Origin of the sequence: Acholeplasma laidlawii (genome assembly GCF_015709225.1) — a bacterium.
GTDB classification, from domain to species: domain Bacteria; phylum Bacillota_I; class Bacilli_A; order Acholeplasmatales; family Acholeplasmataceae; genus Acholeplasma; species Acholeplasma laidlawii_A.
This window is the reverse complement of record NZ_JADNRS010000042.1, coordinates 1-57671: the sequence shown is the minus strand read 5'-3', so window position 1 is coordinate 57671 and position 57671 is coordinate 1. Positions and strand designations below refer to the sequence as shown.

At 31.7% G+C, this 57671-nt stretch carries 55 protein-coding genes and 1 other annotated feature (1 of these 56 running past the window's edge); of the genes, 42 read left to right on the top strand and 13 right to left on the bottom strand.

The genetic code is table 11. The features are described from left to right. The 8 genes from IY230_RS04350 to dnaA all read right to left on the bottom strand — a co-directional run. Positions 1 to 297: the start of an ABC transporter ATP-binding protein gene (locus tag IY230_RS04350; protein ID WP_196370158.1), read on the bottom strand. The gene continues 570 nt to the left of window position 1, outside the view; 297 of the gene's 867 nt are visible here — the first part of the coding sequence; its start codon is at positions 295 to 297; the stop codon falls past the left edge of the window. Then, positions 290 to 628, bottom strand: a complete 339-nt coding sequence (locus IY230_RS04345) for a GntR family transcriptional regulator (RefSeq protein ID WP_196370156.1) — start codon at positions 626 to 628, stop codon at positions 290 to 292. Before IY230_RS04345 ends, IY230_RS04350 begins: the two co-directional genes overlap by 8 nt. Before the next feature lie 425 nt (positions 629 to 1053). Then, positions 1054 to 3657, bottom strand: coding sequence for a DNA gyrase subunit A (gyrA, locus tag IY230_RS04340; RefSeq protein ID WP_196370154.1), 2604 nt, complete (start codon positions 3655 to 3657; stop codon positions 1054 to 1056). 18 nt (positions 3658 to 3675) lie between these two features. Beyond that, positions 3676 to 5583, bottom strand: a complete 1908-nt coding sequence (gene gyrB, locus IY230_RS04335) for a DNA topoisomerase (ATP-hydrolyzing) subunit B (protein ID WP_196370152.1) — start codon at positions 5581 to 5583, stop codon at positions 3676 to 3678. Next, positions 5573 to 6622: a DNA replication/repair protein RecF gene (gene recF, locus IY230_RS04330; protein ID WP_196370150.1), complete on the bottom strand. Its 1050-nt coding sequence runs from the start codon at positions 6620 to 6622 to the stop codon at positions 5573 to 5575. Before recF ends, gyrB begins: the two co-directional genes overlap by 11 nt. After that, positions 6619 to 6825: an RNA-binding S4 domain-containing protein gene (locus IY230_RS04325; protein ID WP_230852594.1), complete on the bottom strand. Its 207-nt coding sequence runs from the start codon at positions 6823 to 6825 to the stop codon at positions 6619 to 6621. Before IY230_RS04325 ends, recF begins: the two co-directional genes overlap by 4 nt. A gap of 240 nt (positions 6826 to 7065) precedes the next feature. Continuing rightward, the gene (gene dnaN, locus IY230_RS04320) at positions 7066 to 8196 is read right to left on the bottom strand and encodes a DNA polymerase III subunit beta (protein WP_196370146.1); all 1131 of its coding nucleotides are present in this window, start codon (positions 8194 to 8196) and stop codon (positions 7066 to 7068) included. A gap of 130 nt (positions 8197 to 8326) precedes the next feature. Beyond that, the gene (dnaA, locus tag IY230_RS04315; RefSeq protein WP_196370144.1) at positions 8327 to 9685 is read right to left on the bottom strand and encodes a chromosomal replication initiator protein DnaA; all 1359 of its coding nucleotides are present in this window, start codon (positions 9683 to 9685) and stop codon (positions 8327 to 8329) included. Between the two features lie 384 nt (positions 9686 to 10069). Between dnaA and rpmH the strand changes: the two genes are divergently transcribed. The 11 genes from rpmH to IY230_RS04260 all read left to right on the top strand — a co-directional run bounded on the left by rpmH (position 10070) and on the right by IY230_RS04260 (position 21091). Further along, on the top strand, positions 10070 to 10204 hold the full coding sequence (rpmH, locus tag IY230_RS04310; protein ID WP_012243355.1) for a 50S ribosomal protein L34: 135 nt from the start codon (positions 10070 to 10072) through the stop codon (positions 10202 to 10204). Positions 10205 to 10306: 102 nt separating this feature from the next. Beyond that, complete coding sequence (gene rnpA, locus IY230_RS04305; protein ID WP_196370142.1) at positions 10307 to 10657, top strand: ribonuclease P protein component; 351 nt, start codon at positions 10307 to 10309, stop codon at positions 10655 to 10657. Next, positions 10657 to 12132: a YidC/Oxa1 family membrane protein insertase gene (locus tag IY230_RS04300; protein ID WP_196370140.1), complete on the top strand. Its 1476-nt coding sequence runs from the start codon at positions 10657 to 10659 to the stop codon at positions 12130 to 12132. Before rnpA ends, IY230_RS04300 begins: the two co-directional genes overlap by 1 nt. A 14-nt stretch (positions 12133 to 12146) precedes the next feature. Then, positions 12147 to 12764 (top strand): RNA-binding cell elongation regulator Jag/EloR, encoded by a 618-nt coding sequence (gene jag, locus IY230_RS04295; protein WP_196370138.1) that lies wholly within the window; start codon positions 12147 to 12149, stop codon positions 12762 to 12764. 96 nt (positions 12765 to 12860) lie between these two features. After that, positions 12861 to 13787, top strand: a complete 927-nt coding sequence (locus tag IY230_RS04290) for a hypothetical protein (protein WP_196370136.1) — start codon at positions 12861 to 12863, stop codon at positions 13785 to 13787. Between the two features lies 1 nt (position 13788). Beyond that, positions 13789 to 14916, top strand: a complete 1128-nt coding sequence (locus tag IY230_RS04285) for a DNA recombination protein RmuC (protein WP_196370134.1) — start codon at positions 13789 to 13791, stop codon at positions 14914 to 14916. A 38-nt stretch (positions 14917 to 14954) separates the two neighbouring features. Further along, positions 14955 to 15184 (top strand) — a binding site (T-box leader). Positions 15185 to 15230: 46 nt separating this feature from the next. After that, the gene (gene asnS / locus IY230_RS04280; RefSeq protein ID WP_196370121.1) at positions 15231 to 16622 is read left to right on the top strand and encodes an asparagine--tRNA ligase; all 1392 of its coding nucleotides are present in this window, start codon (positions 15231 to 15233) and stop codon (positions 16620 to 16622) included. A gap of 8 nt (positions 16623 to 16630) precedes the next feature. Further along, positions 16631 to 18007 carry a deoxyribodipyrimidine photo-lyase gene (locus IY230_RS04275; RefSeq protein ID WP_308705634.1) on the top strand — a complete coding sequence of 459 codons (1377 nt, stop codon included), beginning with the start codon at positions 16631 to 16633 and terminating at the stop codon, positions 18005 to 18007. Between the two features lie 125 nt (positions 18008 to 18132). After that, the gene (locus IY230_RS04270; RefSeq protein WP_196370117.1) at positions 18133 to 18540 is read left to right on the top strand and encodes a DUF2177 family protein; all 408 of its coding nucleotides are present in this window, start codon (positions 18133 to 18135) and stop codon (positions 18538 to 18540) included. After that, complete coding sequence (locus IY230_RS04265) at positions 18537 to 20309, top strand: DegV family protein (protein ID WP_196370115.1); 1773 nt, start codon at positions 18537 to 18539, stop codon at positions 20307 to 20309. Before IY230_RS04270 ends, IY230_RS04265 begins: the two co-directional genes overlap by 4 nt. Continuing rightward, positions 20309 to 21091, top strand: a complete 783-nt coding sequence (locus IY230_RS04260; protein WP_196370113.1) for a DUF1295 domain-containing protein — start codon at positions 20309 to 20311, stop codon at positions 21089 to 21091. The genes IY230_RS04265 and IY230_RS04260 overlap by 1 nt, the downstream gene beginning before the upstream one ends. Positions 21092 to 21093: 2 nt before the next feature. Here the strand turns inward: IY230_RS04260 and IY230_RS04255 are convergent, their stop codons facing one another. Continuing rightward, entirely contained in the window at positions 21094 to 22341 is a 1248-nt protein-coding gene (locus IY230_RS04255; protein WP_196370111.1) for a GHKL domain-containing protein, read from the bottom strand. A 99-nt stretch (positions 22342 to 22440) separates the two neighbouring features. Continuing rightward, a complete protein-coding gene (locus IY230_RS04250) occupies positions 22441 to 23172 on the bottom strand; it encodes a LytR/AlgR family response regulator transcription factor (RefSeq protein ID WP_196370109.1) in 732 nt (243 codons plus the stop codon). An 83-nt stretch (positions 23173 to 23255) separates the two neighbouring features. Here IY230_RS04250 and IY230_RS04245 point away from each other — a divergent pair, with 83 nt between their 5' ends. From IY230_RS04245 to IY230_RS04095, 31 genes are all read left to right on the top strand, one after another. Next, on the top strand, positions 23256 to 23738 hold the full coding sequence (locus IY230_RS04245; RefSeq protein WP_196370107.1) for a glutathione peroxidase: 483 nt from the start codon (positions 23256 to 23258) through the stop codon (positions 23736 to 23738). Positions 23739 to 23751: 13 nt separating this feature from the next. Beyond that, a complete protein-coding gene (locus IY230_RS04240; RefSeq protein WP_196370105.1) occupies positions 23752 to 24822 on the top strand; it encodes an ABC transporter permease in 1071 nt (356 codons plus the stop codon). Between the two features lies 1 nt (position 24823). After that, positions 24824 to 25504, top strand: a complete 681-nt coding sequence (locus tag IY230_RS04235; protein ID WP_196370103.1) for an ABC transporter ATP-binding protein — start codon at positions 24824 to 24826, stop codon at positions 25502 to 25504. A 9-nt stretch (positions 25505 to 25513) separates the two neighbouring features. Beyond that, positions 25514 to 26173, top strand: coding sequence for a diacylglycerol/polyprenol kinase family protein (locus IY230_RS04230; RefSeq protein WP_196370101.1), 660 nt, complete (start codon positions 25514 to 25516; stop codon positions 26171 to 26173). Between the two features lie 16 nt (positions 26174 to 26189). After that, positions 26190 to 27677 (top strand): phytoene desaturase family protein, encoded by a 1488-nt coding sequence (locus tag IY230_RS04225; protein ID WP_196370099.1) that lies wholly within the window; start codon positions 26190 to 26192, stop codon positions 27675 to 27677. Next, the gene (locus tag IY230_RS04220; RefSeq protein ID WP_196370096.1) at positions 27677 to 28537 is read left to right on the top strand and encodes a phytoene/squalene synthase family protein; all 861 of its coding nucleotides are present in this window, start codon (positions 27677 to 27679) and stop codon (positions 28535 to 28537) included. The genes IY230_RS04225 and IY230_RS04220 overlap by 1 nt, the downstream gene beginning before the upstream one ends. A 27-nt stretch (positions 28538 to 28564) precedes the next feature. Continuing rightward, positions 28565 to 29347 carry a DUF92 domain-containing protein gene (locus IY230_RS04215; RefSeq protein WP_196370094.1) on the top strand — a complete coding sequence of 261 codons (783 nt, stop codon included), beginning with the start codon at positions 28565 to 28567 and terminating at the stop codon, positions 29345 to 29347. 495 nt (positions 29348 to 29842) lie between these two features. Then, positions 29843 to 31444: an ABC transporter ATP-binding protein gene (locus IY230_RS04210; RefSeq protein ID WP_196370092.1), complete on the top strand. Its 1602-nt coding sequence runs from the start codon at positions 29843 to 29845 to the stop codon at positions 31442 to 31444. Beyond that, positions 31444 to 32367 carry a carbohydrate ABC transporter permease gene (locus tag IY230_RS04205; protein WP_196370090.1) on the top strand — a complete coding sequence of 308 codons (924 nt, stop codon included), beginning with the start codon at positions 31444 to 31446 and terminating at the stop codon, positions 32365 to 32367. The genes IY230_RS04210 and IY230_RS04205 overlap by 1 nt, the downstream gene beginning before the upstream one ends. Positions 32368 to 32378: 11 nt before the next feature. Then, entirely contained in the window at positions 32379 to 33314 is a 936-nt protein-coding gene (locus tag IY230_RS04200; protein WP_196370088.1) for a carbohydrate ABC transporter permease, read from the top strand. A 32-nt stretch (positions 33315 to 33346) separates the two neighbouring features. Next, positions 33347 to 34822 carry an extracellular solute-binding protein gene (locus tag IY230_RS04195; protein ID WP_196370086.1) on the top strand — a complete coding sequence of 492 codons (1476 nt, stop codon included), beginning with the start codon at positions 33347 to 33349 and terminating at the stop codon, positions 34820 to 34822. Positions 34823 to 34865: 43 nt separating this feature from the next. Beyond that, positions 34866 to 37619, top strand: coding sequence for an immunoglobulin-like domain-containing protein (locus IY230_RS04190; RefSeq protein ID WP_196370084.1), 2754 nt, complete (start codon positions 34866 to 34868; stop codon positions 37617 to 37619). A gap of 209 nt (positions 37620 to 37828) precedes the next feature. Then, complete coding sequence (locus IY230_RS04185; RefSeq protein WP_196370082.1) at positions 37829 to 38761, top strand: hypothetical protein; 933 nt, start codon at positions 37829 to 37831, stop codon at positions 38759 to 38761. Positions 38762 to 38775: 14 nt separating this feature from the next. Next, positions 38776 to 39990, top strand: coding sequence for a lamin tail domain-containing protein (locus IY230_RS04180; protein WP_196370079.1), 1215 nt, complete (start codon positions 38776 to 38778; stop codon positions 39988 to 39990). Between the two features lie 143 nt (positions 39991 to 40133). Beyond that, the gene (locus IY230_RS04175; RefSeq protein WP_196370077.1) at positions 40134 to 41078 is read left to right on the top strand and encodes a DHH family phosphoesterase; all 945 of its coding nucleotides are present in this window, start codon (positions 40134 to 40136) and stop codon (positions 41076 to 41078) included. Then, a complete protein-coding gene (locus IY230_RS04170; protein WP_196370075.1) occupies positions 41071 to 42012 on the top strand; it encodes a DHH family phosphoesterase in 942 nt (313 codons plus the stop codon). Before IY230_RS04175 ends, IY230_RS04170 begins: the two co-directional genes overlap by 8 nt. Positions 42013 to 42038: 26 nt before the next feature. Further along, positions 42039 to 42596 (top strand): MgtC/SapB family protein, encoded by a 558-nt coding sequence (locus tag IY230_RS04165; RefSeq protein ID WP_196370073.1) that lies wholly within the window; start codon positions 42039 to 42041, stop codon positions 42594 to 42596. Between the two features lie 16 nt (positions 42597 to 42612). Beyond that, positions 42613 to 43959, top strand: a complete 1347-nt coding sequence (gene mnmE / locus IY230_RS04160; protein WP_196370071.1) for a tRNA uridine-5-carboxymethylaminomethyl(34) synthesis GTPase MnmE — start codon at positions 42613 to 42615, stop codon at positions 43957 to 43959. Positions 43960 to 44030: 71 nt separating this feature from the next. Next, positions 44031 to 45725, top strand: coding sequence for a DNA polymerase III subunit gamma/tau (dnaX, locus tag IY230_RS04155; protein ID WP_196370069.1), 1695 nt, complete (start codon positions 44031 to 44033; stop codon positions 45723 to 45725). Positions 45726 to 45727: 2 nt separating this feature from the next. Continuing rightward, entirely contained in the window at positions 45728 to 46018 is a 291-nt protein-coding gene (locus IY230_RS04150; RefSeq protein ID WP_196370067.1) for a YbaB/EbfC family nucleoid-associated protein, read from the top strand. Continuing rightward, a complete protein-coding gene (gene recR / locus IY230_RS04145; protein ID WP_196370065.1) occupies positions 46018 to 46605 on the top strand; it encodes a recombination mediator RecR in 588 nt (195 codons plus the stop codon). The genes IY230_RS04150 and recR overlap by 1 nt, the downstream gene beginning before the upstream one ends. Before the next feature lie 80 nt (positions 46606 to 46685). Continuing rightward, complete coding sequence (gene rpoE / locus IY230_RS04140; RefSeq protein WP_196370063.1) at positions 46686 to 47258, top strand: DNA-directed RNA polymerase subunit delta; 573 nt, start codon at positions 46686 to 46688, stop codon at positions 47256 to 47258. Between the two features lie 334 nt (positions 47259 to 47592). Then, positions 47593 to 47949, top strand: a complete 357-nt coding sequence (gene heR / locus IY230_RS04135) for a heliorhodopsin HeR (protein ID WP_196370171.1) — start codon at positions 47593 to 47595, stop codon at positions 47947 to 47949. Positions 47950 to 48107: 158 nt separating this feature from the next. Then, entirely contained in the window at positions 48108 to 49718 is a 1611-nt protein-coding gene (locus IY230_RS04130) for a CTP synthase (RefSeq protein ID WP_196370061.1), read from the top strand. Positions 49719 to 49794: 76 nt separating this feature from the next. Then, positions 49795 to 50658: a class II fructose-1,6-bisphosphate aldolase gene (gene fba / locus IY230_RS04125; protein ID WP_012243317.1), complete on the top strand. Its 864-nt coding sequence runs from the start codon at positions 49795 to 49797 to the stop codon at positions 50656 to 50658. Positions 50659 to 50701: 43 nt separating this feature from the next. Then, positions 50702 to 51259 (top strand): hypothetical protein, encoded by a 558-nt coding sequence (locus tag IY230_RS04120; protein ID WP_196370059.1) that lies wholly within the window; start codon positions 50702 to 50704, stop codon positions 51257 to 51259. A gap of 99 nt (positions 51260 to 51358) precedes the next feature. Beyond that, positions 51359 to 52267, top strand: coding sequence for an epoxyqueuosine reductase (locus IY230_RS04115; RefSeq protein WP_196370057.1), 909 nt, complete (start codon positions 51359 to 51361; stop codon positions 52265 to 52267). Positions 52268 to 52275: 8 nt separating this feature from the next. Further along, complete coding sequence (locus IY230_RS04110) at positions 52276 to 53343, top strand: Gfo/Idh/MocA family protein (RefSeq protein WP_196370055.1); 1068 nt, start codon at positions 52276 to 52278, stop codon at positions 53341 to 53343. Then, on the top strand, positions 53343 to 53798 hold the full coding sequence (locus IY230_RS04105) for a hypothetical protein (RefSeq protein ID WP_196370053.1): 456 nt from the start codon (positions 53343 to 53345) through the stop codon (positions 53796 to 53798). The genes IY230_RS04110 and IY230_RS04105 overlap by 1 nt, the downstream gene beginning before the upstream one ends. Before the next feature lie 12 nt (positions 53799 to 53810). After that, complete coding sequence (locus IY230_RS04100; RefSeq protein WP_196370052.1) at positions 53811 to 54326, top strand: DUF4256 domain-containing protein; 516 nt, start codon at positions 53811 to 53813, stop codon at positions 54324 to 54326. Positions 54327 to 54409: 83 nt separating this feature from the next. Continuing rightward, on the top strand, positions 54410 to 54724 hold the full coding sequence (locus tag IY230_RS04095; RefSeq protein WP_196370051.1) for a hypothetical protein: 315 nt from the start codon (positions 54410 to 54412) through the stop codon (positions 54722 to 54724). A 54-nt stretch (positions 54725 to 54778) separates the two neighbouring features. Here the strand turns inward: IY230_RS04095 and lysS are convergent, their stop codons facing one another. The 3 genes from lysS to IY230_RS04080 all read right to left on the bottom strand — a co-directional run. Next, complete coding sequence (gene lysS, locus IY230_RS04090) at positions 54779 to 56266, bottom strand: lysine--tRNA ligase (RefSeq protein ID WP_196370050.1); 1488 nt, start codon at positions 56264 to 56266, stop codon at positions 54779 to 54781. Positions 56267 to 56321: 55 nt separating this feature from the next. Further along, positions 56322 to 56570 (bottom strand): RNA-binding S4 domain-containing protein, encoded by a 249-nt coding sequence (locus IY230_RS04085; RefSeq protein WP_196370049.1) that lies wholly within the window; start codon positions 56568 to 56570, stop codon positions 56322 to 56324. A 5-nt stretch (positions 56571 to 56575) separates the two neighbouring features. Then, a partial coding sequence (locus IY230_RS04080; RefSeq protein WP_196370048.1) for an ATP-dependent metallopeptidase FtsH/Yme1/Tma family protein occupies positions 56576 to 57671 on the bottom strand: 1096 nt, incomplete at its 5' end.

Below are 57671 nucleotides of genomic sequence, written 5' to 3'. Positions count from 1 at the left end.
AACATTATACAATTCAAAAAGATGTTCAAACGTTGTAAACTGCCCATGAGCAGGATTATCTGGTAAGTAGAATATATTATTTCTTTCTTCTAAACTATCAGTTAACAATTGTCCATTAATTTCTATACATCCTTCATCTGGTTGGATAACACCGGAAATTAATCTTAATAATGTAGATTTTCCACTTCCATTGATACCTATTAAACCAAATATTGTACCCTGTCTTATTTCGATATTCATAGAATTTAATACAACATTTTGATCATATGATTTTCTTAGGTTATTTATTTTAATCATGTGAATCCTCCAATAACTCATTAATACGTTTTATAATCTCTTTTTTTGTCTTAAAGTTTTTTAATTCTGATAAAAGCACTTTTAATTGAGCCTCTAACTTCTCACTCGGATTATGAATAAACCCTTTAACAAATGCACCCTTTTTAGGGATTATCTCAATAAGACCATCTTTCATTAACTCTTGGTAGGCTTTTTCTACAGTATTAGGATTAACACCTAATTCCCCAGCGACTGTTCTTAAGGAAGGTAACATATCTCCTGTTTTAAATACACCTGTTTTAATAAGTGTTTCATAATGATTTTTAATTTGCATATAAAGATCAAGTTTCACTTATAATGATCTCCTTTGTATGTTGTCTTAATTAAATGTTATATGTTATCAATAATGGTTAGTAAGTATGTTGAAAGACTTTCGTAATCCTGGCTTTCTATTTCGATATGAAATGGTTCGATAATAATATTTGTATTTAAATGTCTATCCATTAAAAACTTTACTTCAAAAATGCTTTCATCTATATCACTAAATATGTCAGTTAACTTATCTATATACCCAGTATTTTTTTCATTTTATCCCTCAATGTTTTTTCAATCTGTATTATCTGTATTACTTCACTCATATCTTACAACAATCATTAATACATGTCAATCATAGTTATAATTTATTAGTTGTAAGTATAAGTGTTATTTCTTAATATATAAAAAAACCACAGATAAAATAAAGTAATTTTATTGGTCTGTGGTTTTTGTCTTATATGATTATAAATCTAATTTAGTTTGTTTAGCGTTTTTTGTATCTTCTTCATCTACTGATTCTTCTAGTGCTTCAAGTTCAACAACTTCTAAGACCTTTTTTTGATTACTTAGAGCCATTTGTTCTTGAGTTACTACAGCTTCATTAGATACAACTTCTTCTTCAGGTTCTTGATGATCTACAATTGCTATTGTTGATACTTTTTGATCACCTTTAAGTGTAATAATTCTTACACCTTGAGTTGCACGTTTTGTTTGTGAGATTTGATCAATTGGCATACGGATTGTAATACCTCTATCACTTACTACAATGATGTCTTCATCATTTGTAACCTTACGTAAAGTTTTTAACTTACCGTTTTTATCTGTTACATTTAATGTCTTAACACCTTTACCACCTCTGTTTTGAAGTCTATATTCAGTAATCGATGTACGCTTTCCATAGCCGTTTTCGGTAATGACTAAGATATCGTCTTCAATACCGTCTACTACTGCAAAACCAACAATTTCTTCATCATCTGGTATGTCCATACCGCGGACACCGGTTGCTGTACGTCCAATTTCTCTAATATCTGTTTCAAGGAAGTGGATAGCTTTACCGTTTGATGCACCTAGTAAGATATGTTTATGACCATTGGTTGATTTCGTCACCAAGAGTTCATCATCTTCTCTTAAACTGATTGCTATAATACCGTTTTGTCTAATATTCTTGTAGTTATTAATATGTGTACGTTTTACGATACCTTTCTTAGTAACAAAGAATAAATAGTGATCTTCAGCATCAAAGTCTTTAATGGTTGTAAAGCTTGCTAATTTTTCTCCTGGTTGGAAGTTTAGGTAGTTTACAATTGGTACCCCTTTAGATTGACGTGATCCAGATGGTAAGGTATACCCTTTAAGTTTAAATACTCGACCTAGGTTGGTAAAGAATAAGTGGAAGTCATGTGTTGATGTCATCGCAATATGCTCAACAAAGTCATCGTCATGTAGTTTAACACCACTCATGCCGACGCCACCTCTGTTTTGTAGTTTATACTCATCTAAATTCATACGTTTGATGTAACCATTATTTGTTACGGTTACAACGATATCTTCAACAGGGATTAAATCTTCATTATCAATATCAAGGTCTTCATATAAATTCACTTCTGACATACGAGGATCATCATATTTATCTTTAATTTCTTGAAGTTCAGACTTTATAATTTCAATTTTTAGATCTTCATCACCTAAGATATTTTTGTATTCAGTGATTTTGTGTGCTAAATTATCTGCTTCTTCATGAATTTTATCGATTTCAAGCCCTGTTAATCTTTGAAGTTGCATGGTTAAAATAGAGCGTGCTTGGATTTCTGTGAAATCATAGGTAGCTATTAAGTTATTTCTAGCATCTTCTGGATTTTTTGCTTCTTTAATGATTTTAATGACATTATCTACATCATTTAAAGCTTTAACAAGTGCTTCTAAAATATGCATTCTAGCTTCAGCTTTTTCTAAATCATATTGTGTACGACGTGTAATAATTTCAATTTGGTGAGCAATATAATGTGTTAATGCATCTTTTAAGCTTAGTAGTCTTGGTTGTCCATCGACTAAAGCAATCATATTAATACCAAAGGATGTTTGAAGTTGAGTATGTTTATATAAGTTATTTAACGTAACAGATGGATTAGTATCTTTTCTAAGTTCAATAACGATACGCATACCTTTTCTATTAGATTCATCTCTTAAGTCTGAAATACCTTCAATGATCTTATTTTTAACAACTTCAGCAATTCTTTCAATTAATGTCGTTTTATTTACTTGATAAGGTATTTCAGTAATAATTAATTCTGTTCTATTTTTAGTTTCAACAATCTCGTGTTGAGCACGAACAGCAATAATACCTTTACCTGTTTCATATGCTTGACGAAGACCTGTAATACCAAGAATTTGACCACCTGTTGGGAAGTCTGGTCCCTTAATGTATTGCATTAATTCTAGTATTGTAATATCAGGATTATCTATATATGCAAAGATTGCATCAATGACTTCACCTAAATTATGTGGTGGAATATTTGTAGCCATACCAACAGCAATACCGGTTGAACCGTTTACTAATAAGTTTGGATATCTAGATGGTAATACTTGTGGTTCACGTTCTGAACCATCATAGTTATCTACAAAATTTACTGTGTTTTTGTCAATATCCCTAACCATTTCACCAGCTATTTTAGATAGTCTAGCTTCGGTATAACGCATCGCAGCAGCACCATCACCGTCAACAGAACCAAAGTTACCGTGACCGTCAACTAATGGTTTTCTGTAACTAAATGGTTGTGCCATACGCACCATTGCATCATAAATTGAAGAGTCACCATGAGGGTGATATTTCCCCATAACATCCCCAACGATTCTCGCTGATTTTTTATGTGCAGTATTTGCATACATGTTATTTTCATGCATACCGTAAAGAATACGTCTTTGAACTGGTTTTAATCCATCTTTAGCATTTGGAAGTGCACGAGATACAATAACACTCATCGCATAGTTTAAGAAGGATGTTTTCATCTCTGAAGTAATGTTTACTTCTTTAATCTTATCATGTAGTTTATCTGTATTTTCACTCATTATTATTTACATCCTTTCCTATGCATCAATGTCTGTTGCATATTGTGCATTCTTTTGTATGAAGTCTTTTCTTGGTTCAACTTCTTCACCCATTAACATAGAAAACACTTGATCAGCTTCAATAGCATCATCTAATTTAATTTGAAGTAAGGTACGCTTTGCAGGGTCCATTGTTGTGTCCCATAATTGCTCAGCATCCATTTCTCCTAAACCTTTATAACGTTGAATAGTAGGTTTTGTTTCAATTGTTTTTAGTAGTTCATTTAATTCTTGTTCATTGTAAGCATATTGAAAATTTCTGCCCCAAGAAATTTTATATAGTGGTGGTTGAGCTGCATATACATAACCAGCATCAATTAATGGTCTCATATGTCTAAATAAGAATGTTAATAGTAGGGTTCTAATATGTGCACCGTCGACGTCAGCATCGGTCATAATAACAATTTTATGATAACGAGCTTTTGTAATATCAAACTCATCAGAAATACCTGTACCCATTGCTTGGATTAAATTCACAATTTCTTTATTGGAAAGCATTTTATCTAAACGTGCTTTTTCTACGTTTAAGACCTTTCCACGTAATGGCATAATTGCTTGGAATTCTGAGTCTCTTCCTTGTTTTGCAGAACCACCCGCAGAGTCCCCTTCCACAATATAGATTTCTGATTTTTCAGGATCTTTACTGCGGCAATCCGCTAATTTACTTGCAAATCCTAAAGCATCAAGTGGTGATTTTCTTCTTGTTAAATCTTTAGCTTTTCTTGCAGCAACACGTGCGCGTGTTGCAAGTAAAACTTTTTCAACAATCGCTTTAGCTTGTGTTGGGTTTTCCATTAAGAAACGTTCTATTGCTTCACTTGTAATTTGGGATGTAATTGCACGAACTTCAGGGTTACCTAATTTGGTTTTAGTTTGGCCTTCAAATTGTGGTTCTGGATGTTTAACTGAGATAATTGCAGTTAAACCTTCTCTAGTATCCTCACCTGAAATACTATCATCTTTTTTCATTTTTAAATCATCTGCATACTTAGATATAACACGTGTTAATGCCATCTTAAAGCCATCTTCGTGCATTCCACCTTCAGTAGTTGAGATGTTATTTGTAAAGGAGTGAAGGTTTGGAGAATAGCTATCTACAAACTGCATAGCTAGTTCAACTGTAATACCATCTTGTTCTTTATCGATATAAATAATGTCATTATGAATCTTTGATTTAGACTGATTTAAGAACTTAACATATTCCGTAATACCACCTTCATAGTGGAAAGATTCTGTTCTGGATTCTTCAAAGCGATCATCGATTAAATTAAGTTTAAGTCCCTTATTTAAGAATGCTAATTGTTGGATTCTAGTTCTTAAAGTTTCATAATTGTATATAACTGTTTCAGTAAAAATAAGTGGATCCGCTTGGAATGAAATAATCGTACCTGTTTTGTCTGTATTACCTTTTATTTTAAGATCGTATGCTGGAATACCACGTTCATATTTTTGTTCATAAATCGTTCCATCTTTATGAATTTCTACAACAAACCATTCAGATAAACCATTGACTACAGATGCCCCTACACCATGTAGACCACCAGAAACTTTATAGGACCCTTTATCAAATTTACCACCCGCATGGAGCGTTGTTAAAATTGTTTCGACAGCCGGTCTTTTTGTCTTAGGGTGGATATCAACTGGAATACCGCGTCCATTATCAGTAACACGTATGACTTCACCTTTTAAAATCTCTATGGTGATTTCATCAGCATATCCGCCTAAAGCCTCGTCAATTGAGTTATCAACGATTTCCCAAACTAAGTGGTGAAGTCCACGTTCTCCTGTGGATCCGATATACATACCTGGTCTTTTTTTAACTGCTTCTAATCCTTCCAATATTTGAATATTATCTGCAGTATAATGACTGTTATTATTATTTGGCATTGATTGTTTCTCCTTCTTGTAATACTATTTTTTGAAAATCTATTTGTCCATTTATTGGTAGTGCTGTTGTAATAAATACTTGATGATTTTTTGATAGTTGACTCATAAACAAGTTTTGACGTTCTAAATCTAATTCAGATAATACATCATCTAATAGTAAGACTGCATCCGTCTGAGTCACTTCTTTAATCCATTCTAAGAGGGCTAATTTAAGTTCTATGACAATTAATCTACTTGTTCCCTGTGATGCACTGTCTTTTGCATTTAAACCCTTATAAAGTAGTTTAAAGTCGTCTTTGTGTATACCAGCAGTTGTTGTCTCATACATAATATCTTGTTTTTGTTTTGTTTTAAGATGTTTAAGGAAGTTTTCTTTAGTGACATTAGGTTCATATTGAATCTCAACATCAAAGTCCTTATACTTAGTTTTATTAACTTTAAATTTTTGATTCAGTACTTCAATAAATTTTTGTCTTTCATCAAAAATTTGAATACCTACATCATAGAGTTGTTCCCCTAAAATATTTAAGAATGTATAATCTGTTAGATTTCTATTTTTCTTAAGTAAGGCATTTCTTTGTTTTAAGATCTTTTTATAACTATTTAAATTTCTTAAATAAGTTTTAGATACTTGCATAAGTTCCATATCTAAAAAGTAACGTCGCTCGGAAGGACTTCCCTTGATAAGCATTAAGTCTTCAGGAGCAAACATTACAACTCTTAATTGACCTATATAGTCAGAAATTTTTCTAACTTCTGATTTATTGATGGTTGTTCTTTTACCATTTGGTGTAAGTACAATCTCATGTAATTTCAAATCCTCTATAAGTTTGACTGAAGCATAGGGTTTCTCATATTGAATCATATCCTTTTCAACGCTTGTTCGATGTGACTTCGTTGTTGCGGCAAAGTAAATCGATTCTAGAATGGAAGTTTTTCCAACTCCGTTTAAGCCTTGAATAATCACGAGTGGTTTATCGATTAAAACTTTATAATTTTCTAAATTTCTAAAGTTTCTCAATTCAATTGAAGTAATCATTTAATTAAAATCTTGTTGCCGTTAATCGTAACAACATCACCTTTTTTAATCTTCTTTTTCTTCTCGTAAACTTCTGCATCATTTAGTAATACTACATGCTCATATAAAAAATACTTCGTTTCCCCTCCGGAACCGATGTAGTCTAAAGCTTTTAATAATTGTGCGATGGTTATAAACTCGCCTTCTAGCTCAAAATGATTCATACGCTTCATTCACCTACCTATTATATTATAACATAATATAAGTAAAAAAGCGCACTTTTTAACGCTTTTTATCTATATTAATGTTTACTATGGCCTATATATGAAAAATGGTGATTTCGGCTGTTTTTGAAGCATTTAGATTTTAATGTACTTTTTAATCCGATTTTTAAAATTTCTATAAAAAATGCCTTAAGACCGGTTTTATGGGTTCTTAAGACATTTATTTTTTATCTATATTTATTAGTCAATACGTACTGGTAAGATTAAATGTAGTAGATCAGGATCTTGGTTTCCTTTTACTACAAACGGTTTAATTTCACCTGCAAAGTTTAGTGTAACTTCAGTCGAATTAAATGCTTTAAGTGCTTCATTTAAGTATTTAGAACTAAATGCGATTGAAATTAGTTCACCGACTACATCATCTGATGGAATAATTTCTTCTTTTGCATCACCGACTTCAGTGTTTGTTGAAGATATTTCAACAACTTGATCTGGTCTTAATGTTAATTTAATAATATTATAGTTTGATTCTCTATCTCTTGGAGATAATAAAGAGACACGGTCCACTGCGTTTAATAATTCTTCTTTATTAAATGTAATGACAGTAGGAAAATTAACAGGTATGATTTTCGCTGTATCTGGGTATGTGCCTTCTAATAATCTAGTTTGGAACCAAATCTTATTCATTTTAAATAGTATTTTATTTGGATTAATAAATACTTCAATTTCTTCATTCACATGATCTAATATTTTTGATAGATCATCTAATGATTTATTTGGAATAACAATATTAAATGTTTTAGAATGTGTTCTTAGTTTTAAATTCTTTTGAGATAAACGGTAAGAGTCTGTTGCGACTGCAAATAAGTGGTTATCTTGATATTTAAAGTTCACACCAGTTAGAATTGGACGCTTCTCATTATCAGCTGTAGCAAAATTAGTTTCTTTAATAATTTCTTTAACCATATCAGATGAGAGAATCACTGGTTCTGCTAAGTCTAAAAAATCAACATCTGGATAGTCATCAATATCCATAAGTTTTAATTTAAATTCTGAGCGATCTGCTTTAATAACTAAAAGTCTTTCTTCTTGTAGTGCAACTTCAATACGCTTAGCAGCTACTTTTCTAATAATATCAATAAAATAACGTCCAGGTAACGCAATTTTTCCTGTCTTATGAACAACTAATGATGGATCATCTATTAATACTTGAATAGCTATATCTGAATTAGAAGCAGTTAATTGAATATAATCTGAAAACACTTCAAATTTAATTGCATATAAAATAGGTAGAGGTGTTTTATTTGGTAATCCTTTTTGAACATGGATTAGATGGTTTAGTAAGATATCTCTTTCAATTGTAAAATTCATATTTTACCCCTTTTATTAATTATTATTTCTTCTTTGTTATTGTTAGTGTCTGTGGGAAAGTGGGAAACTAGCAATAATCGCTTCATCTACCATTTATTTTACCACATTTAATCATTTTTATAAACATTTATCACTTTAATGATGGTGAATCTATTTTTTTGACAATTGAGTCAACAGCAAACTTTAAGTTCGAATCCATCCTCATATCGCGTTCTACTTTCTCACAAGCAGCCAATACAGTAGAGTGGTCTCTATCATTAAACAAAGAACCAATCGTTTTATAAGGTATATTGAATTTGAGTTTGATAAGATACATTGCGATATGTCTAGGTAATGTGAATTTAGCATGTCTTTTTTTACCAATTAAGTCTGGTAATGACACTTGGAAGTAATCTGCAACGATACTTTGGATCTTATCGTAGTTATTTTCGTTTAATTGATTTGTTTTCTTCTTTGTTTTTAAGACAGCACCAAGTGCTTCTTCAACAACATCCATTGTTATTTCTAGATTAAAGGTTTGTGCATAACTAATTAAACGAATGAGTGCACCTTCCATTTCTCTAATATTTGCTGCAAATTGAGATGCAATAAAGGTTAAGATATCCTCTCCTACCTCTAAGTTTGCATCTAATGTAGCTGTTTTTCTCTTTAAAATGCTTATTCTATGTTCTAATTCAGGTATTTGTATGTCTACAGATAGACCAGCTTCAAAACGTGTTGTTAATCGCGGCATAATATTTGTTAATTGTGAAGCTGGTTTATCAGATGTAATGACAATTTGCTTATTATTTAAATATAGATAGTCAAAGAGTTTAAAGAATTCCATTTGAGTTTTACTAGCGTTGGCCATAATTTGAATATCATCCACTAATATAACATCTATATCTTTATATTTAGCATTGAATTCTTCAGTCTTATTTTTATTTCTTGATAAAAGTGATACAAAGTCTTCAATAAAATTATCAGCTTTAACATATAATATACGTTTTTCAACATCATTATCTAATATATAGTTACCTATTGCTTGCATAAGATGGGTTTTACCTAAACCTACATCACCAAATATGTAGAAGGGGTTTGCTACTGCTCCAGGTTGATCAGCAACCTTCATCGCCATACGAAAAGCAAACATGTTAGATTTTCCAACAACAAAAGAGTCAAAGGTATATGTAGAGTTTAAGTTACCTTGACGATAATCAATGGTTAATTTACGATCCGCTACTGGTTCTTCAATAACTTCCTCTTGTGATATGAATTTCAATCTAACTGGAGTACTTGAATACTTAGTAGCAAGTTCGTTAATTTTTGCGATGTATAGTTTATTGATACGATTCTTTAAGAACTCATTTGCTACAACCATTGTAAGTAATCCGTTTTGATCTTTAAAAGTAGAAGTCACTGGTAGAAATAGCTCGTTGTAAGTCTCCTCGTTGTATAGTTTTTCTAAATCCTGTAATATTGTCTGCCATAGTGTGCTGTTTGGACTCATGACTGCCTCCCTGAATTAATAATTTATGTAAAACTATGATAGCATAAGAAACGACAAATTTAATAAAAAGTTTTCCACATTATTTGTGGATAACTTTTTGATTTCAGTGCTCTTTAAATATTGAATTGTGGATAACTTTCAGTGTGTCATTTGCTTTGTAAGGCTGTTAAATATACTTACGCTACTTATCAACATTGTGAATAAAATGTGGAAACTTTATCCACAATGTGTGGACAATAAATGTGGGGAACATTCATATTAAAAATTGTGGGAAAAATCAAATAAAAAATAAATAAAAGAAAGACCATTTTATGTTTGACTTTTAAGTACACTTTATTTATAATAAGAAAAGCAAGGTTTCATAAGAAAGGTGGTTTTTTGATTATGAAAAGAACATATCAACCAAGTAAAATCAAACATCAAAGAAGGCACGGATTTAGAGCTCGTATGGCTACTGCTAATGGACGTAAAGTATTAGCAAGAAGAAGAGCTAAGGGTCGCCAATCTTTAACTGTTTAATAAAATTATATTAAAGTTAATAAATACCAGGACTACCAGATCATTAACAAATTTTGTTTATTTGTTTTAGGTAGTCCTTTATTTTTTAATTTGAGGTAAGTAGTGAAGAGAGTATATTCTATAAAAAGTAAAAACGAATTGGATTTAGTTTTTAAGGAAAAAAAATCCGTTGGTAACGGATATTTTGTTATATACTTTATACCCCATGAAACACCTCACTTTAAGTATGCGATATCGATCGGCAAGAAATTCGGAAACGCAGTAGAAAGAAACCAAGCTAAACGTCGACTTCGATATATTGTTTCAAATTATTCAAAATATATAAATCCTAAGTATAGATTTGTTATAGTGGTACGACCACAATCAAATCTCTTACCGTTTGATTTAATAAAAGAAAATATAACTAAATTGCTTATTAAAGCAAAAATCATAGAAAAAGAGGTTCAAAATTAATGCGTAAAATATTAGCAGTACTTACGGTGTTAGTGTTTGGATTAGTATTGGTTGCATGTTCACCCGATACATCTGAAATTGATACGTTCCTATCACCTAATAAAATAGTATATACGATGGATGAAACCAATGCGAATGGTCCAATCATTGAAACAGGGGATTTTGAATTTTATTCCATTCAAAAAAATAAGACATCAACTAGAGTAGATGTTGCATCTACTGAAGTAACAAGTGTTTCCTTAGGTAATAATATCTATGAAATCACAGTTCGTGGTCACAAATATAATGTATATGCATACCAAACAGGTTATGAGGGTACAGTAAGTGACCCGAATGAAATTGTCGTATCTGCCTTAAGTCCAACTTATGGAGTTGAAAACGCTGCAGACAAAATTAAAAATGTTAATGCACTATTCTTCACAGTTATTACTAATCAAATTGATCTAGATAATGTACAAGTAATCTCTGCACAGTTTAAAACAAAATCAAACACAGAAGTTATTAAAGAAACTGGAGCTAATGCTCAAAAGTATTTGGTAACACCTGAAAACTATGAAGATAATGTGTTTAAGATCAATTCAAATAACGTTTTATCATTTAAATTCCACGATCTAAACGATACAGTTCAAGTCATTAAGAATTTATCTTACAAACCAGCAGATAACCAACTACCAATTAACACTAAAATGGAAAACTCATGGTTAGGCTATGTATGGGACTGGGTTTTCATTATCCCAATTTCGTTTATAATGCAATTCTTTGCATCCTTATTTGGTTTAAATAGCTTTGGTTTAGGTATCTTATTTGCAACCATTATTGTTCGTACAATTGCATGGCCAATTTATGCCAAAGCAAATGATATGTCAATTAAAATGGCTGTTGCACAACCTGAGTTAACTAAATTACAAAATAAATATGCACTGAAAAAAGACCCTGCTTCACAACAAAAAATGCAAATGGAAATGATGCAACTATATAAGAAACATGGTATTTCAGTATTAGGATGTTTTACACCAATTCTTCAAATGCCAATATTCTTAGCAATGTTCCAAACTGTTTACCGTATTACAGTACCTGGTGGTATGTATGCTGCAAATGTAAATAATCATAAAATCTTATTTGGATTAATTGATCTATCAGCGGGTGGATTTAATGACGTAACAAGTTATATCTTAGCTGCAATCGTTGGTGTGACTATGTGGTTATTACAACGCCTATCTCAAAAGAAACCAAGTTATGCTAAAAACACAGGAACTCAAGTAAAGACTGAACAAGCAGAACAACAAGCAAAAACAATGAAGACTGTATCAAACGTAATGATTGGTATGATGGTATTAACTACAATCACATCAGTAAATGCGCTAGGATTTTACTGGGTGATTGGTAACTTATTCTCTATTGGACAATCATTCATTAATAGAAAATTATCTGAAAAGAAATACGAAAAATCTAGAGCTTCACAAAGCATTATCTAAGAAAGGGGTTAGACATGCTAAAAGTAATTGAAATCGAAGCTAAAACGCTTCAAGAAGCAACAAAAAAAGCTTCAGATATACTAAAAATATCGGAAAATAAAATAAAATTAGAAGTTTTAAAAGAGAAAAAAGGCTTTCTTGGTGTTGGTGGAAGCACACTTTATAAAGCAAGCCCTAATATTGATTTAGCTATTGAAGGTAAACAATACTTAGAAAGTATGGTAACTGCATTAGGTATTGATGTTAAAATGGAAGTTCAATCACCAGATGAATCTACAATCACTTACCGCCTTCAAACTTCAGAAAATGCTTTATTAATAGGTAAAGAAGGTAAAACTTTATTAGCTTTTCAAACATTACTAAGAAATCATTTATCAACGTTTGTTGAAGAACCAATACTAGTTACGCTAGATATTGGAAACTATCATGCATCAAGAAAACGTCAATTAGAAATTATGGCAACTAAAACCGCTAAAGATGTAGCAAGAAGCGGGATTGCAGTAAAACTTGACCCAATGAATGCATTTGATCGCCGCATCGTACACTCAAAACTTACAGAGTGGCGTGATGTTGAGACATATTCTGAAGGTGAAGGCGAAGAACGCGCAATCATCATCAGACCAAAAAAATAAATACTTAAATTATAAAATATCTCCCATTATTTGAGATATTTTTTTTCACCTAAATCAAAGCATATTAAAATAATGATTTAATGTTATAATTTACTTATGAAAAATAAAAAGAAAATAACTAAAGTACTTAAAAAAATAATTAAATACATTGCTTTAGCATTTATCTTACTGATAGCTTACTTTATAGGAGAATCAACCTATGAAAATATTAAGAAAAATCAGATCATTAATGAGTTTAAAAGTAGAGCATATGAAACGGTAGAGGTAAGTCAGCATGACACAACCTACTTTTATCATAAAATAAAAAGAACCTATGATTATGAGTTGTCTGACACACGTTCTGTATTTTATGATGCAAAAAAAGTTAATCCTGGACAAAAAGGCGATATTCTCTTAACTTTTGAGTCACCATTCCCATATATACCTGTTGTAGATCAAATTTATGGCTACTGGCTAGGTGGACATGCTGCATTAGTAGGGGACAATAATCAAATTTATCAGTCCACCGGAATTGGTGATAATGGTACCTTAGATTTTACTACCATATTTAATGTAATCATGCACCGTGGATATGATGAGACTGATAAGTATGGCTTAAGTGTTCAATCTGTTTCAAATTACTGGATGACTCCATTCAGAAATGAAACACACTCAGAATTTCCTTATTACGGTAGATTTTATAGAGATGAAATTATGTCACTTAGGTTAAAGAGTAGAAACATAGAAACGTTTGATTTAGAACTAGATGTTGCAGTTAATTATGCAAAAGATAAAACAAACAGAGGTCTATACAATTACTTATTTATATTTGATACCAAATATAAATATTATTGTACAGATTTAGTCACACGTGCCTTTGGTCAAATAAATAAAGATCTAGGTACAAATTATACACTAGACCGTGATGGCATATTTCCTAGCATGTATGATATCTTACTATCAAGTGATACGTATATGACGATTTATAAAGAAACCAAGCCTGATGGTATACATGTTTATTACTTAGAAGATATGGAGGTATAAAGTGACTAATACAGAAATTATTTTACTCATCAGTATGATTGTTATTATATTATTTTTAATGATTCTAATAATCATACTTATTAAGGGTAAAAAGTATCCTAGTAATGAAATAAAAGCTAGACAACAACAAGAAATTTTATCTAAAATAGAGTATTTGAAAACTGATTTCAAATCAGCACTAGATAAACAAAATATGCAAAGCCAACTGGAATTAGAAAGAACTATTAATTACTTTAAAGAAGCCATTTCGACCAAAATCAATGTGGATTTACAATCCATGAATGATAAAGTAGAAACAAGACTTAAAGAAGGTTTTCAATCAAGCGATAAACTATTTAGTTCTATGCTTGAAAAACTCACTATTATAGATACTACACAAAAGAATATTGAAAACCTATCCGTGCATGTAAATGATTTAAAAACATATTTATCAGATAAGAAATTAAGAGGTATGTATGGTGAGTTACAGCTATACCAAATACTTGAAAATGTCTTTGGTGAAAACAATAAAAAGCTCTTTACCAAACAGCATAAACTCTCTAATCAAACAGTTGTAGATGCCATAGTCTATGGTAGTGGTGATGCACTAAATATACCAATTGACTCAAAGTTTTCACTAGAAAATTATATTAGAATGTATGATTCAAACTCAACGGATAGTGAAAGAAAAAATGCATCTAAACTCTTTGAACAAAATATTAAAAAACATATTGATGATATTGCTAGTAGATATATCATCAAAAATGAAACAACAGACTACGCTTTAATGTTTATTCCAAGTGAGGCAGTATTCTCAGAGATTCAAGCAAACTATATTCATTTAGTAGAGTATGCATCTAAAAAGAAAGTGTGGATCACATCACCTACTACTTTGGTCTATATGCTTACAATGATACTAGTCATCAATCAAGATCTAGAAAAAGAAAAGAATGCTGAAAAAATGCTTGATGAAATCAACAAACTATATAACGATTTTAGACTAGTATTTGAGCGTTTTAGTACTTTGGAAAAAGATATTAAAAGGTTATCAGAAAGTATTAAGACTTTGATGATACCGATGAACCGTTTAAATAAGAATGTCTACAAAATTGAACATTCCGACTTTAATAATATAAATAGTGATGACTAATTTTATAAATTAGTGATACAATAGTAATATAAACTTCATATACATCATAAAAAAGAAGAGTAAAACAGACGATATGTTTAAGAGAGTTAATGGTTGGTGAAAATTAACACATATGCTGATTTGAAATAACACTTTTTAGAGACAGAAGAACACATGTAAATGTTAGTAGAACTGTACGGATTGCTTATCCGTTATATAAGCAAAATGAGCGCTAGATTAAGTTTCTTGATCTAGAACTAAGGTGGTACCGCGATTAATCGTCCTTAGACTAAATTTTAGTCTAAGGACTTTATTATTATAAAAGGAGAAAACTTATGGATTTAACAATTAGAACAATATATAAAAATCCTGCACAATATGCAGATCAAGAAGTTATATTAAATGGGTGGATTAGAAACCACCGCGATCAAAAAGAATTTGGGTTTATTAACTTAAATGACGGTAGTTTTTTTGAAAACATTCAAGTGGTATATGAAAGAGCGACAACTAAAGATTTTGATGCAGTGACACGTTTATCTGTGGGCGCTTCTATTGAAGTTGTAGGTACACTTGTTTTAACACCAGATAGAAGCCAGCCATTTGAAATTAAAGCACTAGAAGTGAAACTATTAGGGGATGCAGGTGAAAACTATCCAATCCAACCAAAACGCCATACAAGAGAATTTTTAAGAGAAGTTGCACATCTTCGCCCAAGAACAAATTTATTCTCTGCAGTTTTTAGAGTTAGGAGTATTGCGGCTTACGCCATTCATAAATTCTTCCAAGAACAAGATTTTGTCTATGTACATACACCGATTTTAACTGCAAACGATGGTGAAGGTGCAGGAGCCATGTTTAAAGTAACTACACTAGACATAAATAAACCGCCTAGAAATGAAGACTCAACAATTGATTATAGTAAAGATTTTTTTGGCAGAGAAGCTAACCTAACCGTTACAGGACAATTAGAAGGTGAAGCTTATGCTCACGCATTTAGAAATATCTATACCTTTGGTCCAACATTTAGAGCGGAAAACTCTAATACTACAACCCATGCATCAGAGTTTTGGATGATTGAACCAGAGATTGCTTTTGCAGACTTAAATGACAATATGGAACTTATTGAACGTATGGTGAAATATGTTACATCTTATGTCCTAGAACATGCAAAAGAAGAAATGCAATTCTTTGATAAATTTGTAGAAAAGGGCTTATTAAAGAAACTAGATGATCTTCTAAACTCATCATTTAAACGTATTACACATGAAGAAGCTATTAATATCTTAATAAAGTCAAACCATAAATTTGAAAATCAACCAAAACATGGTGAAGACTTAGCCAAAGAACATGAAAGATATCTAACAGAAAAAGCATTTCATGGTCCGGTGTTTGTAACAGACTGGCCAAAAGATATTAAAGCATTTTATATGAGATTAAATGATGATCAAAAAACGGTTGCTGCAGTAGACCTATTAGTACCTGGTTCAGGTGAATTAGTGGGCGGATCTCAAAGAGAAGAAAGATTAGATGTTTTACTTAAACGTATGGAAGAGATGCATGTACCCATTAAAGATCTTGATTGGTATTTAGACCTTAGACGTTATGGCGGTGTTCAAACATCTGGTTTTGGATTAGGCTTTGAAAGATACTTAATCTATGTAACTGGTGTAGAAAATATTAGAGATGTTATACCATTCCCTAGAACACCTAAAAATATATTATTTTAATTAAAACTATGATACACAATGATAGAGTTAAACAGATTTTAGAACATAACACAAAAAATAAGGGTAAGTTCATTTTATACTGGATGCAGCAATCGATGCGCATCCAGTATAACCATGCCTTAAATTATGCCATAGAACTTGCTAATAAGAAGAGACTACCATTAATTGTATGGTTTAATATACTACCAAACTACCCAGAAGCAAACCTTAGACACTATACATTTATGCTAGAAGGACTAAAAGAAATTCAGGAAGATTGTTGTAAAGAAAACATTCACTTTGAGCTTAGTATTGGGAAACTAACAGATAATATCAAACCTTATTTAGAAGATGTGGATACCATCATTATGGATAGAGGATATTTAAAACCCCAAAGACATATGAGAAATGAAGTCTATAAAATCATAAAGGATACATATGTCATAGACATTATTCAAGTAGAGTCTGATCTTATTATCCCAGTTGAAGCATTATATCCAAAAGCTGCTTATGGTGCCTATGTAATTAGATCCAAAGTGATGGAAAAATTACATCAATATATGGATTATAAAGAATTATCTAGATTAGATAATTTATCAAAAATCCAAATTCACGAACCACTAAATCTTTCAAATATAGCGGATATAGTGAATAAACTACCAATTGATATAAGTGTTAAACCCTATCATAAATTTAAAGGTGGTAGAAAAGAAGCCTATAAACATTTAGAATACTTCTTTAACCAACTGCTTAAAGATTATGATAAAAGATCTGATCCTGCACTACATATACAACCTTATATGTCGATGTATCTACAATTCGGACAAGTATCTGATCAAGAAATATTACGTATGCTTTACGATCATCCATACTATAAACTCTACCCTGAAATGTCAGAAGGCTTTATCGAACAATTAGTGGTTAGAAGATCTCTTGCATATAACTTTGTTACTTATATTAAAGATTATGATAGATTTGAATATATGACAGAAGCTTGGGCATATGAAACGATGCATGAGCATGATAAAGACATAAGAAATCATATCTATAGTTTAGATGAGATAGAATTTAGTAAAACTCATGATATTTATTTTAATGCAGCTATGAAAGAAGCACGTATTACAGGCTTTATGGCTAACTACTTAAGAATGTATTGGGCAAAAAAAATTATGGAATGGTCAGGATCTATGAAAGATGCCTACCAAATCATTGTCCACTTAAATAATAAATATTTTATCGATGGAAGAAATCCAAACTCTTATGGTAATATTGCATGGAATTTTGGTAAACATGATAGAGCTTGGCAAGAACGTGCTATATTTGGTAAATTAAGATACATGAATGAACAGGGTTTAATTCGAAAATTCGATATGAAATCTTACCTAGAATATGTTAATAAACTATAAAGATCACTTCATGAAGTGGTCTTTTTTTACATTTGGTTACAAAAAAACGACATTTTGTAACATCAAGAAAATTTATTTAATCAAAAGGCGTATACTTTAGTCAAGTAATGAAAAGGAGTGTCTAAATGAAAAAGAATGTTATTTTATTTATTATTGCAACTATCGTCTTTTTATTAATTGATTTACTCTGGTTAGGTGTACTTTCAAAAGACCTATACAAAGAAGAGTTAGGTCATTTAATTAGTAATGAGTTTAAACTAGTTCCTGCAGTTATATTCTATATAGCATTTGTTATAGGGCTACTCGTACTCGTATTAAAACCTGGAATTAAAGAAAAATCAATTAAAAAAACTATAATTTACGCACTCATTTATGGGTTTGCTACATACGGAGCATACGATTTAACTAACTATGCCACTATGAAAGACTTCCCACTACTTATTGTTGTCATTGACTTAATTTGGGGGACATCCCTAACTTTAGTAACAAGTATAATAACCTATGTTGTATATAGGAGGTTCTTCGAAAAATGAATGAATTTCAAATGATTGAAAATAAAAGTATGTATGATGCTTTAATTCAGGGTGCTAAAAGAGTAATAGAAAAAAAGGATACATTAAATCAATTAAATGTATTTCCCGTCCAAGATCAAGATACAGGAAATAATTTAAGTGCTTTAATGAAATCAATCATTGAACAGACTAAATTGGGTAACACCATTGATGAAACACTGGAATCCTTAGCAGATGCTGCACTAATCGGGTCACGTGGAAACTCAGGTTTAATCTTTTCTCAATTTCTATATGGTCTTACAAAGGCTCATCAAACTATAGATTATCCTGAATTTATTAGAAGAATTGAATCCGGTGTGATACATGCATACAAGGCCATAAATGAACCAGTTGAGGGCACTATGGTAACGTTGATGCGTAAGCTAAGTGAAACACTAAAAAACACTAAACAACCAATTGATAATATAGAAGCATATGTAGACTATATCATCCAAGAACTTAACATGGCACTTGAACAAACAAAGTTAGAACTTGAAGTTCTAAAAACATTTGGTGTAGTAGATGCAGGGGCACTTGGGTTTACTCTCTTTGTAGAAGGCTTTCTACAAAGCATTACTAATAGAGTTACACAGGATGTTATAGAACCATCAATAAGTTTTGAAGAACCTGAAACCATTGAACATGATCATATGGATATTACTTATCGTTATTGTACAGAGGTACTACTTCAAACAACAACGGATAAGCACACATTAAAAGAACTACTTGATCAATTAGGGGATTCATTAGTAATTGGAGAAACTAAGCGACTTAAACGTGTACACTTACACACCAATCACCCTGAGATCATCGTAGAAAAATTAAGTCATCTTGGACAAATCTTAGAATCAAAAGTAGATGATATGAGAAAACAATACCAAGCTACGCAGGCAAAGGATAATGAGATTTGTATACTAACTGATTCAATTGCTGATCTACCTAAAATATTTGTTGATAGTCACCCTATACATGTCTATCCAATTGGTATCAACTTTAATGATATAGTCTATTACGATAAATTAACAATTAATAACCACCAACTCTTCCACTACATCAGTAAGCATGAAAAGTTTCCTACATCATTTACACCGAGTTTTAAAGCAATCGATGCGCAGATTAATTTTTTATTAAAACACTATAAAAAATTAATCATCTTAACCGTATCTTCAAAAATGAGTGGTATACATAACTTATTTACCAAAGCTCTTGAAGGTTATAAAGATAAAGATGTATTACTCATCGATACCAAACAAAATAGCGTCTCAGAAGGTTTGATTGTTTATGAAGTTGCTAAAATGATTGAACAAAAAATGCCTTTTGAAGACATCAAATTAAAAGTAAATAAATTAGTTAAAAATACTAAAATATTGGTTCACGTAGATACCTTAGATAACATGGTACGAAGTGGTAGAATCAAAAAGAGCCTGGGGACTTTAGGTAAGTTATTAAAACTAAAACCTATTGTATCTATTAATGATGCGGGTGAAGGTGTTGTATTATCAAAAACGATTGGTCAAAAACGTAATATTAATAAACTTGTTAACATGGTAGATCGCATACACAAGACATCAGGTATTGAAAATTACGCAATTGTTCATGTATCTAATTTAAAACTAGCAGAAAAGATAAAGACACAAATTATTAAAAAGATCGGTAAAGCACCGGTATATGTAGGGGAAATATCATCTATTATTGCTATGAACTCAGGGTTAAACTCTATAGCAATTGGATTTATTAGAAAGGATTTATAATGAATTATTTATATATTTATCTTATCTTACTAGCATACTTTCTAATTTGGTATGTCATTGCCCAAATTAAAAAGAATAACGGCTTAGTAGATGTAGCTTGGGGAATGGGAATCGTAGTAAGTGCAGTATCTTCACTCATACTTGGTGATCAATATACGATCACAGGCTTAATTGTTACAGGACTAACAATTATTTGGGGCTTAAGGTTATCTTTATATCTATTTAAAAGAAACTTTAACAAAGAAGAAGATTTTAGATATCAAAACTTTAGAAAAAGATGGAAAACACATGTAAAGTTAAAAGCCTTATTATATGTTTTCTTGACACAGTCCATATTTAGTTATATCATAGCATTACCAATCATCTTGACAAATTTAATATCCAATAAGACATTTGATATAGTAAGTATTATACTTATATCCCTTGGTTCTATGATATTCTTTATTGGCTTTATCTTTGAAGTTCTTGCAGATCACTCACTACAAAAATTTAAAAAAGATCCTTCAAATAAAGGGAAAATTATGCAAAATAATGTCTGGAAGTTTTCCAGACACCCTAATTATTTTGGGGAAGCTACCCTATGGTGGGGAATTGGTATTGCTACATTAGGAACAATGAATATTATAAGTTTTATAGGACTTATAAGTCCGTTAATTATTACATATTTATTACTTTATGTAACAGGTGTTCCATTACTTGAAAAGAAATATAAAACGAATTTGGCATATCAAGCATACGCAAGTAAAACATCAATCTTCTTCCCACTACCACCTAAAAAATGAGCTTAGTTCATAACTGGTAAGAATATCTCTAAGTGATAATAATCTACACCATTATCACTTGTAGTGTAGCGATTTGAAAAACCGTTATATTGAATCAAAATCTTATCAATGATAGAAGCACCAAAGCCATGTTGGAGTTTATCAGCTTTTGTCGATTTTAGGTTAAGACTAGAAAATTTAGCGTTCATAGTATTAACAAAAGATACTTTAATGTATGCATCCATGCGTTCACTATCTATCTTGATTAAACGCTTGGATGCATCTTCCACGTGTAGTAAGGCTTCATAAGCATTTTCTAAAACATTATAAAATAGCTTAATCATATTTATTTCCGAAATGTCTAAATTAAAGTTAATATAGAAAATCGATTCAAAATTTGCTCCAATAGCTACAAATCGCTTTCTATAGTCATTTAAGAGTGCATCATATACGAGATTATTTGAATATTTATTATAGTTAATTTGAAGACTATCAAGTTCCATATTAGAGTCACTTACAATATGTTTAATGGAATCCAGGTCGCCTCTATCAGCTAGAGTGGCAATAGAGTTTAAGACTTTATTATAGTCATGCTTAAAGCGTAGTAGTTCTTGAGTTTGGGTTTCAAAGACTTTATAGTGATCTAGTTGATAGCTTAGTTGTTTCCTTAAAGTATCCGTATGTGTCTTAAACACACTAAAGTAAGTAGAGTTAGCGGTAAACAATCTAAGTAGTAGATAGATACCCTCTACACTAAATGCAAGTAATAATAAGATAATGTTATACCATCTAAATGGAAGCACTTCGGTGGTTGCACTCATCCAAATTAGATTGATTATTAAAATTACTTGAATAGATATAATGAGTAATAAGTTACTACGTTGAGAAAAGAAGTCTTTAAGTTTATCAGATAAAAGTTTAGCATCAAAAAGAAGTAGCAAAATTAAGGAAACAGTATATGCAAGTGCTTGGCTTAAATGATAATAATTAGAACTATATATCCAGGTAAGTGTTAACTGATTTTGCTCAATAAGAGCAAATAAACTTGAAAAGAATATAAAGTCTACATAGATTTTAAGGATTGCATTTAAGGATAAAAAAGTTATATTAAAGATGTTTGTTTTATAGACCAGTGATAAGGCGAGTGGGTAAGTTATGAAAGATAATAAACCTAAATAGCCGACACTTAATCCAAATGGTAAGACGGTGACGAATTGAATAAGTATCGTAAGTAAGAATATAATAAAACCGATATAATAGTGCGCTCTCAAAACAAAATATTTTGAATATATTCTGATATAAAAATATGAAAAAACGCTGGATATTAAAATAGCAAAACTAATATTAAGTATATCCATGATAGTCTACCTTCATTTCAAACGATTTTGGTTGTTATAGTTAAACAGTTTATCTTTGACTACTTCATAATTGTTCCTAGAAACAGGAAGCACAACACCATTTTTTAAATAAACATCTGTCTTAGAAAGTTTTAAAATATATTGCATATTCACTAAAAATGAACGGTGAATCAGAATGAAAGGTTTATCTTCAAGTTCTGTTACTAAGTCACTAATCTTATAATAATACTCTATGCGTTCTTTGTTTGATTTATGACAAATAACGAATCGCTTATAACTTTCAAAATAAGCAATCTCACTAAAAGGTATTAAATAATTTTCTTGTTTGGTTGTAATGGAAAATAAAGGTTCACTGTTATGTGATTTAACTTGATTATAAACATTTATAAATACATCATCAAATTTATCATCATGTAAATCTTTAATTAAGTAATGAGATGCATTTGCATCAAATGCATTAAATACATAATCTGTAGAAGAAGTTAAGAAAATAATTTTAACGGCACTGTTTAATTTACGAATCCTCAAAGCTGTTTCAATACCGTTGATACCGCCCATAACAATATCTAAATAGATAATTTGAAATTGGTTAGGGCGATCCTCTAAGTGAAACAGTAAAGCTTCACCGCTATGAAAGCGGTGAATATCTAAATCGATTGGAAGTTTTCTTGCAATAGATTCAAGTTTTGATTGATAATGATCTAAAAATATTTGCTCATTATCACATATAGCTATAGAAATCATGGCATCCCCCATAGATGTGGTTCGTATAATAATTATACTATAATTAAAAGAATAAAAAATTATAAAAAGGAAGGAATCAAAAAATGAGTATCTATCAAATACGTGTTGAAGATATGCACAATAATATTGTTACCTTAGATTCATATAAAGGTAAGGTTCTGTTAATCGTTAACACAGCTACAACATGTTTTTTCACACCACAGTATGACGGACTACAAAAATTGTATGCAACATACAAAGATAAAGGGTTTGAAATCTTAGATTTTCCAAGTAATCAATTTAAAGATGCTAAAGATAGTGTTGAAACAATTGATGAGTTTTGTGTGAACAACTATAAAACAGATTTCAAAAGATTTACTAAAATAGAGGTGAATGGACCAGATGAGTCTATTTTATATACCTATTTAAAAAGACATCAAAAAGGGTTATTTAATAAAAATATCAAGTGGAATTTCACTAAGTTTTTAGTAGACCAAAATGGCCGCGTTATTAAACGTTATGCACCACTTGTAAAACCCGAAAAAATAGCAAAAGACATTGAAAAACTATTAAATAAAGATAAATAAGGAGGTAATGTATATGTTTTTAGCAATAAAAGAATTAAAGTACACCAAGGGTAAATTTGCATTAATTATCTCTGTGATAGTATTAATTAGTTATTTAGTATACTTTTTAACCTCACTCGCATATGGTTTGGCTTCATCTTATACCAATGCAGTGAATAAATGGGGTTCAGATGAGGTTGTTATTACGGTGGACTCTAATGACTCTATTATGATGTCATTTATGACCAATAACGATTTTGATTCATTAGAAGTAGATGGCATTAAAGCTAGAATAGGTTTGTTTCCGGCAGTTATTAATAATCCAAATGCAGAAGTGAATGTGGATTCAAGAATAAATGTATATTTTTTCGGTATTGATAATGATTCTTTCTTAAAACCTACAGAGGTTCGTAATTTAACGCTTCAAGATAATGAAGTTGTTGTAGATGATTCACTTAAAAAAGAAGGTTATGAGATTGGAAGTACAATTGCTGTATCAGGAACAGATACGGTATTTACAATCATTGGTTTTTCTACAAAAAGTACGTATCAAACAGCACCTGTAATCTATATGGCAATGGAGACATGGCAAAAATATAGATACAGTACAGAAACACCACCGGATTTATATAGTGGCATTATTGTACGAGGTTCAACTGGCAATTTAGATATAAAGTTAGCTACATATACTACAGCTAACTATATTGCAACACTACCAGGTTATACTGCACAAGTCTTAACTTTTGGTACAATGATTATTTTCTTAATTATCATTGTAGCGTTTGTATTAGGAATTTTCATATATGTACTAACCATTCAAAAAACACCAATGTTTGGTGTCATGAAAGCACAAGGCATTTCTAATTTTTATATTGCAAATTCGGTGGTTACTCAGACATTCTTACTTGTATTCATTGGTATATTTATTGGTTTAATCTTAACGATTGTATCCGGCATCTTCTTAGGTGATATTATACCGTTTGCGATCAACACCTTATTTTATGGTGTGATAACAGTTGCATTTTTCTTATTTGGTTTCTTAGGTGCGCTTTTCTCAGTACGCGCTGTACTTAAGATAGATCCATTAAAAGCTATAGGGGGATAATATGAAAGCACTTATTGAAATGATCAATGTATCCAAAGATTTTTTACAAGGTGATAATGTAATTTCGGCACTAAAACCAACAAATTTTATAGCATATGAAGGTGAACTGATTGGTATTATTGGACCTTCAGGATCTGGTAAATCTACATTTTTAACCATTCTCGGTGGTCTACAAAAGCCAACTACTGGTAAAGTATTAATTAATGGAAAACCGTTTAGTGAACTCACGAATGACCAAAAATCAAAAATAAGACTAGACCAAATTGGGTTTATCTTACAAGCTTCAAACTTAATTCCATTTTTAACTGTTAAAGAACAAATGGTTTTATATAACAAAATCACTAAAACTAAAGTAAATAATGAATGGATGAACGAGTTATTTGAAAAGTTGGGTGTAGATAAGTTAAGAAATAAATACCCAAGTGCATTATCTGGAGGGGAACGCCAACGTGCAGCAATTGCTAAAGCGTTGTATCACCAACCAAATGTTATCTTTGCTGATGAACCAACTGCGAGTTTAGATACTACCAAGGCATTTGAAGTAATTAAGTTACTGGCAAGAGAGACTAAAGCACAAAAGAAAGCTACCATCATGGTGACCCATGATGAGCGCTTATTAGAGTATTGTGATAAGGTATATGTCATTGTTGATGGTGTATTAACCTTAAGACAAAAATCATAAGAGGTGTCTATGCATATTCTTTATTACTTATTATCATCATATGGGTTTATAGGTTTAATGATAGGTTTATCAACCATCTTAAGTAAAAAAGGTATTATTGGTGAAGAAGGTAGTAGAAAATTTATTCATATAGGTGTATCGAATTGGTATTTTATTGCACTGATCTTTATGCAAGATCCAAGCGATATACTTATTACCTTAATTCCACCGGTATCATTTATTGTATTAAACTATATTTCTTATAAGACAAATCTAATTAAGTCAATGGAGCGTAATGGTAAGGGAAATTTGGGTACAGTATATTACCCAATCTCCCTTACAATACTCATATTCTTCTCATTTTATGTCTTAAATAATGCTTATATTGGTTTATTGGGTGTTATGATTATGGGTTATGGTGATGGATTAGCCGCTGTATTTGGTAAAAAATATGGCACAAAAGATATTGGACACGGTAAAACGGTTGTAGGTGTAGTTACAATGTTTATCGTATCTTTAATTGCTGGAAGTCTAATTATTATCTATTCAAACAGTTTAATGCGTCTTTGGATTGCATTAGCAGTTGCAGTATTTGCAACTTTAACAGAATATTTAACACCTAAAGGACTGGATAACCTATCCGTACCATTAGGTGCCTCATTTATGTATTATTTACTATTACTTATTTAAGAAAGAGGATTTTAAATTGAAAAAAATAGCGATTATTGGTGCAGGAACAGCAGGTTTAGCCTCAGCTATTCGTCTTAAGGCACTTGGATATGATGTGACCATCTATGAAAAGAATGAAAAAGTAGGTGGCAGAATGTATCAAATTAAGGAAGATGGGTTTACATTTGATGTAGGACCAACGATTGTTATGATGCCAGATATATATAAAGAAGTATTTAAAGTTAGTGGTGTAGACTATAAAGATTATATTGACATGGTACGCGTTGATCCAATGTTTGAAATCAAATATCGTGACAAGACCAACTTAATCGCTACTAACGATTTAGTTGAAATGACGATTGAAAACGAAAAGATTAGCGAAGAAGATGCTCAAGGTTATCTAGCATATTTAGCAGATGTCTATAAACGTTATTTAGTTGCTAAAAATCACTTTATTGATCGTAGTTTTAGAAAACCAACAGATTTTTATAATCCTAAAATGCTATATCAAGGTATGAAATTAAAAACATTTAATTCTGCTTATAAATCAATTGCTAAGTTTGTTAAAAATGAAAAATTAAGACAATCTTTAGCATTCCAGACACTATATATTGGTATATCACCATATAATGGACCATCAATATACACAATTATTCCAATGATTGAATTACTATATGGTGTTCACTATATTAAAGGTGGTATGTATAGTATGGCCAAAGCTATGGAGAAAAGATTTTTAGAGATGGGTGGTAAAATCTTACTTAACCAAAATGTAGAAGAATTACTTATTGAGAAAAAAGAAATCAAAGCATTAAAAGTTGATGGTAAAGTGACCCAGAACTATGATGCTGTTTTAACCAATGCGGATTTTCCATGGGTTATGAACAACTTAATCAAAGAAAAGAAAAATAAAGGAAAATATACTGAAAAGAAAGTCAATAAAATGCTATATTCTTCCTCATCATTTATACTATACATCGGTACTAAAAAACGTTATGACTTAAAAACTCATACATTCTTCTTTACCAATGACTTCAATGGTAACATTAATGACATATTTGTAGGTAATACACCTAAAGATCCATCATACTATGTATACACACCAAGTCGTATAGATAGTTCCATGGCACCAGAAGGTAAAGAATCAATGTATGTTCTAGTTCCGGTACCTAATAAATCAGATAGCCCTGAAAAATGGGATGATAAAGCAGTAGAAACATATAAGAATAAAATATTAAATATGATGTCTGAGCATGAAGTATTTAAAGACATCAAAGATAATATAGATTATCTTAACGTATATAGTCCAAATGATTTTGAATCTAAATTCAATCTACAATTTGGTGCAACCTTCGGTCTTCGTCCAACGTTACTTCAATCAAACTACTATAGACCACAAAATAAATTTAGATATTTAAAGAATTTATATTCAGCTGGTAGTAGTAATCACCCAGGTGCAGGTGTTCCGATTGTTTTAAATAGTGCAAAATTAGCAGTAAATGAACTGCATAAGGATCTTAAATAATGATGAAATTATCTAAACAACTCAAAAGTGATTTTAATAAGTGTGAATTAATTATAAAAGAAAACTCTAAAACCTTTTATAAGGCTTTTAGTATGCTAAAAGCCAAGCAAGATCGCCAAGCGATCTATGCAATATATGCTTATTGTAGAGTTGTAGATGATGCCATTGATGAATATAAAGATATTGATTTACTAAATAGTTATGAATCAAAATTAATGGATATGATTAAAGGGGACGTACCAACGGATTTTATCTTTAGAAGTTTAAATGAAGTAATTAAGCATTATTACCCTAAAGCGTATGATTTTAAACCATATTTTGACTTAATTGAAGGGCAACGACAGGACTTCTTGTTTACACAACCCAAAACACTTGATGATTTATTAAAGTATTGTTATCATGTAGCGGGTGTTGTAGGCGAGATGTTAAGTTATGTACTAGCACCAAAAAGTGTAATTGGCGAATTAAAGCTTGTAGCAAGAAACTTAGGTGAAGCGATGCAAATTACAAATATTTTAAGAGATATTGGTGAGGATCGTAAAAGAAAACGCATCTATATCCCTTTAGATGTCATGCATCAATTTAATTACACACAAAAAGATTTAGAATTAGGTGTAGTCAATCACGGGTTCATAGAAATGTTTGAATACCTTGCAAATTATGCGCATAAAAAATATGAAATTGCATTAGAAAAACTACACCTATTTAAACCAGATGCTAGAAAGCCGCTCTTACTAGCATCCAAGATGTATGAAGAAATTATTCATACCATTAGATTGAATAACTATGATGTATATAACATTAGAAGTGTTGTATCTGATGAAAGAAAAAGGGAAATTGTTTCAAGTATTTATAAGTAATATACATTAAGGAGCATGAACTAGCATATGTTTGCACCATATATCATCGGTCTATTATTAAGTTTATCGGTAGCATTTGTTGCATATAAGAAAAGATCACTGACACTCAGTGGTTTTGTCACTGCCAGTATTATTGGTATGCTATTTTATGCTTTTGGATCCTATATTGCTTGGAGTATACTTATTTTCTTCTTTATTAGTTCAAGTATTATTTCTAAGTTCAATAAAAACGAAAAAGAGAAATTTGGAAGAGACTACATTCAAGTGATTTCTAACTCGGTAGTATCCTTATTTTTCTTAACACTATATTATTTTTTACATGATTTAACATATCTTATTGTCGCTGTGGTTGCTATAGCAGCATCCACAGCTGACACTTGGGCTTCTGAAATAGGTAGTTTAAGTAAAGGTAAAACCTACTCCATAGTTACATTTAAAGCTATGGAAAAAGGTTTATCTGGAGCTGTGAGTATGCTTGGTGTAGTAGCTTCATTTTTAGGCGCATCAATCATTAGTTTGACGTTTTCAGCACTCTACTTTTTAAGTGAAGGATTTAGTCTTGACGTGCTTATAGAATTTAGTGTAGTTATTACAATAGCTGGATTTTTTGGTAGTATTTTAGATAGCTACTTAGGTGTATTTTTACAAGCGAAATATAAAGACATAAAAAGTGGAAAAATAGCGGAAATGATATCAAATACCGAGCATTTTATACTTATATCGGGCAAAAAATTTGTTAATAACAGTACTGTAAATTTCATTATGGTTTTGACTATTTCACTAGTCACGTATCTATTATTAGTCATCTAAAAATTTCGTCTGACGGACAAGAATGTAAACGTTTTACATTTTATACTATACAACAAATATAAAATATGATACAATGAATAGTCATGGACAATACCATTATAAATATCTATGGCACTTCAACCGAATAAAGGATAGATTGTTAGATCTTTAAGTGATCAAACTTAAGTATAAATACCTAGTCAATCGGGTATATCATTACATCATAGATGTAAGCGTTTACCCGAAAATCCGGAAAATGCGACTAGAAAATATACTTAATGTATGCACAAATAGAACTCGAATTCTTGAAATTATTTAGCGTATGAAGTATAATAACAAATGTCGGAGGTATTAAAATGATATTTTATTGTGCTGCTTCAAAGAATGCTAATATATATGAGACAACACGAACAGACTTCATTTTTTTATCTAAACCTATTTATAGCGTAAAACACACGGGTGTGTAGTTTTGCGTTTTTTTAATATTGTTATAAATCAAAAGGAGTGTACAACACAATGGAAATTAAACTCGAGGGTTTAACCAAGGTATTTACAGATTTAAAAGCAAAGACTGAAACTAGAGCTGTATCTAATTTAGATATTGTGATTCCGTCAGGCAAACTAGTTGGTCTTCTAGGACCATCAGGATGTGGAAAATCAACAACATTATATATGATTTCCGGATTACTTTACCCAACTGAAGGTAGAATCTTTTTTGGTGATGAAGACGTAACTGAATTATCACCAGAAAAAAGAGGTATTGGATTAGTTTTCCAAAACTATGCATTATATCCTCATATGACTGTACGAAAGAACATACTATTTCCTTTAGAAAATATGAACATTCGTAAAAGATCAATTGAAGAAGCATATAAGAAAGCGCATTTGATTGAAACACCAAATGAAGCTAAAACCTTATATGAGTATGAAGATAGATCAGAGTCTTTAAAAAATAAATATCGAAGACATGAATCCGAGTTAAAAGCACAATACCAAAGTGCCAAACTAGCATTTGAAAAAGAATTTAAAGAAGCACAGGTTAAAACTCCGGAATTAAAGCAAGCGCTTAAGGATAACTTAGCAAGTCTTAAACTAGACTTAAACAATAAAGTTAAAGTATTCGAAAACAAATACTTAGAAGAAAAAGCTAAGATTACACCAGCAAACTTGAAAGAATTAAAAGACATAATTAATACAACTTATGCTGAAGTTGAAAAAGCATTTGAAACTAAAGCAAAAGCAATTAAAAAAGAATTAAGTGGAGCTCATGCAAACAAGAATGAACTTCAAGCAAAATATGAAATTGAAATTGAAAAAATTATGCCTGAGTCTGTAAGTATTGTTAAAAAAGCAAAAGCAATCAACTACAAGAAACAAATGAATGATGATGCTGTTGCAATGGCTAAATTAGTTGGTATTGAAGATCAACTAGATAAAACACCTGCTCAATTATCAGGTGGTCAACAACAACGTGTTGCGATTGCCAGAGCGTTAGTTAAAAAACCTAGAGTTTTACTACTTGACGAACCACTTTCAAACCTAGATGCTAGATTAAGACTTCAAACTAGAGAAGAAATCAAACGTATCCAAAGAGAAACTGGTATTACAACAGTATTCGTTACCCACGACCAAGAAGAGGCAATGTCAATTTCTGATGAAATTATGTTAATGAACTTTGGTGAAGAACAACAAACTGGTGTTCCTCAAGAAGTTTACAACGAACCAGAAAACCTGTTTTCTGCTAAATTCTTAGGAACACCGCCTATTAGTGTTTATAGCGCAACAATTGAAAACCAAAAAGTTTCAATTGATGGGAAAGTTGTCTTTGAATCTAAGAAATTAGATAAAGACCTTAAAGGTGAAGTAGTTCTAGGGGTAAGACCTGAAGGTTATGAACTATCTGATAATGGTTCATTACTAGTTGAGCCGCTTTTTGTAGAAACAATCGGTAGAGACTTAGCACTAGTTTCTAAACATAAAAATTTACAATCTGATTCTATGAGAATTATTTTAACAAATGAAAATTTAGACTTGAAAAATAAGAAAGAAATTAAGTTCAATCTTAAACCAAATAAAACTTATATTTTTGATAAGGTTAGTGGTAGGAGATTAGCGTAATGTTAGAAAATAAAAAAGATTATAAAGCGTGGTTGTATATAGCCTTGCCGTTGATCTTATTATCACTGTTTACGTTCTATCCTTTGATCAAGACAGTCTTAATATCATTTTTCTCCGGCTATAACTCCATTGCTGATGATTTTGGCACTTACTTTGACGCTGCAGCATACATGGCATTATTTAAAGACCCATATTATATTGGTGCTTTAAAGAATACAATGTTACTCGTCTTTGTATCTGTTCCAATTTCAACCATATTAGCAATACTTATTGCTGTAGCACTAAATTCAATTAAGCCGCTACAAAGAATATTCCAAACAATATTCTTCATTCCATATGTAACCAATACACTTGCTATTGGTATGGTATTTGCCGTAATGTTTTCACACCCATTAACTCAAGGTGTGGTTGCAGAAGGTCTTATCAATACATTATTTGAAATGACAACTGACTGGATTGGACCTACAGCTACATATAATAACTGGATGTTTGTAGTATTAATATATACTATATGGAGTGCACTTCCATTTAAGATTTTAGTATTTATAGGTGGATTACAAAACATCTCTAAACAATACTATGATGCAGCTAAAATTGATGGTACACCAAAACGTAGAGTATTAACAAAAATTACAATACCTTTATTATCACCATTAATTAGTTACATTTTGATTACTTCATTCATTGGTGCATTTAAAGCGTATGAATCTGTACTTGCGGTTGCAGGCACAGGCGCTAGATTATCACCCGACAGATGGACCTCAGTTGCTTATGTTTATGACAAAATCAACCAATATGGTCTAGATGGAAATGGCATTTCTTACTATTCTAGAGGTGCAGCAGGTGCGGTAATACTATTCTTAATCATATTAGTATTTACAATTGTGAACTTATACGTAAGTAAAAAACGTGTTCATTACTAAGGAGGAAAAAAATGACAGCAAATGCGAATTTTAAAGTTGATTATAAAGTCAACCAGAAACTAAAAGCTCAAAAATCAGCAGCCTTCTTAGGTAAGTTTGGTATATACTTTTTCTTGGCTATTATGTCGATTATAGTAATCATTCCATTTTATTGGATGTTAAACGTATCACTACAAAGTACCGATGAAGTGCTAAACTCTCTTAATGTAAGTTTATTCCCTAAAGAGTTTTCTCCCAAAAACTACATTAATGTATTCTTATATACATCAAGTACAACAAACATTAATTTTCCTAGATATTTAACAAACACACTTGTAGTAGCAGTATTCTCTACTGTAGGTGGAACAATATTTTCGATTATTGTGGCTTTTGCACTAGCAAGATTAAACTTTAAAGGTAAAGATTTAATTTTCACTATCTTACTTGCAACAATGATGATTCCTGGTGAAATGATGGTTATTTCTAACTTTGTTACAGTAGCCAAATTTGGGTGGGTAGATGCCCAAGGTGTTGGATCTTATTTAGCGATGATTGTGCCATTTATGGTCTCAATCTTCCATATTTACTTATTAAGACAGACATTTAAACAAATTCCTAACGAATTATATTATGCAGCAAAAGTTGATGGTTGTGGCGATTTCAAATACTTAGTACGTGTTATGGTACCTATGGCAAAATCATCTATCATTACAATTGTTATCTTAAAGCTAATGGGAACATGGAACGCTTATATTTGGCCAAACTTAGTTGCTCACGAGGAATATCGTTTAGTAACTACATGGTTAAGAGGTTCATTTATTGACCAAGCAGAATCAGGCGTTGGTCGTCCATTATTAAACTATCAAATGGCTGCAACAGTGATTGTTACAGTTCCATTATTACTCTTATTTATTTTCTTTAGAAAGTACATTATGAGTGGTGTTTCTAGATCGGGAGTTAAAGGTTAATAGCCAAATTCAATTTTTAAAAGGAGAAAGACATGAAAAAAATATTACTAAGCATTATCATGGTTGCTTTCACATTCACCTTAGTAGCATGTGATGGTGATCGTGTACCGGGTGGTGGTGATCGTGTACCGGGTGGTAGTGGAAAACTTGTTGAGTGGTATGAATTATCACCAGATACAGAGTTTGATACCGAAACACCAGTAACAATTCATTTCTGGCACAGAATGGGTGCAGCAAATGAAGAAATGGTGACCAAGTGGGTTACAGAATTTAAAGAAATGTATCCAAATATTACTGTTGTACTAACAAAAGCTGGTGCAGACTATAATCAACTAGCTGAGAAAGTGAGTTTATCTATTCCTGCTGGTAATACACCAGATATCGCAGAGAGTTATCCAGACCATATTTCACGTTATGCGATTGCAAAAGCACCTCTGGCATTAAACAACTTTATTAGCCATCCAACACTAGGATACTCTGAAGAAGAATTAGCAGACTTCTTACCATCTCTATGGGCTGAAGGTACTTCATATGATAACGAAGGTACAGTATTATCTTTACCATTTACAAAATCAAGTGAAGGTTTCTTCTATAACAAGACATACTTTGACCAACATTCATTAAATGGTAAAACATATACAGAACACGTAGAAGCTGGCCTAACATGGGAAACTCTATTTGAGATTGCACAAGATATTAAATCTCGTGAACCACAAGCAATTCCATTTGGTTATGACTCAGAAGATAACATGTTTATCACTGGATCAGAACAATGGGGTGCTCCTTATACAGGTTATAATGCTGAAACTGGACGTGGTGAAGTATTATTTAACAATGCTCAATCTAAAGAAATGATCAAATACTTTAAAGATAAAGTAGATAAAAACTTAATGTTAACTAGAACACTAAATGCTGAAGCATTCACATCTGACATCTTCAAAACTGGCGAAAAACTATACATGTATGTAGGTTCAACCGGTGGTACAAGATATGCTTATGATGCATCATCATTTAATAAAGGTGTTCGAGTTGGTGTTGCACCACTTCCTCACTTCGAAGGTAAAGAACGTGCTCAAATTCAACAAGGACCAAACATTAACTTATTCAAACAAGACAATGAGCAACGTATGATCGCTGCTTGGTTATTTGCTAAATACATGATTTCAGCAGAAAAAACAGCAGAGTATGCAATTCCTTCAGGATATGCACCAATCCGTTATTCTGCATATGAAACAGAAACATGGACAAATTATGTAGCTGGTATTAAAGAAAATCCAACTACATTAGCAGAAGCACAAAATAAACTTGTTAAAGAAGCGATTGATATGTTTAGAAATAATGGTGATATCTTCTTTACTTCAGCAGTATTTAATTTAAGTTCTAAAACAAGAACTGAAGTTGGACCATTATTAGTTAAAATATTCTCATATAAAGCAACAAGTGATGAAGATTTAAATACATACATTGATAGAGAATACCAAAACACTTATAATTTTATTACCAATTGATTTATTCATGCTATTTACAAAAATCTAAAAGGAGAGAAAATACATGAAAAAAATATTAAGTTTTATTGCAATCCTGCTTGTTGGTTTAGTCCTAGTGGCTTGTGAACCTACAGTTAAGGAAGATGGGGCTCAAGCTAAATTAGATACGGCTCATGCAGGTATGGACATTTTAATTAGTGATCCATCAAATATTACAGCAAACTTCGTTGTACCAAGCATGCTTGCTGGTGGAATTGAAGCTGTATGGACATCAGATAATCCAGGTGTTATTTCATTTGGAGATGCTGTTAACAATGAAGTTACAGCAACTGTAAACCGTCCAGCTAAAGGTCAAGGCGATGCTACTGTTAAAATTACAGCTACTTTAAAATTAAAATCAGAATTATCTGATGAAATCTTAGAGAAGAAATGGGAAAAAACATTAACTGTTAAAGAAAATACAGTAGAAGAAATTGAAATCAACACAATTGCTGACATTCTAGCTATCAGAGATGAAACTTATGATGGTGGCGAATATACAGTAACGATTCCAAACGTAACAATCTTTGCAAAAGGTGATGTATTCTTTGGTTATGATGGAACAGCTATTATTCAATTATTCAACAGCCAAACAACTTTTGAAGTTGGTAAAGTATACGATGTTACTGGTGCTTTAGAATGGTACTTCGGTATTTGGGAATTAGTGAAATCTACAGGTGTTGAAAAAACATCTGCAACACCACAATACCCAAATAAAGAAACTGTTAACAGTGTTGATTCTAAGATCAGTGAATTAACAACAGCAGGTGAACATAATTATCCAGCTGTTGCAGACGGAAACTTTGAACCAATTTATGCAACTGTTAAAGGTAATATCTTCATGATTGAAGGCGATTCAGGTAACTATAATACTTACATTATTGATGCAGCTAAAGATGCATTAGTATTAGGTGAACCAGATACACCTGCAAGCGGCTTTATGTTCTATTACGGAACAGCTGATTTCCCTTACGTACGTAGTTTTGCAGGCTTTGAAGTTGAAATGGATGTAGTTATTTATACATACAGATCAAATAACTTAGCATTTGCTGTTTACTATGTTGGTGGAGAAGAAGGCATTACTGCAAACTTAAATGAAGAACAAAAAGTTGACGTTGCTAAAAGCGCACTTAAATTACCAGTTGAAGTTTACAAAGAAAATCAAACATTAACATTAGCTAATAAATCTGATGAAGTAAATATCGCTTGGTCATTCAAAGATTCAGAAGATGCAAACAACGCATTAATTAAATTAGCTGATGGTAAAGTAACACTTCCAGCATCTGGTCAAAAAGATGTTAAATTAGTTGCTACATTGACATTAGGTGAAGTTTCAACTACTAAAGAATTTACAATTAGAGTGGGCGAAGTTGCTCCATCAACAATTGCTGAAGTTTTAGCAGCTACTAACAATACCTATAAATTTATGATTACAGGTACTGTATTAGGGTACAATGCACATAGACAAATTTCTGTTGCTGACGAAACTGGTGCAATCACTGTATATGCTTCAGTAGATGATGCAGCTGACTTAGCATTATTAGTTGGTAAACAAGTAGAAGTTATTGGTACTAGAACAGTATTTAGCGGATTAATCCAATTAGGTAGTCCAGAAGTTACTGATTTAGAATTAGATGGTACACTGCCGGTAGCTACAGACCTTAGAACAATCACTTTATGGGATGCAGAAAGTCTATTACCATTCCAATCAAATTTAGTTTCAGTTTCTAACTTAAAGGTTAAAGAAGTTATCGCTAATGATTACGGTAACGTTGAATTAATCTTAGAAGATGAAGTTACATTAAAGACTATTAGATTCTACTGGGATTCAAGACAACCACTAGTTGGTTCATCTGACTTCATTAAGGGCTTAAAAGTTGGTGATTATGTGTCATTTACAGATGCATTATTAACTTGGAGATCAAATAATGGCGCAATTGGTATTCACGCTGCAACACAAGTTGCTGTAGGTGAATCACCAGTGTTAACTGATGCAGATGAATTAGCATTAGACAAACAATTATTAGAATTACCAGCATCAACACTAGAATCATTAGAATTACCTGCGACATTAGCAAACGGTACAACAGTAGTATGGACATCATCACATCCAGAAGTTTTAGGCAACGATGGTACATACACTAAACCAGCAGCTGATACTGTAGTTACATTAACAGCAGCTTTAACAAATGGTGAAGCAACAGACACTAAAGTGTTTGAAATCACTGTAAAAGCTGAAGCAGCAGTTGAAACTGTAGCTTACACATTTGATTTTGGGATTGTTCAAAAGACAGGTTATGGTGCAGGAAATTTAGTTTTCTCAAATACAAATGGGGATTCATTTACATTAGACAAAAATAGAGTACAGATTTATACAAATACTTTTGCACCATGGATTGACAGTGCTGCATATCTAGTAATGGCACCTATTTCAGGAGCTACTCATTCTTACATTCAATTTGATTTAACTGCTGCTGCTTATGCAAACGCATCAAAAATCGAATTTGACTTCGCAGTATCTAATCAAAATAATCATGATCAAACAGTAGCGTTAGCAGGTTCATCAGTAAGAGTTGAAAAACTTGAAGGTGAAAATTGGGTTACAGTTGGTGATGATGTATTTAGTCAATTAACTAAAGATGCATTAACCACTGTTTCAATTAACCTCACTGGTGCTGGAACATATAGATTAGTCTATGAAGCACCAGCTGCTACATCAACTACAAACACAGCTTATGCTATTGGTGTAGATAACCTAAAGATTTACGTAATTAATTAATTAATTATTTATATTTCATAGCAATATAGCAAGTATAATGTGATAAAAAATTAGAGCCTATGCTTCTTTAAGAATGAAGCATAGGCTTTTCTTTTCTAAAATATATAAATTCAAACATATTAGTAATAAAACACATAATAAATTGAAAAAACATGCTATTTATTGTATAATTAAAAGACATTATTTAGGTTGCATTTAAGGATAAATCTATGACAAAAAACTGGTTTTTTATAATTTTATATATCATTTTTATTGGAATGGCAACATTCATGGTTTCTTTATACACTGAGGCTCAAAAACGCGTAGACTTTCTAAAGGATTTACAAAGTGAAGTAGAAGAAGATAATGTAAAGTTACTTGCTGCAACATTGGTTGCTAATAGAGGTGATGGAACAAATGCGATTATTTTTAAAGAACCGCTTTATGAACAACATTTCATTGATGGTGAAGATGAACTCAAAGTTTACATATATAAAGTTGCTGAAAATTTAAGTTCCTATGAACATTCACTAGCGATTTTAATAAGGGATTTAAATATTACAGATCCAACGCTATTAAAAGATGAAGATGCGTATAGTACGATTCGTGCAACCATCAAATTTAATCAAGCGATAACTATTGGACAAACAAATAAACAAACATTTGAAGAAACATTCATTACACTATATGATGATACTTCAAAATTACTCTTGATTAATTTTGATAGACTAAAGTCTGAATCAACTATTTCATTTGAATCAATTCATATCGCGTATGATGATATAAATTATTTTAGTAGAGAGTTAGTCACTTTATATAACTCAGATTTAGTAAATCAAATTCCTGATAAATTTAGTAATACGTATCCAAGAGATATCGAACATATCACATCAGATGATATTAAATTTTTATCAGATGAATCTCTTAGCGATATTCAAGAAAATATAGAATTATATTATGATGCTAATTTAATCAGTCAACTAAATAAGTATAACAATTTATATCTAAAAAACATTTCATTACTACTGCTTGTAGTAATTCCACTTACTTACTTTATCTTTTTCCATAAAGAAGTATATACTAGATATAAAATGAAGCGAAGCGCAAAAAAAGCACAAAAAAGACAAGAAATAGAAGCAATAAAACATAAGAAAGAAATGTAGGGGGAAGCAAAAAAATGTTAAAAAAATTAAGTATATTTATATTAGTATTTGCAGCATTCATACTTGTATCATGTGATAATGTAGCATCTAATGTAGTAATTTCAAAAGTATATACAACTGCTTATCAAAGTGATAATTTAATTGAGTTATATAATCCAAGTGATGAAGTAGCTAAGTTAAGCAATCATGAACTATATTTTTATTCAAATGGTTCTGAAGAAGTATCTGTAAAAATCAAATTAACTGGTGAAATTGCAGCCAAAGGATATTTCGTTATTGGTAGTAATCAACAAACAGTAACATCCGTTAAACCACTGATTGATTTTACTTATGAAGATGGTCCATTACCGTTTAATGGTAATGACGCCATTGAACTAAGAGTATCTGGGAAAGCACATGACTTGGTAGGTTCAATTGGAATGGACCTAGATTTTTCAAGAAATCAAACAATGATCAGACTTGGAAATCCAGCGGAATTTAAACCAGATACAAACTACACAGCTTATAAATTTATTAGCTATAAACCAGAAGCATTTAATTATCTGAAAAATGAGTTATATCAAATCAAAACACTAGAACAATTACTTGAAGGTCCAAGTCTAGAAGAAAGGTATCATGACCTACCATTTGTAGATGCTACAAATTCTACTGTAGGTGGTGGTGGTACTGCTTTAGTAACACTTCAAAGTATTGCAGATGGAGATACAGCAACATTCCGTGCCGGAAATGGCTATCCTGGTGGTTCTATGAGATATTTCTATATTGATACACCTGAGGTCAATGGTGCTTATGTAATAGCTGCACCATGGGGTTATGTTGCAAGTAAATTCAATAAAGAGTATCTATTAAATAATGCAACAAGCAAAGAAATCATTATTCAATCTATTCCTGGTTATGCACTACAAGAAGGTAATGGACGTAATCTAGGTTTAGTATGGATTAATGGTCACTTATCACAATTCTTAATTGTTAAAGAAGGTTTATCAGACGATGTTTCTCTTACATTCAGCAATTATGATACCCTTTTAACATACAAAGACGTTCCATACTTAACATTCTTAAAGTTTGCTGAAGAATATGCAAGATCTCAAGGATGGGGAATGCATGGTTATCCAGGAAATCCAGATGGAGAAAAATCTCCAGACTGGAATTATCAAGCAAACAATGGTACTGGTGGATTAGCAACAACAAATCCAACATGGGAACCACATAACCCATTACCTTGGTAAAAATAACATTATTTTAACATATTAAAACCACTTAATTCGATAATTTCATTTTAAGTGGTTTTTATTATAAAAATTGAGCTTGCATATCGTAAAAATACTAAATTTATGTTATACTATACTATTCTAATTTTAGGTAGGAATATATGGAAAATCAAATTATAAATGAAATACAGAAACATTCAACAATCATTATTCACAGGCATAAACAACCAGACCTTGATGCTTATGGATCACAACTCGGTTTAAAAGAAATTATCAAAGAAAACTTTAAACATAAAACGGTTTATGCTGTAGGTGATACGCAACAATATCCTTATGAACATACAATGGATGTCATTGATGATTCAGTCTATGAAGGCGCACTTGTTTTTGTTTTAGATACTGCTGCAGAAGCCTTAGTATCAGATACACGTTATAAATTAGGTAAAACACTTATTAATATAGATCATCATAGAAATGACTCAAACATCAGTCCCGATCTGTTTTATCACAGACCGGATTTAATTTCATGTAGTCAAATGATTGGTGAGATTGCGATTAAGGGTAATTTGAAATTTAACGATATGGCCGCATCTCATATTTATGCAGGTATTGTTGGTGATAGTGGTCGTTTTCAATACATCAGCAAACAAAATGCAAAAAACACATTTGATGTTGTAGCTCGTTTAATGGAATTTGATGTTGATTTACAAAGTTTAAGTGATTTCCAACAGCTTGAAACACTTGCAAAACGCATGGCTAAAGAAAAGTTTAGAAGTTTTAGTTTGTCAGATCATAATGTAGCATATAGGTTTAATGATTTTAAATCAATTAGTGAATCGGGTTTAACCTTCCAAGATGTTTCCCGTGGTACGGTAAACATTATGGCGGGTATTAAAGAAGTACGTATTTGGGCGAATTTCAGTGAAAATGAAAAAGGCGAAATCATTGGTGAATTTAGAAGCAAAGATGTCTCAATTGTCGATATTGCTAAAAAATTTGGTGGTGGTGGACACGCTAATGCATGTGGCGCAACACTCTATAGTTGGGAACAAGCATTAGAGGTCGTACAAAGTTTTGACGAAAGGATGGTAGAAAGTAATGTTTAAGGAAATATTAAAGAAAATAAAGAAATACCAAAGAATCATAATTTATGGTCATGTAAGACCGGATGGTGACTGTTATGGTGCACAATTTGGGTTACAAAACATCATTAAAAATGCATTTCCTGAAAAAGATGTATTTGTAACAGGTGAAACTTCTGATTTTGTAAGTTTTGTAGGTACACCAGATATTATTGTTGGTGAATCTAATTTAGAAGATAGTTTTTATCAAGATAGCCTATCAATTGTAGTAGATACAGCAAACAAATTAAGAATTTCTAATCAAAAATATATGTTAGGTCAAGAAATTATTAAAATTGATCACCACATCCCTGTAGATAGTTTTGGTGATGTAGAATGGGTAGATACAAACTTCCCATCATGTGCACAAATGATTGCATATATGTCTACACAAGTTAAAGAATTTGAAGTGACGAAACCAGGTGCGGTTGCAATGTATACAGGTATCTTAACGGATACTGGTAGATTTAAATATCGTGGCGTATCTGAATTAACACATCAAATGGCTGGTATGCTATTAACAAAAGGTGCAGATGTTGAAGAAATAGACCGTGCAATGTCTAATGAAACTTTAGACATGTTACGTTTTAAAGGTTTTGTTTACCAAAACTTTGTGACTACAGACAAAGGTTTTATTTACTTAAAGATCACAGATAAAATTAGACAAGAATTTAATCTTACATACGAAGAAGCAAGTTCAGTAGTGAATATGTTATCAGGGATTAAAGGTTTTGATGTCTGGGCTATATTTATAGAAGATGGTGACTTAGTACGTGTTAGATTACGTTCAAGTGGACCGGACATTGATAAAGTTGCTAACTTATTTAATGGTGGCGGACATGCAAAAGCAAGTGGTGCAGCATTAAATAGTTGGGATGAACTTGATGATTTCATCAAGGCAGTACACGCAATATTATAAAATTTCTAAAGGGGGGATTTTAACAAATGAATGCATTTTTCGAGTTACCGGAAGGATTCAACTTGATTGAATCGTTTCTGACATGGGAGCAGTGGATGTTCATGATCCTTATCCCAGCATTAGTAGTTATAACAATCACATTTTTAATCGGTCTAGAAAGACAAAACGTAGGAAAAGCTGCAGGTATTTCAAGTCATGTGTTAGTGGGTATATCGGCACTTATGATTGCGATTATGCAACGTATGATATTCTTCCAAGAAATTACCAATGGTATTGAATCACCGCAATCACAAAGAGTGATTGCACAAGTTGTTACAGGGATCGGTTTTATTGGAGCTGGTGTTATTATGAAGGACTCTAATAATATTATCCATGGTATTACAACTGCATCAACCATTTGGTTTAGTGCATTACTAGGTATCGTTTTAGGTATGGGCTTTTTATATGAAGGTATAGCATTTGGTGTGTTTGTTGCTGGCTTTATTATTCTAAGAGACTTTAGACGCGGTGTAAACCCGTTTGTACCAGTCATTGAAGATATGAAGCATTCACCCAAAGCTATAAATGATGAAATAAATAAATAAAAATAACAGGTGAAGTATGCAATTTCAAACCATTGCTGCAATCGCAACCCCATTAGGGACTGCAGGTATTTCTGTAATTAGAGTATCAGGCGATGAAGCAATTTCAAAAGTAAATCAAATATTTAAGGGTAAAAACTTAAACAAGGTTAAGAGTCATACCATTCATTATGGACACATCTTAAATGAAGATGGGTCTATTTTAGATGAAGTTATGATTTCTGTTTTTATCGCACCGAAGTCTTTTACAAAAGAAGACGTTGTAGAAATATCTACACATGGTGGTATACTGATTACTCAAAAAGTATTAGAGCGTATTTTAGAAACAGGTATTGAACTTGCACAACCCGGAGAGTTTTCAAAAAGAGCATTTTTAAATGGTCGAATTGATCTTGTTCAAGCGGAAGCGATTATGGATATTATTCACGCTACAAACGAAAACGCAATTAAGGTTGCTAATAAAGCTTTAAATAAAAATACTTCATCCATGATTGAAAATTTAAAATCCAAAGTTTTAACTTTAATTGCACAAATTGAAGTGAATATTGATTACCCAGAGTATGATGATGCCATCATCATGAGTAAAGAACTTATTTATCCTAGAGTCAATGATTTATTAGATGAAATCAATGATATTCTAACCAAATCTAAACGTACTCAGTACATTAGAGAAGGTGTTAAAACAGTCATTGTTGGACGTCCAAATGTAGGTAAATCAAGTTTATTAAACGCACTTCTTAATGAAGAGCGTGCCATTGTTTCTGATATTGCTGGTACTACAAGAGACACTATTGATGCATTTGTAAACTTAGACGGTGTAACCTTACAGTTAATTGATACTGCAGGTATTAGAGATGCATTAGATTTAATCGAAAAGATTGGTGTAGACCGAAGTAGAAAAGCAATTCATGAAGCAGAACTTGTCTTACTTATTTTAGACTTAAGTCAAAAACTAACAAAAGAAGATGAGATGCTTCTTTCGTTAACTGAACACAAGAATAGAATTATTATTGGAAATAAAAAAGATTTACCATCATATTTAGAAATAGATACAAATGTTCAAATATCTACATTAGAAAAAGAAGGATTAAGTATTTTAGAATCAGAAATTCTTAAAACTTTAAAACTCGATAACCTTGTAGATAAGGACTTTAATTACTTATCTAATGTCCGTCATATACAAAAACTAAAAGAGGCTAAAACATCACTGGAAAGCGTTATAAACGCTATCCACCATGACATGCCTGTTGATATCTATGCGGTTGATCTTACAACTGCTTGGAACCGCTTAGGTGAAATTCTAGGAAATCACCAATATGGTGATTTATTGACAGAATTATTTTCTAAATTCTGTCTTGGCAAATAGTTAAGTTTCAAACTTATATATGATATAATTAGGCGACTAAAAGAACTATCATTAGAAGGGGTGTTTAAAAAATGAGTTATGTAGCACTTTATCGTACCTATAGACCTAAGTTTTTTAAAGATGTTTTTGGACAAAAAGTAATTGTTCAAACCCTTCAAAATGCACTCTTGAATGAAAAATTTGGACATGCCTACATTTTCTCTGGTCCTCGTGGAACCGGGAAAACCTCGGTTGCTAAAATCGTTGCTAAAGCTCTAAACTGTTTAGAAGCACCAGCAAAAGAGCCTTGTGGTAAATGTGACGTTTGTTTAGGTGTTGAGCGTGGTGATGTACCAGATATTATTGAGATTGACGCTGCATCGAATAATGGTGTAGATGAGATTAGAGATTTAAGAGATAAAGTGAAATATACACCAAGTATCGGTAAATATAAAGTCTATATTATCGATGAGGTCCATATGCTTACAACAGCAGCCTTTAATGCACTCTTAAAAACACTTGAAGAACCACCAAAGTATGTAGTATTTATTTTAGCAACAACAGAACCTCATAAAGTACCTGCAACTATTTTAAGTCGCTGTCAACGATTTGATTTCAAGAACATTGAAATGGATCAAATAGAGGAAAATTTAAAACAAATTATTAGCAAAGAAAATTTAAAAATCACACCAGAAGCTTTAACTGCAATTGCACGTACTGCAGAAGGTGGTATGCGAGACGCATTAAGTTTACTTGACCAAGTGGTCTCATTTACAAATGATGAAATCACTGAAGAAGATATCTATACCGTATCAGGTGGTTTATCTAGAAGATATATTAATGAACTCTTAAAAGTTATATATCTAAAACAACCTCAAAAGGCACTAGATCTATTAAATCAAATTATTAAAGATGGTAAAGACATTGCACGTATGGTATCTGATATTATCTTAGCTTTACGTGATGTGTTATTAGATAAAATAAGACCAGATAAGAAATATCCGGATCTTAAAGATATCAAACCAAACTTAATCTATGCATATTTAGATATTCTAAATGACTTACAACAAGAACTGAAGTTCACAACCTCTAAACGTGCATACTTAGAACTTGCTTTAATTAAGATGATTAACCATGAATCTATTGAAATGGTTTCACTAGAAGAAAAAATCACACATCTAGAAAGTGACATCTTAAAATTAAAAGACATGGTAAATAAGACTCAAGTTAGCCAAGAAGCAGTCAAAATACATGTACAAAACACACCAGCTTCTAGACCAACCAATCTTAAAGCGCTAGTTACTGTTAAAGAAATAGAAGATATATTAAACCATGCAGATAGACAAAAGCGTAGTTTATTAAATAGAGGTTGGCCAGTACTTAAAGATTATGATAACCCAAGCCTTAAACCTGTTGCTGAACTCTTAAGTGAAGGCACATTAGAAGCTGTAGGTAATGAGGATGTCATGCTGCTAGTATATGATGATTTATATACGGCTAAGACAATGTTAAAGCCAGAAATTAAACAAAAGGTTTTAGATATATTAAATCAAAAGCAAAAATTAGTCAGAGATTACACAGTACTATTTAAACCGGACTGGATGATTTTAAAAGCTGATTATGCAGCACAGTACAATGCAGGTACTTCAAAACCTAAACTTAAAGAAATAGATCTCCATTTATATGAAACTCCAATAAATGAAACTAAATCAGAACAAAAAGTACCTGAAATCGTTGAGTTTGCTGTAGAATATTTTGGAAAAGAAAAAGTGAAAGTAGAGGAATAAATATGAATCCGAATATGTTAAATAAATTAAAGAAAATGCAAAAACAAATTCAAGATGCTCAAGAACAAATTGAATCATCTGAATTCACAGGTAAAGCAAGTGGTGTTACAGTCATTATGCAAGGCACTAGACAAGTTATCGATGTAAAAATTGATGAAGCTTTACTAGAAGAAGTAGAGTTACTACAAGATGCTATTTTACTTGCTGTAAATGATGCACTTGCACAAATTGATAAAACTCAAGAAGAAACCATGGGACAATTCTCAGGTGGCATGGGTGGATTAGGATTTTAATGTACCCAACAATTATACTAGAACTTATTGATGACTTAAAAAAGTTACCAGGCATTGGCGAAAAAACTGCAGAACGCTTAGCGCTACACTTAACCAATTGGGATAGTGAAGACTTAAAGCATTTTGGAACACATCTTATAGAATTAAAAACCAAAATATCTTTTTGTGATATATGTGGTCTTCTAACAGATGACCATATATGTTCAATCTGTAAAGATGAAACAAAAGATAAAACCCAAATTATGGTGGTAGCGGATTCTAAAGATGTTTTTGCTATTGAAAAAACTAAAACATTCCATGGTAACTACCATGTATTAAATGGACTCATCGATTTTTCAAAAGGTATAGAACCTAAAGATTTAAACTTTGATAAGTTAACTAAAAGAGTTAAAGAAATCAAAGAAATCATCATTGCGACGAACTCCAACGTTGAGGGTGAACTCACCGCTCAATACATTAAATCATTATATAAAGACCTAGATCTTACAATATCTAGATTAGGATATGGCTTACCGGTAGGCGCTGATTTAAAATACGCAGACCAATTAACACTAACTAAAGCTGTAGAAAACCGACAAAAGTATTAAAATTTATCTTAATTGCAAAAAGTTGTTGCAATATTGAAGTGTTTAATATACAATATAAGCGGTTTTTAGGAGGGCACAAAATGGCTGACAAAAAATTAAATGAATTATCTTTATTAGAGACCATCACATATATTCTTAAAGAAAACAAAGAACCTATGTCAATTTACGATCTAATTGAAGCTACTGCTAAACATAGTGGTATGGATATTGAAGATGTAGATGCAATGACACAACTATACATGGATATTACTTTATCAGGTAAATTTGTTTTTGTAGGGGATGATAAATGGACACTAAAAGATGGACATTTAGAATATTGGGATAAAGATGGTTACGCATTCATTTCTCCAGAAGAAATTGAAGACATTTCTGATGATGAAATTGACTTTTCAGATTTTAATTTAGCAGATATTGAAGACTTAGAAGTAGACTTGGTCGATGAAGACAACGAAGATGAACTTGATGAGGAAGACGATGAAGAACTAGATGAAGAAATTAAAGAAGAAAAAGCTTATGTTGATGTTGGACTAGATTTAGTCTCAACCGACGAAGATGATGGCTTGGATGACGTTGATTTAGACTTAGATGATGACTACGATGAAGATGACTACAACGACATCATGGATGACTATGAAGATATGTATGACAAATAAGAGGGCAACCTCTTTTTTGTTTATTTATGCCATCAGTAAGTGCATTTATATGTAAAAAAAGTAAATAATGATACAACAAATTAAACTATATACAAAGGGTAAATTACATGAGAAATGTGTTTAGAGACGATAAGTATCAAGGCTTACAAAAGACGAATTACTTTGAAGGATGGTATTTTAAATCTGTAACCTCAAATTGTACAGTTTTATATCACTTATGACGGACCTATTAATGGTCTAGTTGTAGCAAGTAAAGACCTATTTGTCTTACCATTTGGTATATTAGTTGCTAGTTTTCTAATTATTTCGGCACTGGCACATGCATTAATCTGATATTCCAAATAACTTATTTGATGTCTATGCTAAAGATTTAGAAAAAGGTAGTAATAGATTTAGATGGTTTGAATATGCATTAAGCAGTTCTATTATGATCGTTTTAATATCTACCTTGTTTGGTATTACCGATATTGGGTCATTAATATTAATCTTTATTGTGAACGCTGCGATGAACCTTTTTGGCCTTGTTATGGAACAACTTAACGAAGCTAAAAGTAAAATTAACTGGGGTCCATTTATTTGGGGTTCTATTGCAGGGATTGCACCATGGATAGTGATTATTGTATATATGACAGGTAATCCAGCACTCGATCAAGTGCCTTGGTTCGTTTTATTTGGAGCAATGAAACCTTAAGTCAATTAAAAATTTTGGTAATTATATTTTCATATAAGTGTTGAAACTTTAAGGCGTCTTTGATACAATTAATAAGGGCACACCATAATTCGACAATTCAAAGAAGTCTCCTTTTTAGGAGACTTTTTATTTATTTAAAGAAAGGTAAGGAATCTATTATGGCTACAAAATTTATATTTGTTACAGGCGGAGTTGTTTCATCTTTAGGTAAGGGTATATCAGCATCTGCAATCGGTCAGATTTTAAAATCTAGAGGGTTAAAGGTGTTTACCCAAAAGTTCGATCCTTATATTAACGTGGATCCAGGCACAATGAGTCCTTTTCAGCACGGAGAAGTTTTTGTTACAGATGATGGTGCTGAAACAGATTTAGATTTAGGGCATTATGAACGTTTTATCGACATTAATCTAACAAAAGAATCTTCTATTACTACAGGTAAAATATATCAAAATGTTATTAATAAGGAACGTAGAGGTGAGTATTTAGGTGCAACGGTACAAGTTATTCCTCACGTGACAGATGAAATCAAATTAAAACTAAAAGAAGCAGCTCAAATATCTGGTGCAGACGTTATTATCACTGAAATTGGTGGTACAGTGGGTGATATTGAATCGTTACCATATCTTGAAGCAATACGTCAGGCAAGACGTGATTTCGGGTATAAAAACACGCTTTACATACACAATACATTAGTTCCATTTTTAAAAGCTTCTAATGAAATTAAAACTAAACCAACACAACACTCCGTAAAAGAGTTAAGATCACTCGGTATTCAACCAGATATTATTATTTTAAGAAGTGAAGTCAATATTAGTAGTGATGTGAAGGAAAAGATTGCTTTATTTTGTGATGTGGATAAAGAAGCAGTATTTGAATCTTTAGATGTGAATGTTATTTATGAATCTATTCTAAACTTTAGAAAACAAAAAATAGATGACTATATCTTAAAACATTTCCAAATAGATAATCATGTGATACCGGATATGTCTTCTTGGATAGATTTAATTGAACGTATTAAAACCCCACAACATCGTATTACTATTGGACTTGTAGGTAAGTATGTGACGCTACAAGATGCATATTTATCGGTATCAGAATCACTAAAACATGCAGGTTTCCATCACCGCTGTGAAGTTAAAATTAAATGGTTAAATGCTGAAAAATTAACGAGTGATAACTATGAAGAAACCTTGAAGTCTTGTAACGGTATTTTAGTGCCGGGTGGATTTGGTAAAAGGGCAACTAACGGTAAGCTATTAGCTATCAAATATGCCAGAGAACATAACGTACCTTTCTTTGGTATATGTTATGGTATGCAATTAGCAATCATTGAATATGCTAGAAATGTATTAGGCTATAAAGATGCAGAAACAACAGAAATTGATTCGAATACAAAGATGCCACTTATCCATACATTAGAAACACCAGGCACTGATTTAGGTGGGACATTAAGATTAGGATTATATGATTGTAAGATTGAACAAAACACGGTTGCATATAAGTCTTATGGACAAGATTTAATTAAAGAACGTCATAGACATCGTTATGAATTTAACAATCAATATGAGTCGTTATTTAAAGATAATAACTTTATCTTTAGTGGCATACATCCTAACCAAAATTTAGTAGAAATTGTTGAGCTAAAAAACCATGTTTGGTTTGTTGGTGTACAATATCACCCAGAGTTTTTATCAAGACCACTACGTCCTCACCCGTTATTTAGAGATTTTATAGAAATGTCTCTTAAAAATAACAAAATTAATCGATAATCACCCTAAATGTTTGTAAAAAAATACAATTAGATATATAATATCTATTGGCAAAACGATAAGGAGGATTCAAAAAATGTTAGTTTCCGCAAAAGAAATGTTACAAAAAGCTAAGGCTGAAGGTTATGCTGTTGCACAAATCAACATCAACAACCTTGAATGGATTAAAGCAGTATTATCTACTGTTGAAGAATTAAAATCACCAGTAATTTTAGGTGTATCAGAAGGTGCAGCTAAATACATGGGTGGTTATGAAAACGTAATGGCTATGGTGTCTACATTAGACAAAGCAATGAACATTAGTGTTCCTGTTGCAGTCCATCTAGACCATGGTACTTATGAAGGTGCTTTTAAAGCAATCCGCGCTGGTTTTACTTCAGTTATGTTTGATGGTTCACACTATCCATTTGAAGAAAACTTAAAGAAAACTCAAGAAGTTGTAGCAGTTGCACACGCTGTAGGTGTATCTGTAGAAGCTGAAGTGGGTTCAATTGGTGGAGAAGAAGACGGTGTTGTTGGTACTGGTGAATTAGCTGATCCAGAAGAATGCCGTATTATTGCAGCTACTGGTGTAGATCTATTCGCTGCTGGTATTGGTAATATCCATGGTAAATACCCTGCAAACTGGAAAGGTTTAGACTTTGGTGTATTAAAAACTGTAAGTGAAGTTACAAATGGTGTACCTTTAGTATTACACGGTGGTACAGGTATTCCTGCAGACCAAATTACTAAAGCTATTTCATTAGGTATTGCAAAAATTAACGTAAACACTGAGTTACAATTAGCATTTGCCGCTGCAACTAGAAAATACATTGAAGAAGGTAAAGACCTAGAATCTAAAGGATTTGACCCAAGAAAATTATTAAATCCTGGTTATGTAGCTATGAAACAAGTTATTAAAGATAAATTAACAATGTTTGGTTCAGTAAATAAAGCTTAATTTTATTCTTATAACTCAATAAATTATTTAGTGAGGTATGAACATGGAACATGAATTAATCTACAATGAATATGCTGGATGGCTACTTGAACATGAAGAACTACTCTCGAAATTAAAACAGTTAGATTCATTATTACTATTTAGATTTGAGAATGTATTCAATGTAGTAGATCATCTATATAACAAGTTAATTGATGATCCTACATATAATGAAGATGATCATGACAACTTTTCATTTGGATTTCATTATATTCATACTCAAGTGGAAGAAATCGAGAAAATATTGGTTAACGTATATAACAATGACTACTTAGCAATGAATGTAGACGCTAAAAAAGTTAATTTATTGTTAAACACAATAGATTTCCAACATGAACTTCTGGATTTAGAAAATTATGATGCACAAAGTATGGAACAATTATTGAATTTTGAGACATTAATCATATCAAAACTTACCAACAAAGAAAAAATAGATGAAACACTCTATAAAAAACTAGATGATATGAGTTTACAAATATTTAAGAGACTCAATATTGAGTATTATCCAATTGACAGCATCTTCTTAGAAATTGCAGATGAATTAGGAATTATAAAGGAATGAGAAATCATTCCTTTTTCTTACCTTAAAAAGGACTTAAATTGAAACCTGGTACCTCATATAATGTTATAATCATATATATAAACTTTTAGGTGATTTTAAATGGTGTATGAAAAATTAAAAGAAGCATTTGATTTTGTTGGTACTATTGATGCAGATAGATACCAATCAATTAAATTTGATTATAACCTCGTAGGATATGAATCCATTTTTGTTGTAGGCTTAGGTTATCCAAATACATACCTAAAACATGAAAAGGATAAGCTAACTGCATCGATGTATACTTATGGTTATGATTATCATGATGTCATGCGTTCTATGATGCATGAAGCACTAAGAGATCTAAATATTGAATACAAGGCATTAGTGGATAATCATACAATTAATGAGCGTAAGTGTTTAGAAATGACAGGTTTAGCCTTTCATGGTAAAAACAATTTAATGATTCAGAAAGACTTAGGTAGTTTTTTCTTTATTGGACTAGTTCTTACTAAAGAAAAACATCCAGAAATAATTGAAGAAAATAAACTATCTTGTGGGGATTGTACGATATGTATTAAAGCGTGCCCTGTAAAAGCTTTAGATAATGGTTTTGATTGGCCAACCTGTATTAGTGGGTATAACCAAGAAAAACGTGCTCTAACTGATTATGAAATCAGTAAGAACACGCTTTTAATGGGGTGTGATATATGTCAACGTGTGTGTCGGTATAATAAAGGTGTGAACTCAAATAAAGTAGAAGCATTTAGAGAAAAGCCAACATCCTATGTTATCATCAAAGATTTGTTTGATTTGACAAACAAAGAGTTTATGGATAAATACGGAAAACATGCCTATACATGGCGTGGTAAAACATTGCTTTTAAGAAACGCCCTTACGATATTACTTAGACAAAAAAATGTGGCATATAACGACATGATTAGAGAAACTATTCTTGATCCAAAATACCCTGATTGGTATAAAGAAGATGCTCAAAATATTTTAAATAAATTAGAAAAGTTTGACATATAGGTGTTAAAATGAAAACATATAAAGTAGGTATCATCGGTATTGGAAGAATTTCATTAGTACATATAGAAGCATTAAGAAAATTAGATCATGTTAAAGTAGTTTCAATCAGTTCTAGACACCAAATAGAAGAAAAGGCCAAAAGTCTAGGCATCCATGCATATTATACAGACTATAAAGAAATGATAGATAAAGAAGCGCTAGATGCTGTTCACATATGTACATCAAACGATGTACACTACGAGATTGCATCTTACGCTTTGAATCATAATTTACATGTCATACTTGAGAAACCTATGACCATGAATGTAGATGAAGCAATAAAGTTATATCATTTAGCTAAATTTAAAGGTTTGGTTGCTAAAATACACTTCCATAATAGGTTTTATGCAAACAACCAATTTGTTAAAACACATATAGAGGATATTGGACCTATCATATCAATACACGGTGAATACACGCAAGGTTGGGCAGCAAGTCCTAATATTTATAACTGGCGAGACAACCAAAAGTATGGTGGTTTAACAAGAGTAATTGCCGATATTGGTACACACTATTTTGATTTAATAGAATTTTTAACCGGACATAAAATTACAGAAGTATCTGCATTATTTAAACAAGTATACCCAATCAGAGGCGGAAAACTTGTAGATACTGAAGACATTGGTGTTGTCATTTATAAGACAGATAAAAACGCGATTGGATCTGCAACTATTAGTCAATCACTAATTGGTAATGATAACCTACTTAGCTACACGCTATCAGGGTTAAATGGCTCTTTTAAGCTAGATAGCGATAAGACATCAAGTATACTATATGCCGCCTTAAATGAGCGATTTAAAGGTATTGAAACAACACATATAGATACACTTAAAAATGGCAAACTACACCAAGCGGTGACGTTTGTAGAATCATTTACAGAAAGTTTTAGACAGTTTTATCATGAAATAGAAAATATAAACTTTGTATCGGATTATGCAAACTTTGAAGATGGACTACACTCTATGCAACTCATAGAAGCTATCTATCAATCTCAAAGTTTGAATCAATGGGTAAAAGTATCTAAGGAGAAAAAATAATGATAGTAAAAGATATATTAAAAATTAAATTTAGTTCAAGAAGACGTTACGCACTTTTTATCTTTTTAGCGGCATGTGTTGTATGTGGATTTACTATATTTGATATGAATGTCAATGCTAATGATCAGTCGATGGTGGTATTTAACTGGATCATTATAGGTGTTACTGGGTTACTCGCATTATTTGGTGTTTATATTACCATTGGTGCAACACTAGATATAAGTGCACTTAAAAAAGATAAACTACCAGTTATCAATGCTTTATTCACTAAATATAACAAGCGCGGTATTTCACCTAAAGATAATAAAGAAATCGTATATACTGGACAAGTATTCTTAGATTTAGATACAAATGAAGAAAAAATGATTATTGTAACAAATGTTGAAATTAATAAAAAGTATAAGATCATGTATGGTAGACATACAAATATAGGCGTTGTACTTCTAAAACTCTAAGGAGGTAACTTTATGAAGTTATTAGATATATTAGAACAGAGATTTAAGAAACACCCACATAGACATGAGGGTGTCTCTTGGGACAGTGTTTATCAAAAGATAAAACAAGATCCAAAGATATTAACAATTCTACAAAAGATGGAAGATAGTGGCGGAGAAGTTGATGTTATTGCCTTTGAAGGAAAACTATATTATGTAGATTTCTCTAAGGAATCTCCAAACAGAAGAAGTTTTTGTTATGACGAAAAAGCATGGCATGACAGAAAGAAATTTAAACCAGAATCAAGTGTTGAAAAAGATATAAGTAATCTTGGTTCAAAATTAGTTACAGAAACAATGTATCTATATATGCAAACACTAGAAGATTTTGATCTTAAGACCTCATCATGGATTGCAACACCAAAATCTATAAGAGATTTAGGTGGTGCTTTAAATGCTGAAAAAAGATATGGCCGTGCATTTATATTTCATAATGGTGCAGATAGCTATTATCAATCAAGGGGCTATAGAAGTTATATCGAAATATAAGGTAAGTCACACATTAATAAACGCAATCATTTGACAAATCATATATATATATATAAAATAAGTTATTAAACGGGGGTTTAAAGATGAAGAAAACACTAGGTAAGATACATATAGCATTAACCATATTAGTACTTTTTTTATCAATGATTGGGGTATTATTTATATTCATGAATAAGTCTATTGGGAATAATGATCCTATACATATGAATTTTATGTCTCGCTTTATTTTTACTTATGACTTTAGAATACCGATTATTATGTTTTTAATTTCTCTCATTGTATTTATTATTAGAAGAAGTAAAAGAAGTGGTATAACATTTACCTTATCCATAGTCTCGCTTTCTTATACAGTTATGTTTGTTTATATGATTGCGGAAACTATTGGTCAGATATCTTAGTTTATTATGTAGTATAAACAAAAACCTCCAATATTTTGGAGGTTTTTTGATATATTATTTAGTTTTAATTCTAGCGTGAGGAAATAAGATAACATCACGAATATTTAGTGTATTTGTAAGTAGCATAATGAATCTATCAATACCAATACCAATACCACCAGTTGGAGGCATACCATATTCAAGTGCCTCAACAAAGTCAATATCCATTTCGGATGCTTCGTCATCGCCTTTTTCTTTTTGTTTTAATTGATCTAAGAATCTATTTTTTTGATCTACTGGATCATTTAACTCTGAAAATGCATTTGCATATTCAGAACCCATGATAAACAATTCAAAACGATCTGTAAATCTAGGATCTTTATCATTTGATTTTGCAAGTGGTGAGATTTCTATTGGGTGACCAAATACGATTGTAGGTTGGATGATTGTTTTTTCAACATAGTCATTAAAGAATGCTTCAATGATATGGCCTACTGTAAAGTGAGGTTCCACTTGTACGTTATGCTTTTTAGCAATTTGTTTAGCTTCATCTAGGCTATAGTGGTTAAAGAAGTCTTCACCAGTTTGTTCTTTAATTAAATCAACCATATGTGCACGCTTAAAGTCTTTTAAATGAATTGTTTGATCATTAAATACAACATCATATGAACCATTTACTTCAAAAGCTACACTAGATAAACAGTCTTCAACGAGTTTCATCATGTCTGTAACATCACCAAATGCTTGGTAAGCTTCAACGGTTGTAAACTCAGGGTTATGTTTAGCACTAATCCCTTCGTTTCTAAATAGACGGCCAATTTCGTAAACGCGTTCCATACCACCAACAATTAATCTTTTTAATGGTAACTCTGTAGCAATACGTAGGTAGAAGTCCATATCCAGTGTGTTATGATGTGTAACAAATGGTCTAGCAGCTGCACCACCTAAAATTGGATGTAGTACAGGTGTTTCAACTTCAATAAAACCGTTAGAGTCAAAATAGTGTTGGAATGCACGAATAATTCTTGGACTAGTTCTTGCAACACGCATAGAATCTTCGTTAACAATTAAATCTACATATCTGCGACGTCTTGCTTCTTCCTTGTCTTGTAGACCATGGAATTTATCAGGAAGTGGTGTAATAGCTTTAGTTAAGTGAACAAATTCACTTGCTTTAACAGTAAGTTCATCTGTTTTAGTTCTAAATAATACACCCTTAATACCAACGATATCACCTAAATCAGAGTGTTTAAATAATTCAAATTGGAATTCCCCTACTGCATCTAGACGAACATATACTTGAATACGGCCTTCTTTATCTTGTAGTTGGATAAAGCCTGCTTTACCTTGGGTACGTCTTAATACAATACGACCTGCAATAATAACATGTACTTCTTTAGCATCTAATTCTTCACGAGTTAAATTACCATAAGAAGCATGAATTTCATTTGATAAATGTGTGCGATCAAAGCGATGTCCAAAAGGATCGACACCTAATTTTCTTAAGTCTTCAACTTTTTGAAGTCTTATTTTTTGTTGTTCATTTAAATCATCAGGAAACATATTTGATTTTCTCCTTATTCTTACTTATTATATTATAATTTCCATTAAAAAACGATCATAAAGACCGTTTTTCTTCGGAAATGAGTGTATACATGTCTTGGTCTTTGAGTAAAGTGAGTGAAGTTATTTCAATAGTAATAATTTTAAGGCCAAGATGCAATTGAACTTGGTCGCCTACTTTTACTGTTTTACCGGGTTTTGCTAGTTGGCCATTGACATAAATACGTTGTGCATCTGCAACATCTTTAGCCACGCTACGACGTTTAATTAAGCGTGAAACTTTTAAAAATTTATCAATTCTCAAAATATTTATTCGCTTTTCTTTAAGTCTTCTTCAACTTCACGGTTATCCCACCATTGTAGTTGTCCAGTAGACGCTATTTCATCAATATCAGTTTTAGTAAGTGTTTCTACGGCAATTAAGTATTTAGCAATATTATCTAGTAAAGTTTTATTTTCGTTAATTACTTTTCTAGCATGTTCGTAACACTCTGTTATAATCGCACGAACTTCTCTATCAATTTCTAATGCAACTGCATCAGAGAAGTTTTTATCTTTTAAGTAATCTCTACCTAAGAAGACGTTTCCGCTATCTGATTCATATTGGATAGGTCCAAGATCAGACATACCATATTCTGTAACCATACTACGTGCTAACTTGGTTGCACGTTTAAAGTCATCATATGCTCCGGTTGTAACATCATCAAACATAATTTCTTCAGCAACACGTCCACCTAAAGCAGAAGTAATCATTGCTAGTAACTCACTTTTAGCATAGTTGAATTTTTCTTCAACTGGTGTATATAGTGCATAACCACCAGCACGTCCACGTGGGACAATAGTTACTTTTTGAACAGTAGAAGCTAAGTTCACCTTTAATCCAATAACCGCATGACCGGCTTCATGGTAGGCAACCATTTTCTTTTCATTTGGTGAGTATTTTCTAGATTTCTTAGCAGGTCCCATAGTTACACGGTAAGCCGCTTCATCAATGTCTTGCATTGAAATTACTGTTCTAGATTCTCTAGCAGCTAATAATGCCGCCTCATTTAATAAGTTTTCAATATCAGCACCCGTAAATCCTGGAATACGCATTGCAACTTCACTAAATTTAATAGTTGGATCTAATTTTTTACTACGTGCATGAACTTTTAATATTTCTTCACGAGATTTTTGATCAGGTACTTGCATTGTAATTTGTCTATCAAAACGACCTGGTCTTAATAATGCAGGATCTAATACGTCTGGTCTGTTTGTTGCAGCCATAATGATGATACCTAAGTTTGCACCAAAACCGTCCATTTCAACAAGTAGTTGGTTTAATGTTTGTTCTCTTTCATCATTACCGCCACCCATACCAGCACCACGTTGACGACCTACAGCATCGATTTCATCAATGAATATA

Coding starts and splice junctions, on each gene's coding strand:
- gyrB (WP_196370152.1), bottom strand. CDS start 5,583: ATGCCAAATAATAATAACAGTCATTATACTGCAGATAATATTCAAATA.
- IY230_RS04190 (WP_196370084.1), top strand. CDS start 34,866: ATGAAAAAAATATTAAGTTTTATTGCAATCCTGCTTGTTGGTTTAGTC.
- rpmH (WP_012243355.1), top strand. CDS start 10,070: ATGAAAAGAACATATCAACCAAGTAAAATCAAACATCAAAGAAGGCAC.
- IY230_RS04290 (WP_196370136.1), top strand. CDS start 12,861: ATGAAAAATAAAAAGAAAATAACTAAAGTACTTAAAAAAATAATTAAA.
- dnaA (WP_196370144.1), bottom strand. CDS start 9,685: ATGAGTCCAAACAGCACACTATGGCAGACAATATTACAGGATTTAGAA.
- IY230_RS04215 (WP_196370094.1), top strand. CDS start 28,565: ATGTTTGCACCATATATCATCGGTCTATTATTAAGTTTATCGGTAGCA.
- dnaX (WP_196370069.1), top strand. CDS start 44,031: ATGAGTTATGTAGCACTTTATCGTACCTATAGACCTAAGTTTTTTAAA.
- rpoE (WP_196370063.1), top strand. CDS start 46,686: ATGGCTGACAAAAAATTAAATGAATTATCTTTATTAGAGACCATCACA.
- IY230_RS04170 (WP_196370075.1), top strand. CDS start 41,071: ATGTTTAAGGAAATATTAAAGAAAATAAAGAAATACCAAAGAATCATA.
- IY230_RS04210 (WP_196370092.1), top strand. CDS start 29,843: ATGGAAATTAAACTCGAGGGTTTAACCAAGGTATTTACAGATTTAAAA.
- IY230_RS04235 (WP_196370103.1), top strand. CDS start 24,824: ATGAAAGCACTTATTGAAATGATCAATGTATCCAAAGATTTTTTACAA.
- recF (WP_196370150.1), bottom strand. CDS start 6,622: ATGATTACTTCAATTGAATTGAGAAACTTTAGAAATTTAGAAAATTAT.
- IY230_RS04185 (WP_196370082.1), top strand. CDS start 37,829: ATGACAAAAAACTGGTTTTTTATAATTTTATATATCATTTTTATTGGA.
- IY230_RS04105 (WP_196370053.1), top strand. CDS start 53,343: ATGATAGTAAAAGATATATTAAAAATTAAATTTAGTTCAAGAAGACGT.
- IY230_RS04325 (WP_230852594.1), bottom strand. CDS start 6,825: ATGAATCATTTTGAGCTAGAAGGCGAGTTTATAACCATCGCACAATTA.
- IY230_RS04250 (WP_196370109.1), bottom strand. CDS start 23,172: ATGATTTCTATAGCTATATGTGATAATGAGCAAATATTTTTAGATCAT.
- IY230_RS04220 (WP_196370096.1), top strand. CDS start 27,677: ATGATGAAATTATCTAAACAACTCAAAAGTGATTTTAATAAGTGTGAA.
- IY230_RS04245 (WP_196370107.1), top strand. CDS start 23,256: ATGAGTATCTATCAAATACGTGTTGAAGATATGCACAATAATATTGTT.
- IY230_RS04240 (WP_196370105.1), top strand. CDS start 23,752: ATGTTTTTAGCAATAAAAGAATTAAAGTACACCAAGGGTAAATTTGCA.
- lysS (WP_196370050.1), bottom strand. CDS start 56,266: ATGTTTCCTGATGATTTAAATGAACAACAAAAAATAAGACTTCAAAAA.
- IY230_RS04115 (WP_196370057.1), top strand. CDS start 51,359: ATGGTGTATGAAAAATTAAAAGAAGCATTTGATTTTGTTGGTACTATT.
- mnmE (WP_196370071.1), top strand. CDS start 42,613: ATGCAATTTCAAACCATTGCTGCAATCGCAACCCCATTAGGGACTGCA.
- asnS (WP_196370121.1), top strand. CDS start 15,231: ATGGATTTAACAATTAGAACAATATATAAAAATCCTGCACAATATGCA.
- IY230_RS04165 (WP_196370073.1), top strand. CDS start 42,039: ATGAATGCATTTTTCGAGTTACCGGAAGGATTCAACTTGATTGAATCG.
- IY230_RS04260 (WP_196370113.1), top strand. CDS start 20,309: ATGAATTATTTATATATTTATCTTATCTTACTAGCATACTTTCTAATT.
- gyrA (WP_196370154.1), bottom strand. CDS start 3,657: ATGAGTGAAAATACAGATAAACTACATGATAAGATTAAAGAAGTAAAC.
- IY230_RS04120 (WP_196370059.1), top strand. CDS start 50,702: ATGGAACATGAATTAATCTACAATGAATATGCTGGATGGCTACTTGAA.
- IY230_RS04180 (WP_196370079.1), top strand. CDS start 38,776: ATGTTAAAAAAATTAAGTATATTTATATTAGTATTTGCAGCATTCATA.
- IY230_RS04175 (WP_196370077.1), top strand. CDS start 40,134: ATGGAAAATCAAATTATAAATGAAATACAGAAACATTCAACAATCATT.
- IY230_RS04265 (WP_196370115.1), top strand. CDS start 18,537: ATGAATGAATTTCAAATGATTGAAAATAAAAGTATGTATGATGCTTTA.
- IY230_RS04300 (WP_196370140.1), top strand. CDS start 10,657: ATGCGTAAAATATTAGCAGTACTTACGGTGTTAGTGTTTGGATTAGTA.
- IY230_RS04195 (WP_196370086.1), top strand. CDS start 33,347: ATGAAAAAAATATTACTAAGCATTATCATGGTTGCTTTCACATTCACC.
- IY230_RS04230 (WP_196370101.1), top strand. CDS start 25,514: ATGCATATTCTTTATTACTTATTATCATCATATGGGTTTATAGGTTTA.
- IY230_RS04275 (WP_308705634.1), top strand. CDS start 16,631: ATGATACACAATGATAGAGTTAAACAGATTTTAGAACATAACACAAAA.
- IY230_RS04270 (WP_196370117.1), top strand. CDS start 18,133: ATGAAAAAGAATGTTATTTTATTTATTATTGCAACTATCGTCTTTTTA.
- jag (WP_196370138.1), top strand. CDS start 12,147: ATGCTAAAAGTAATTGAAATCGAAGCTAAAACGCTTCAAGAAGCAACA.
- IY230_RS04130 (WP_196370061.1), top strand. CDS start 48,108: ATGGCTACAAAATTTATATTTGTTACAGGCGGAGTTGTTTCATCTTTA.
- recR (WP_196370065.1), top strand. CDS start 46,018: ATGTACCCAACAATTATACTAGAACTTATTGATGACTTAAAAAAGTTA.
- IY230_RS04100 (WP_196370052.1), top strand. CDS start 53,811: ATGAAGTTATTAGATATATTAGAACAGAGATTTAAGAAACACCCACAT.
- fba (WP_012243317.1), top strand. CDS start 49,795: ATGTTAGTTTCCGCAAAAGAAATGTTACAAAAAGCTAAGGCTGAAGGT.
- IY230_RS04110 (WP_196370055.1), top strand. CDS start 52,276: ATGAAAACATATAAAGTAGGTATCATCGGTATTGGAAGAATTTCATTA.
- IY230_RS04205 (WP_196370090.1), top strand. CDS start 31,444: ATGTTAGAAAATAAAAAAGATTATAAAGCGTGGTTGTATATAGCCTTG.
- IY230_RS04150 (WP_196370067.1), top strand. CDS start 45,728: ATGAATCCGAATATGTTAAATAAATTAAAGAAAATGCAAAAACAAATT.
- dnaN (WP_196370146.1), bottom strand. CDS start 8,196: ATGAATTTTACAATTGAAAGAGATATCTTACTAAACCATCTAATCCAT.
- IY230_RS04095 (WP_196370051.1), top strand. CDS start 54,410: ATGAAGAAAACACTAGGTAAGATACATATAGCATTAACCATATTAGTA.
- IY230_RS04200 (WP_196370088.1), top strand. CDS start 32,379: ATGACAGCAAATGCGAATTTTAAAGTTGATTATAAAGTCAACCAGAAA.